The sequence below is a fragment of the Dactylosporangium sp. NBC_01737 genome, from assembly GCF_035963215.1.
GTDB lineage: Bacteria > Actinomycetota > Actinomycetes > Mycobacteriales > Micromonosporaceae > Dactylosporangium.
Map to the genome: position 1 here is coordinate 12,696,514 of NZ_CP109153.1, position 56,180 is coordinate 12,752,693.

The window sequence follows — 56,180 nt, forward strand, 5'->3', positions numbered from 1 at the left end:
GGCGGACCGGCGCCCGTGTCGTCGCGGACATGCTCGACGGCTACGGCGTCACCCACGTCTTCCTGGTCCCGGCGATCCTGCGCCGTACCCTCGCCGAACTGGAGCTGCACCACCCGCACATCGAGCGGGTCGTCACCCACGGCGAGAAGGCGGCCGCCTACATGGCCGACGGCTACGCCCGCGTCTCGGGCCGCCCCGGCATCGCGGCGGCGCAGGTGGTCGGCGCCCTGAACCTCGCCGCCGGCCTGCGGGAGCCGTTCCTCGCGGGCTCCCCCGTGATCGCCCTGACCGGCGGCCGGTCGCCCGCGACCAAGTTCCGGCAGGTCTACCAGGAGATCGACGACCTGCCGGCGTTCGAGCCGGTGACCAAGTTCAACGCGACCGTCGATGACGCCGGCCGCTTCCCCGACATGCTGCGTCACGCCTTCCGGGTCGCCACCACGGGTTCCCCCGGGCCGGTCCACCTGCAGATCCAGGGCAACGAGGGCCAGCTGGACACCGACGAGACCGACGCGGAGCCGCTCGTGGAGCCGGCGTTCGCGACCGTGCCGCCGGTGCGCCCGGCGCCGGACGACCAGAGCGTGACGGCGGTGCTGCAACTCCTGGCGGCCTCGGCGCAGCCGGTGATCGTGGCCGGCGGTGGGGTGCGATGGTCGGGAGCGGGCGCCGAGCTCGTGGCGCTGGCCGAGGCGTTGCAGATCCCGGTGGCGACCTCGGCGAACGGCAAGGACACCTTCCCGGGTACGCATCCGCTGTCGCTCGGCGTGGTCGGGACGTACTCGCGGGAGTGCGCGAACCATGCGGTCGCCCGCGCCGATCTGGTCTGCTTCATCGGCACGCAGACCGGCAGCATGACCACGCACTTCTGGGCCGTGCCGCCGGAGGGGACCCCTGCGGTCCAGATCGACATCGAGCCGTCGCACCTCGGGCGCAACTATCCGTTGCGGGCCTCCGTCGCCGCCGACGCCCGCGCGGCGCTGGCCCGGATGCTGACACTGGCGGCGCGCGAGCCGCAGCCGGGTCGGTCCGCCTGGCTGGCCGAGGTCGAGCGGGTGCGGGCCGACTGGCGGTCCCGCTATCGCGAGGTGCTGACCAGCGACGCGGTGCCGATCCGGCCGGAGCGGATAGCCGCCGAGCTCACCAGCGGCCTGCCCCGGGACGCCGTCCTGGTGGCCGACACCGGTCACGCGGGGATGTGGATGGCCCAGTTCCACGACGTCACCTCGCCGGATCAGGGCTATCTGCGCAGCGCCGGACATCTCGGGTGGGCGTTCTCGGCGGGTGTGGGCGCCAAGTGCGCGGCGCCCGACCGGCCGGTCGTGGTCTTCACCGGGGACGCCGGCCTCTATTACCACCTCGGGGAGATCGAGACCGCCGTGCGCCGGAGGGTCAACCTGATCACCGTCGTGAACAACAACCACGGCGGCAACCAGAGCAAGCGCGGCTTCGACCGGGCGTACGACGGGCGGCCCACCGAGCAGTCCCGGGAGCTGTGGACGTACGAGGAGGTGGACTTCGCCCGGATCGCCGCGGAGATGGGCGCGCTGGGCCTGCGGGTGGACAAGCCGGGCGAGCTGGCGCCGGCGCTCGATCGTGCGCTGTCGGCCGGCCGCCCGGTCGTCATCGACGTGCACACCGACATCGGTGTGGTCGCCCCGCCGCCGGTCAGCTTCTAAGGCCACAGAGGCTAGGGCCGTAGCGGGCCGGCGCCGTAGAGGGCTTCGTCGTGCGCGGCGAAGTCCCACGCGCCGGCGCCGCCGGACGGCCGGACGGTGCTGACGATACTCGCGCCGCCGTCCACCGAGACGACCTCGCCGGTCATGTAGGCGGCGTCGTCGCTGAGGAGGAAGGCGACCACCCCGGCGACGTCGTCGCCCGTGCCGGCCCGGCGCAGCGGCGTGCTGCTCGCCCGGCGGGACATGTCGTCCTTGCCGCCGGCCACGTCGGGCGTCGCGGCGAACAGGTCGGTGGGCACGATGCCCGGGGCGACCGCGTTCACCCGGATGCCCAGGGGGCCGCCGTACATCGCGGCGCCGTGCAGGATGCCGAGCACGGCGTGCTTGGAGGTCTGGTACGCCAGCAGGTCCGCGCTGCCGCGCAGGCTGCCGATCGAGCCGGTGATCACGATGTTCCCCGGGGTGCCCTGCACCGCGTACTGGCGGAAGGCGGCGCGGGCGCCGAGGAAGACGCCACGGACGTTCACGGCCATGACCTTGTCGAACTCCGCCACGGTGAGCTCGGGCAGCGTGGCGAACGATCCGGGGATGCCGGCGTTGAGGTGGTGCAGGTCGACGCGGCCGAAGCGCTCGACGGCCGCCCGCAGGTATCCGGCCACGCCGTCCTCCGTGGACACGTCGGCGCGGACCCAGAGGCTGTCGGTCGGCAGCGACTCCGCGACCTTGCGCAGGCGTTCCTCGTCGAGGTCGACGGCGACCACGTGCACACCCTCCTCGGCCAGGCGCCGGGCGGTGGCCGCGCCGATCCCGCCCGCGGCGCCGGTCACCACTGCGACCCTGCCTGTCAGTCCGCGCATCTGCGTACCTCCGAATCACCTGTTCACACTGGTCAGGATTGTAGGTCAGTCATACAATCTTGTCACCGCCACGATTTAACTTGGCAGTAGCAGACAGGAAATCTCTCCCGGACCTTGACATGCGGCGGGATGGATCACCTACATTCCTCTGTACCGGATACACGGACGGCCACCCCGCAATGCGGGACAACGCCGGAACGCAAGGGGGGCATCATGACCAGCACCTCTCGGGGTCCGCGCGCCGCGGCCGACGGGCTGGAGATCGCCAGCGGCGACCTCCAGGTGGTGTCGCGGGTGGTGCAGCTCCTGCGGCTGCTCGCGGCAAACGACACTATCGACCTGGTGTCGGCCGCCGAGGAGCTGGGCGTCGGCAAGTCCACCGCCCACCGCTACCTGGCGTCGATGGAGAACCACGGTCTCCTGCAGCGCCGCGACCGCAATCAGTACGAGTTCGGCGTCCTGCTCGCCGAGCTGGGCACGATGGCGCTGTCCCGGCTCGGTGTCCTCGATCTCGCCGGCCCGGTGATGAACGACATCAGCATGCGCGTCCGGCTCACGATCGTGCTCAGCGTGTGGAACGGCACCAGCCCCGTGGTGGCCCAGGTGCGCGAGGACAGCAGCCGCACGGCGCACGTCTCGATAGCCGTCGGCAGCCACCTCGGGCCGGACGCGGCACAGACGATGGCCTTCTGGGCCTTCCGCGACGAGTCCTACTACCGGTTCCGCGACGGCGCGCCGCCCGTCAACGCGACCGAGGCGGAGCTCGCGGAGGTCCGCCGCACCGGGATCGCGTTCCGCAAGAGCCCCGAGAACGGCATCAGCGCCGTGGCGACGGTGATCCGCGACCCGTCCGGCCAGGTCGTGGCCACGCTGGCCGCCGTCGACATCGCCCAGTTCGTACCAGACGGCACCGACACCGAGGTGGCACGTGCCCTCCTGTCGGGCGCCGAGACGATCAGCCGGCGCATGGTCAGCCCGCTCGACACCGCAACGGACTGACAGCGCCCGGGCCCAGGCCCGGACGGTTCACCGGACGGATTGCCGTCCCCCGATTCACCGTGCGCGAGAACGGGTGAAGAGCCCGATCGAGAAAAGGCGATACATATGAAGACGTACCGATTTCTCACGACGATAGCGGTAGGCGCCCTCATGCTCTCGGGCTGCGGCGTCGGCGGTGACTCCGGCAGCGCAGGCTCCGACGAGAAGGCGCTGACCTGGGCCAGCACCGGCGGGCAGTTCCAGGAGGACGAGAAAACCGCGCTCCAGGTGCCGTTCACCACCAAGACCGGGACGAAGTTCACCAACATCAGCCCGGCGGAGCAGGCCCAGGTGCGGACCATGGTGGCGTCCGGCAAGACCATCTGGGACCTGGCGAACATGAGCTGGATCTACGCCGGCGCCTACTGCGGCGAGCTGTTCGAGAAGCTGGACAACCCCGCACTGGACCGCAGCAAGTTCCCGAAGGGCACGACCGGCGACTGCTTCGTGCCGACCTACCGCTACGCCAACATCTTCAGCTACAACGCCGACATGTTCCCGGGCGAGAAGCCCACGAAGATCAACGACTTCTTCGACGTCAAGCGCTTCCCGGGCAAGCGGATCGTCTACGACTACCCGAAGGCCGGCCTGTTCGAGGCCGCACTGGTCGCCGATGGGGTGCCGCCGGAGCAGGTCTACCCGATCGACCTCGACCGGGCCTTCAAGAAGATCGACACGATCAAGGACTCGCTGGTCTTCGCGCCCAGCTACGGCGCGATCCAGCAGGCGATGGTCGACAAGCAGGCCAGCATGGTGCTCACCGTGACGGCCCGCACGATCGTCTCGGCGCAGAGCGGCGCGAACCTGGTGCCGGTCTGGGACTTCAACACCACCGACATCGGCGCCCTGGTCATCCCGAAGGGCGCACCGCACAAGGCACTCGCCCAGGAGATGCTCGTGTTCGTCACCGAGCCCGCGCAGTCCATCGCGTACGCCAAGCTGACCGGCACCGCCCCCGCCCGGCCCGACGTCGACCTCAACTCGGTCGGCTACACCGACGGGCAGAAGAAGTTCAACGCCTTCCTGCCAGACCGCGGCCGCACGCTCGAGCAGGACAAGCAGTGGTGGATCGACAACACCGACGCCCTGGTCAAGCGCTGGACCGCCTGGAAGGTCAGCTGATCATGGCTGTCTCCACCGCCACCCCGGAGGCGCCCGCGACCGGGCGCCCCGGGCCGGCGCGGGCGGGCCGGGTCCGCCCGCGCGGCTGGCTCCTGCTCGCCCCAGCCCTGATCGCCCTGGCACTGCTGTTCGTCCTGCCGCTGGCGACCCTGGTGGTGGACAGCTTCACCGAGCCGGAGACCGGGCTGGGTAACTACGCCTCGCTGTTCACCGACGGCTACACGATCCGGGTGCTCGGCCGGACACTGCTCATCGCGCTGGTCGTGTCGGTGATCGGGCTGCTGCTGGCGTACCCGTACGCATACGCGATGACCCTGGTCGGCCCGACCATGCGCGGCGTGCTGATCACCGTCGTGCTCGTGCCCTTCTGGACGAGCATGCTGGCCCGCAACTTCGCGTGGCTGGTGCTCCTGCAGGACGGCGGCGTGGTGCAGGACATCCTGCGGCCGTTCGGGTTCGGCGAGGTACGCCTGCTGGGCACCTCACTGGCCGTCGGCATCTCGATGACCCAGGTGCTGCTGCCCTTCCTGGTGCTGCCGTTGTACAGCGCCATGTCGCAGATCGACGGCAGCCTGGTCGCCGCCGGGCAGAGCCTCGGCGCCCCCCGGGCACGGGCCTTCCGCCGCATCTATCTCCCGCTGTCCACCCCGGGCATCGTCGCCGGCATGTCGCTGGTCTTCGTGCTGTCGCTGGGCTTCTACGTCACGCCGGCCCTGCTCGGCTCGAACCGCAACGCGATGATCGCCCAGGTCATCAACGTGCGCGCCAAGGAACTGCTCGACTTCGGCGGTGCCGGCGCGATGGGCATGCTCCTGCTCGTCGTCACCCTGGTCGTGCTCGGCCTGAGCCGCCGCCTGGCGGGGCAGACCGTGGCGGTGACCGCGGCCGGCGGCCAGCCGACGCGCGCCGCCTCCACCTCGGACCGGGCGGCTCCCGTCCGCCCGTGGCTGAGGATCCACACCACGGTCGTGGCGATCATCCTGGTCGCGCCGACACTGGTGGTCATCCCGATGAGCTTCTCGTCGGCCAAGACGTTCCGGTTCCCGCCCGACGGCTGGTCGCTGCGCTGGTACGAGAACCTGTTCACCTCACCGGAGTGGACCGCCGCGATCCTCAACACGCTGCAGGTCGGCGCGTACACCGCGGTGATCGCGACCGTGCTCGGCACGATGGCCGCGTTCGGCCTGGCCCGCCTGCGCCCGCGATGGCGTGGCACGGTCAACGGTTTCCTGCTGTCACCGATGATCGTCCCGCACATCCTCGTGGCGCTGGTGGTCTTCTCCGCGTTCCTGCGTCTCAGCCTGAACGGGACCCTGATCGGCATCATCCTGGCCCACACCGCCATGGCGCTGCCGTTCGTGGTGATCGCGGTGACGGCCCGGTTGCAGGGCATGGACAGCCGGCTGCCCGGCGTCGCGGCGAGCCTCGGCGCCGGCCCGGTCTCGACGTTCCGGCGGGTGACCCTTCCGCTGGTCCTGCCCGGCGTCCTCTCCGGCGCCGTCCTGGCGTTCGTGACCTCCCTCGACGAGGTCGTCATCGCCCTGTTCCTGCAGGCGCCCGGGGCCGTGACGCTGCCGGTCCAGATGTTCAACAGCGTCACCATTCAGATCGATCCGACGATCTCCGCCGCGTCGAGCCTGATGGTCGTGCTGGTCAGTGTTCCCATCCTGCTCGCCCAGATCGTCGGCGTGCGACGCGGAAAGAGAGGCACCCGATGAGTAGCCCGACGGCGCCCACGATCGGCGCCCGCGGCGCCCGGGTCCACCTGGTCGAGCTCTGCAAGCGGTACGGCACCGCCGAGCCGCCCGCCGTCGACCACGTGGATCTCGACATCCGGCCGGGCGAGTTCCTCACCCTGCTCGGACCGAGCGGCTCGGGAAAGACGACCACGCTCAACATGATCGTCGGCTTCACCGAGCCGACGTCCGGACGGATCGAGCTCAACGGCAAGGACATCAGCCGTACGCCGGCGCACAAGCGCAACTTCGGCATGGTGTTCCAGAACTACGCGCTCTTCCCCCACCTCACCGTGGCCCAGAACGTGGCGTTCCCGCTGCGCGAGCGCAAGGTGCCGGCCGCCGAGACGGCCAAGCTGGTCGGCGAGGCGCTGGACCTGGTCGACCTGGGCGGCATGGGCGGGCGGCGCCCGCACGAGCTCTCCGGCGGTCAGCAGCAGCGCGTCGCGCTGGCCCGCGCGGTGGTCTTCTCCCCCAGCGTGCTGCTGCTCGACGAGCCGCTGAGCGCGCTGGACCGCAAGCTGCGCCAGTCGTTGCAGCGCGAGATCAAGCGCCTGCACCAGGAACTGGGCCTGACCTTCGTCTTCGTCACGCACGACCAGGACGAGGCGATGACGCTGTCGGACCGCATCGCCATCTTCGACCACGGCAGGATCGTCGCCGTCGGCACCCCGGTCGACCTGTACCACCGGCCCACGACCCGGTTCGTGGCCCGGTTCCTGGGCGAGTCCAACGTCTTCGGCGGCCGGTACCGCTCGGCGGACGTCTACGAGTGGCACGACCGCAAGTGGACGGTCGGTGAGCCGGGCGACGACAGCGAGCAGCAGTGGCTGATCGTGCGGCCGGAGCGCATGCGGATCGCCCCCGACGAGGAGTCGGTGCCGGCCGGGAGCAACGTCGCCCCGGCCACGGTCACCGACATCTCCTTCTACGGCACGTACTACCGCATCGAGCTGGCCTTCGGCGACGACTCCGTCGGCAGCGCGGTGCTGCCTGTCGGCGCGCCGGTAGCGGTCGGCCCGGGTGCCCGGGTCATCGCCCACTGGCGGCCCGAAGACCAAGTCCTGGTGTCCGAGTGACGGTGAGGAAACAGATCATGATGACAGTCGACTACGCGTTCGACCCCGATGCCGACGAGGACCGCAAGGTGCCCGACGAGCAGGCCGACAGCCTCCTGGTCGGCGCGGTGGACCTGCACCAGCACCCGGGCCCGAGCCCGTTCCCGCGCCGGATGAGCATCCTCGACGCGGCACGCGACGCGTCGAACGCGGGATTCCGGGCGATCGTGGCGAAGTCCCACCACCACAGCATGGTCACCGACATCCTGGCGCTGCGTTCGGCGGGGCTGGCCGAACTGCCGACGCAGGTACACGGCGGGGTCGCGCTCAACCGGACGGTGGGTGGCCTGAACCCGTACGCGGTGGAGCTCGCGCTTCGCATGGGCGGGCGCATGGTGTGGTTCCCGACGCTCTCCTCCGCCGCCCACGTCAAGCACCACGAACACCACGACACCGGCTTCCCGACGTCCGAGGTGGAACTGAGGCCCAACGAGATCATCTCGATCCTCGACGACCGGGGCGGCGTGCTCCCCGAGGTCCGCGACATCCTGTCGGTGATCGCCGCTGAGGACGCCGTGCTGACCTGCGGCCACCTGGGGGTCGAGGAGTCCCAGGCGCTGATCGACGCCGCGCTCGAGGCCGGCATCGGCCGCATCGTGGTCAACCACCCCATCTTCGTCGTCGGTGCCTCGGTCGAGCAGGCGGTGGCGTGGGCGCGGCAGGGCGTCACCATCGAGCACTGCATCGTCATGTACTTCGGCCACGAGCACCGCCGGCGCGACCTGGACGAGCTGCTGACCTTCATCAAGGAGGTCGGCGTCGAGCGGACCATCCTGTCGTCGGACTCGGGCCAGAAGAACAACCCGCTGCCGGTGACGCTGTTCCGCCGGGCCGCCCGCGGGCTGCTCGACGCCGGCATCGCCGAGGACGACATCAGGCGGCTGGTGGGGACGAACGCCGGGCAGCTGCTCCTGTCATGACGGTCGCGCCCGGCTCGGACCAGTACCAGGTGACCATCGTCAAGTACGGGACCCGGCAGACCGTACGCAGTGACGTCTACCTCAACTACCACCTCTATGGCGAGCCGGACGGCCCGATCGGGATGGACTACTTCTTCTGGGTCGTCCGCAACGCGCACCGCACGATCGTCGTGGACACCGGGTTCTCGGCCACCGGCGGCGCCAACCGCAAGCGCACCACGCTGATCGAGCCGGCGGCCGCGTTCGACGCCCTCGGGGTCGACCGGGCCGCCGGGCCGCCGGTGGTGGTCACCCACGCGCACTACGACCACATCGGCAACCTCGACCTGTTCCCCGGGTCGGCGCTGATCGTCGCCGCCGCGGAGTACGACTTCTGGACCGGGCCGTACGCGACCCGGACGCTGGTGCACCACTCCGTCGAGGACGAGGAGATCGACCACCTCCGGCAGGCCGCACGGGACGACCGGCTGCGGACCTTCGACGACGAGGTCTCACCGGCCCCTGGCGTACGCGTGATCCGGGTCGGCGGGCACACCCCGGGACAGAGCGTCGTCCTCGTGAACACCAGCGAGGGCGCCGTCCTGCTCGCCTCGGACTCGGTGCACTACTACGAGGAGTACGAGCGGAACATGCCGTTCACGCAGGTCGCCAACCTCATCGACATGTATGCGGGCTTCGACCGCATCCGCGCCATGCGGGCCGACCACCTCGTCGCCGGCCATGACCCCGACACGCTCGGCCGGTTCACCCCCTGTGATCTCGCGGGCATCACAGGTCTCGCAGCCACCATCGGAGAGGAGCCCTGATGAGGATCGGTTTTGCCGGCCTCGGCAACATGGGCGGCCGCATGTGCGCCTGTGTCGTGCGCGCCGGCCACGACGTGCTCGGTTACGACCTCCGCAAGGAGAACGTCACCACGGCCGGTGCCAAGCCGGCGGCGTCGGTCGGCGAGGTGACCGACGGCTCCGACATCCTGCTGCTGTCGCTGCCCGACAGCCACGTCGTCGAGGCGGTGGTGCTCGGCGACGACGGCGTCCTCGCCCACGCCCGTCCCGGCCTGATCGTGGTCGACCTGTCGACCGCTGCACCCGACTCGACCACCCGGCTGCACGGGATGCTCGCCGAACGCGGCACGGCATACCTCGACGCCGGCATCTCCGGCGGCGCCGCCGCGGCCGACAAGGGCGCGCTCACCCTGATGGTGGGCGGCGAGGCGGACGTGCTCGACCGTGCCCGCCCGGTGCTGGACCTGTTCGCCGCCAACATCTTCCACTGTGGACCGAGCGGGGCCGGCCACACCGTCAAGCTGCTGAACAACTTCCTCAACGCGATCGCGCTCTCGGCCACCGCCGAGGTGATGGTCGCCGCGAAGAAGGCGGACCTCGACCTCGAAACCGTCCTCGCCGTGCTCAACGCCGGCTCCGGCGTCAACTTCGCCACCCGGAACCGCTTCCCCAGCATCATTCACGGTGACTACCTCAAGGGCGGGCTCACCAACACGCTGATGCTCAAGGACGTGAACCTGTACGTCGAACTGGTCGCCCGGCTGGGGGTGGCAAGCCCCAACTCGGCCGGCCCGCTGGCCAGCTTCGGCCTGGCCCGCGCCCTCGGTTACGCCGACCAGATCAGCAACACCGTCGTCGACGCCCTCGGGGACCTGTCGGGCGGCGTACGCCTGCACACGAAGGAGGACCCCGCCGCATGAACATCGTCCACGGCCACGCCGAGCACGGCCCGTCCGAGCACCGCGCGACGGTCACCGGCCAGGCCTGGTTCGAATCGGTGCTGCCCGCGACCGACGGCACCACGATCGCCACGGTGACCTTCGCGCCGGGCGCGCGCACGTACTGGCACAGCCATGAGCACGGCCAGATCCTCCAGGTGGTCTCCGGACGAGGGCTGGTCTGCTCCGAGGGCGGCCGGCCTGAGGTGATCCAGGCCGGGGACAGCATCTGGGTGCCGCCCGGCGAGCGGCATTGGCACGGGGCGGCCCACGACGCATTGATGACCCACACCGCGATTTCGCTCGGCACCACCTTGTGGGCCGAGGAGGTCACATCGGCCGACTACCCGGCGCCGGTGCCCGAATGATCGGCTTTCTGGGTCTCGGCAACATGGGCGGTCCGATGTCGGCCCTGCTGGTCCGCGCCGGCTACCGCGTCCAGGGTTACGACCCGGCCGCACCGGCCCGGCAGGCGCTCGCCGAGGCGGGCGGCATCGCAGCCGACGACCTGGCCGGCGCCGTCCGCGGCGCCACGGTCGTCGTGCTGATGCTGCCGAACTCCGACATCGTCGAGAGCACCGTCCGCGACGAGCTGTTCAAGGTGGAGCGTGGCGCGACCGTCATCGACATGGGCTCGTCGGAACCGACGCGCACACGGGCCCTGGCCGCCGAGCTGGCGGACCGAGGCATCACGCTCCTCGACGCTCCCGTCTCCGGCGGGGTCGCCCGTGCCCGCACCGGGAAGCTGACCATCATGACCGGCGGCGAACCCGCCGATCTCGAGCGCGTGGAACCGATCCTCGCCTGCCTCGGCACGACCACACGGGCCGGCGGAGTCGGCAGCGGCCACGCCGTCAAGGCGCTCAACAACCTGCTCTCCGCGACCCACCTGCTGGTCACCTCCGAGGCGATCCTGGCCGGCGAGCGGTTCGGCCTGGACCCCGAGACCATGCTGTCCATCTTCAACAGTTCCAGCGGCCGCAGCGGCTCGACCGAGAACAAGTGGCCCAACTTCGTCCTCCCCGGCACGTACGACTCGGGCTTCGGCCTGCGCCTGATGCTCAAGGACATGCGCATCGCCACCGGCCTGGCCGACCAGGTGGGCGCCCCCGACCCGCTGGGCCACGCGGCGGTGGAGCTGTGGGCGCGAGCCGCCGAGGCGCTCGAGCCGTCCGCCGATCACACCGAAATCGTCGACTGGCTGCGAAGGACCGATCGCTGATGACGCTCACCGCCCGGCAGCAGGAGATCAAGGACGAGTTCATCCGCGTGCGGGGAACCTGGAGCGACACCTGGGAGGGAGTGCTCCGGCTGGACCCCGAGTTCCTGAAGGCGTACCTCGGCTTCTCCGCCGTCCCGTGGCGCAACGGCGTGCTGGAGCCGAAGGTCAAGGAGTTCATCTACATCGCGATCGACGCGAACGCCACCCACATGTACCTGCCGGGCGTACGCCAGCACATCAGGGCCGCCCTGGCGCTGGGTGCCACCCCGCAGGAGATCATGGAGGTGTTGGAACTGTCGGCGACACTGGGCATCCACGCGATGAACATCGGCGTGCCGGTCCTCGTCGAAGTGCTGCAGGAGAAGGGCCTGCGCACCGGCCCGGCGCCGCTCACCGAGGAGCAGGAGCGGCTCAAGGCCGACTTCACCAAGACCCGCGGCTACTGGCATGCCTTCTGGGACGAGATGCTCGAACTGGACCCGGCGATGTTCGCCGCCTACACCGAGTTCTCCTCGGTGCCGTGGCGCACCGGGGTGCTGGAGCCGAAGGTCAAGGAGTTCGTCTACATCGCCTTCGACACCGCGGCCACCCACCTGTACGTCAAGGGCCTCAAACTGCACATCGAGAACGCCATCGGCTACGGCGCCACCGCCCGCGAGATCCTGGAGGTCATGGAGATCGCGTCGGTGCTGGGCATCCACGGCGTGACCGCGGCGGCGCCGATCCTCCTGGAGGAGATGGAAGCTCACCGCGCCACGTAACCACCGTCCACGCTCAGAATCGTGCCGGTGATGCCGGCCGACTCCGGCGAGGCCAGAAACACGATCGCGCGGGCCACCTCATCGGGCGTCGACAAGCGCCCGATGGGGTGGTTGCCCAGGGTGACGGCCAGGCTGGCCGCCGGATCCGGATCGGCGCTCCTGGCCTCATCCATGAACCCGGTGTCGACGGCCCCCGGCGCGACGGCGTTGACCCGCACTCCGCGGGCCGCCCATTCGACAGCAAGCTGCCGGGTCAACTGCACGATCGCGCCCTTGGTCATCGCGTAGACGACCTGGTTGGGCACACCGATCAGCCCGGAAATCGACGCCGTGTTGACGATGCAGCCGCGGCTCTGCGCCAGATGCGGCAGGGCGGCCCGCGCAAATCGAAACACCGGCCGCACATTCGTGGCGAACAACGCGTCGAAGTCGTCATCGCTCGTCTCGAGAATGGGCCGCCGCAGGAACCGCGCCGCATTGTTGACAAGCAGATCAAGCCGCCCGAACTCGACCGTCGCCCGCTCGATCACCGCGCCCGGCGTCGCGTCCGCCGCGACGTCCGCGGCCATCGGCACCACCCAGCCGTCCTCCGCCAGGTCGGCCACCGCGGGCGAGACGTCAACCGCCACCACCCGATAGCCCGCACCCCGCAACCGAACCACGACATCCCGCCCGATCCCCCGCGCGGCCCCAGTGACTACAGCGCTCAGCTCCATACGTCGCCTTCCCTGCCTCGTGTGCCTCAATCAGATCGTACGACGATCATACATTTTCAGGACGCGCGGAGAAGACGTTGGACGCTGCCGCGTTGCGGGACCGGCGGACAGGCCAGCCCGGAGCGGTGGCGCTCCAAGACGTCGCGTGACCTGCGCAGATGCGGCAGCGCACACCCCGGCACAACGGGTTTGGCGCGGTATGACCGTGGTAGTTGAATCAGGCGCCGTCCCGAGACCGTGGAGGTGGAACATGACTGTCGAGATGACCCGCCTGACGAACGAGTCGACGGAGTGCCGCGTCGCTCGCGAGGAGCTACGGCTGGCCGAGATCGACCTGATGCGCCAGCGCGAGCGGGTGGCCGAGTTACGCCGCAGGATGCCGCCGGGGACGGTGGTCGAGGACTATGTCTTCGATGAAGGCCCGGCCGATCTGGCGGCCGGGGATGAACCGGTCCGCCAGGTCAGGCTGAGCGAGCTGTTCAGCGGACCTGACCGATCCTTGATCGTGTACCACTTCATGTACGGCAAGGCCCAGCACTCGCCGTGCCCGATGTGCACGATGTGGATCGACGGGTTCAACGCCGTGGTCGACCATGTGGCCCAGAACGCCGACTTCGTCGTCGTGGCTGCGGCCGGCCTGCCGGCGTTGCGGTTCCACGCCCGCGCTCGCGGGTGGACCCGGCTACGGCTGCTCAGCGCGGGGACCGGCACGTTCAAGTACGACCTGGCCAGCGAGGACGAGGCGGGGGCACAGGACTCGACCATCTCGGTTTTCACCCGGGCCGCCGACGGAACGGTCAGGCATTTTTACACGAGCCATCCGTGGATGTCCGACGAAATACGTGAGCGCGGCGTCGACCTGTACAACCCGGTGTGGCACCTGCTCGACCTGACACCGGCGGGGCGGGGCGAGTGGTATCCGGAGCTGCACTACAAGCCCTGAGCCCCAGATCCTGGGTGTGGGCCCCGATGGGCACGTCAGGAATGACGCCGGCGACGTAGCGTTGCAGGCGAGAGGTCCACCGGCTCCCACTACGGCAACATCGGAGAGGAGTGGTGATGACGACGTTCGACAAGGCAAAGGCGTCCGCCAAGCGTGGCGTGGCGCGCGGCCGGGAGCGAATCGACTTCGTACGGGCCCAGCGGCGGCGTAACGAGCTGCTGCAGGAGCTCGGTGAGGCGTACTACGCCGAGTACTCCGGAACGGCAACGCATGAGGCCGTGGCCGGCAAGCTTGCCGCCCTGGACACCCAGGCGGAGGAGCTGCGCAAATTGTCGGGTCGACCGGGCCTGACCCGGCGGGCAAGGGACATCATGCACCCGGGCACCGAGTGCGTCGGCGAGAACGACAGCATCGAGACCGCCGCGCAGAAGATGCGCGACCTCGGTGTCGGTTCGCTGCCGATCTGCGGCACGGACGACCGGCTGCACGGCATCATCACCGACCGCGACATCGCCGTGAGGTGCATCGCGGAAGGCGACGACCCCCGCGAGGTGACGGCGCGTGATCTCGCCCAGGAGAGGTTGTTCTGGGTCGAAGCCACGGCCGACGTCAGCGAGGTGCTGCAGGTGATGGAGAGCCACCAGGTCAAGCGGTTGCCGGTGATCGAGAACCGCCGCCTGGTCGGCATCATCAGCGAGTCGGATCTGGCCCGCAACCTCGACGATCACCGGCTCGCCGAGTTCGTCGAGCGGGTCTACTCGACGTCGTAACCGCAGAGGAACCCATTCGCGGCCGGGCCACGCCGTGGCTCGGCCACCACCCTCCGGGCCATGAGGCCGCGGAGCAGTGCCGAAGCCCTGACATCGCTACTCTGCGTAAACCTGCTCCGCGTTAAACTCGGAATCGTGATCGTGGACCTGTCGCACGAGATCGCCGCCGGACTCCTCACCCGCGCGCTCGAGATCGAGTCGCTGGGCCTGCTCGGCAATACCGGCACCTACCTCGACGCGCCGTACCACTACCACGCCGACCGGGCCGACCTCGCACAGCTGCCACTCGAACGGCTGGTCAACGTATCGATCACGACCGTACGCGCCTTCGGCCGGACCTCAGTGACCGCAGCCGACCTCGGCAACCCCGACCTGCTGTGGGGACGCGCTGTCCTGGTGCACACCGGCTGGGCCCATCACTGGGCCACATCCCGCTACCTCGACCTGGACTGCCCGCACCTGGCCGCTGACGCCGTCGACAAGCTCGTTGACGCCAACGCCGCGCTCGTCGGCATCGACTCGCTCAACATCGACGACCCGACCGACCCGAGACAACCCGCCCATCAGCGGCTGCTCGGCGCCGACATCCCGATCATCGAGCACCTGACCAACCTCGAGTCAGTACCCGACACCGGGGCCCGCCTGACCGCCCTCCCAGCGCCGGCACGCGCGATGGCGTCGTTCCCCGTGCGCGCCGTTGCGGTCTACAACGGTTAGGTTGCGGGGTTTCCATCCGGGCGGAGCGAGGCGCTCCAAGACGCAGCGACGCAGCGACACGCACCACGCACGCCGCGCTATAGTCGCTGTTGGGACCCCGACGCGCACGGATGGTGGCGACTTGCCATGGGTCCATTGCTCATAACACTGCTGCTCCTGGCGATAGCCGGATATGTGGCCAGTGCCCGGATCGTCCGGCAGTTCGAGCGTGGTCTGATCTTCCGGCTCGGCCGTCTGCGGGACGAGACGCGTGGGCCGGGTCTGACCCTGATCGTGCCGCTGATGGACCGGCTGCAGAAGGTCAACCTGCAGATCGTCACCCTGCCGGTGCCGGCACAGGATGGCATCACCCGCGACAACGTGACCGTCAAGGTGGACGCGGTGGTGTATTTCCGTGTCATCGACCCGGTCCGCGCCGTCGTCAACGTGCAGGACTACATGTTCGCGGTCCTCCAGGTGGCACAGACGTCCCTGCGTTCGATCATCGGCAAGAGCGACCTCGACGAGCTGTTGACCAATCGCGAGCGGCTCAACCAGGGTCTGGAGGTCATGATCGACAGCCCGGCGATCGATTGGGGCGTCCACATCGACCGGGTGGAGGTCAAGGACGTGTCGCTGCCGGAATCGATGAAACGCTCGATGTCCCGGCAGGCCGAGGCGGAGCGTGAGCGGCGCGCCCGGATCATCACCGCTGACGGTGAGCTGCAGGCGTCGCACAAGCTCGCTGACGCCGCGGCCACGATGGCGCGGACACCGACCGCGCTGCAACTGCGGCTGCTGGAGACGGTGGTCGAGGTGGCGGCCGAGAAGAACTCGACGCTGGTCCTGCCGTTCCCGGTCGAACTGCTGCGCTTTCTGGACAAGCCGGAGTCGGCGCAGGCCCGGGCATTGGAGACGGAGCACGCCTCCGAGCTGTCCGGGTCCACGCCGCGCGCCGCCCTGCGCGGCCGCGAACACGGGCAACCCGAGTTTCGGCGCCGCACACGGCGCAAGGACGTAGCGCGGTCAGGGACGTAGCCCGGCGACGCAGAGCGGTAGGGACGGTTCGACCGGATGCGACTGCGTGCCTCCCCGCCGGCTGCTCCGTGGCGGCGACACTCACGCCGGAGGTGGCGGCCCTTCCGGCGGTGTCTGCCGCGACGGCAGTTCCGCCTGGATGCGGCGCCAGTGGTAGAAGTACACGGGACCGGCGATCAGCAGCAGCGCGCCGGAGCTGATCACGCCGAGCACGGACTGACGCTGCTGCGAGTCCCGCGCCGCCCGGTCGAGGCGCTCCTGCTCCTCGGGACCGAAGCTCGGGTCTTTCACGGGCGCCGGGATGTAGTACCCAGGGTCGGGATAGAAGAGTTCGACCGCGCTGCGGACGAGGTTCACCGCGGCGAAGATCGAGATCACCAACGTGATCAGGCAGACCAGATACAGGTAAAGGTTGCGCAGGCTGAAGCGCTCCTGAATCGCCACGACGGCCTCTTCTCCACGGGTGGCCCGGGTCACCGCATTCCTGCGGTCGTCGTCCCGCTCATGCGGCCGGCGGGACACTACCCGTTCGCGGCCCGGCCAAGCCCCTGTCGCGGCTGTGATCGATCCGGAGCGCCCCATCGGCTCAGGTCCGCGCGAGCGCCGGGCTGGCAGGTATTACACACCGCGGGCAGCCCGCCGCAGCGTCAGGACGGCAGCGGGAGCCAGGCGAGGACGTCGCGGATCTTGTCGTCCCAGTGGGTCCATTCGTGGGTGCCGGCGCTGAACCGGGACGTCAGCGGGATGCCTCGTTGCGCGCAGGCGTCGCGGAAGCGGACGTTGCCGTCGTACAGGGCGTCCTCGGTGCCGCACCACTGGAACAACGGCGGCGGGTCGGCGACCTTGTCCAGCAGCGCCAGCAGGTCGTTGTCGCTGCCGTCGAACGGGGTGTCGCCGAAGACGCGCCGCCACATGAGCGGGTCGACCTCGGACACCATGGTGCGCATCCGGTCGCCGAGGTCCAGGACACCGGAGAGGCTGGCCGCCGCGCCGAAGCGCTCGGGGTGGCGCAGGGCGAGCTTGAACGCGCCGTAGCCGCCCATCGACAGGCCCGCCACGTACGTCTCCTCCGGGCGGGACGACAGGCGGAAGAAGCTGCGCGCGATCGCCGGCAGCTCGTCGGCCACGAACGTCCAGTACGGGCGGCCCCACGCCTCGTCGGTGTAGAAGCTGCGCTGCACCTGCGGCATGACCACGGCGATGCCCAGCTCCGCGACGTACCGCTCGATCGACGTGTGCCGGGTCCAGATGGTGTCGTCGTCGCTGAGGCCGTGCAGCAGGTACAGCGTGGGCACGTCACCGTCGCGGCCGCTGCCGGACACGCCGATCTGCGCGGTGGTGCGCTGGGGCAGCACGACGGTCATCGACGTACTGAAGCCGAGGACATCGGAGAAGAAATCGCAGCGCATCAGAGCCATACCCCACCCTAAGGTGGGTGAGTGGAACGCCGTGCCGACGCCGCCCTCGCCGCGTTGTCGGTGGCCACGTTCACGTTCGTCACCGTCGAGGTGATGCCGATCGGGTTGCTGACCCTGATCGCCGACGACCTGCAGCGCAGCCGCGCCGAGGTGGGGTTGCTGCTCACGGGGTATGCGGCGGTCGTGGTGCTGCTGTCGGTGCCGATGGCGGCGCTGACCCGCAGGATGCCGCGGCGGCTGCTGCTCGGCACGACCCTGGGGGTCTCCGCGGCGGCGACCGCGGTCTCGGCCGTGGCGAGCACCTACGAGATGCTGCTCGGGGCGCGGCTCGTCGTCGCGCTGACCCAGGCACTGTTCTGGTCGATCGTCGGGTCGACCGCGACCGCGATGTTCCACCCGTCGCAGCGCGGGCGCACGGTGGCCCGCATGTCGATCGGGGCGTCGCTCGCCCCGGTGCTCGGCGTGCCGCTCGGCACATGGCTGGGGCAGCAGCTGGGGTGGCGGGCCGCGTTCGGGGTGATGGCCGTGATCGGCGCCGCGACGTGCGTGGCGGTCGTGGCGCTGCTGCCCGACGCGCTGCCGTCGGGTGCCGCCTCTGCCAGGGCCGCCACGCCGGACCGGCGGCGGTATCTGCTGCTCCTGCTGGTCACGACGCTGGTCGTGGCGGGGGCGATGACCGCACAGACCTACGTGACGCCGTTCCTGCTGGACGTGACGCACTTCGCCGCGGCGTCGCTCGGGCCGCTGCTGCTGGTCTCCGGTGCCGGCGGGGTCGTCGGTACGCTCGTCGTCGGCCGGTTCCTGGACCGGCACCCGTGGCCCGCGCTCGCGGTGCCGGTGGCGCTGCTGTGTGCCGCGGCCGTCGTGCAGTACGCGGGCGGCACCGTGCCGGCCCTGGTCATCGTGGCCCTGGCCGCGACCGGCGCGGCGTATGCGGCGTTCGCGGCCGCGGTGCAGAACCGGGTCCTGCAGGTCGCGCCGGGCAGCACCGACATGGCGTCGGCGGGCAGCAGCTCCTCGTTCAACATCGGCATCTCGGGCGGCTCGTTCGTCGGCGGGCTGATCATCGAGGACGTCAGCGTGCGCGCGGTCGCGCTCGCCGCCGCGCTGCTCATCGCCGCGGCCCTCGCGGCGCTGCTGCTCGACCCGCTGCTGTCGGCGGGGGACACCCCGGCCGGGGCGGCGCCGACGCACGAACCGCTCAAGGCCACCGCATGTCCGGAAAAGTCCGGTAATCCGAACGTGTGACCGCTGTCGGATCTCCTACATTCTGATTTGTATCAACCCGAAAACAGCGATAACGCGTCTCAGCTGAACCGCTTCCACCTGCCGAAATGCTGGCACGGAAATACACCTGTACCAATTCGGAATCGGCCGGAAGTGTACTCCGCGCAATAGGCGGCCTCGCCTACGATCGGGCTGGTTCAGGCAGTTTTCCAGGGGATCAGCGTGAGGGGGCAGGCAAGTGGCGGACGAGCAGGCCGCGACCGTCCGCACCACGCCCGCCGAGAAACGAGCGTTGGCGCGGCGCCTCCGCGACGCAGACACCCACCGTGCCTACGCGGCCTGCAACACCCTCACCGGCCCCCTCACCACCCCTGCCGGCCCCCACTTGCCGGTCGTGTACAGAAGCACGGCCGGGCCGGCGCAGCGGTTCATGCTCAGCGTCCTGATCTCGCTGAATTTTCTTACCGCGATCGTCTTCATCGGCTGGCTCGCCCTGCCACGGCACATCCCCGGCGCGATGTCCGGCGCCGACGCCACCGACTGGCACGTGATCGTCGCCCGGGTCGCGTTCTGCTTCGTGATCCTCGTCGAGCTGGTGCGGTTGCTGCAGAACCTCGCCGTGTGGGTGTTCGCGTGGAAGGCCGCCGACCCGGTGCCGATGGTGCCGGAGCCGGGGCTGCGCATCGCGATGCTCACCACGATCGTGCCGGCGAAGGAGCCGATCGACGTGGTCGAGCGGTCGCTGAAGGCGATGCAGAAGGTCCGCTACCCGGGCCACGTCGACATCTGGATCCTCGACGAGGGCAACGACCCGCGGGTGAAGGCGATGGCCAAGAAGCTCGGCGTGAAGCACTTCAGCCGCCGCGGCAGGCCGGAGTTCAACCAGCCCGACGGCCCGTTCCGTACCAAGACGAAGGCCGGCAACCACAACGCGTGGCGCTTCACCCACGAGCACGTCTACGACGTGGTGGCGCAGATGGACCCCGACCACGTCCCGCTGCCGAGCTTCCTGGAGCGCACCGTCGGCTACTTCCGCGACCCCGACGTCGCGTTCGTCGTCGCCCCGCAGGTGTACGGCAACATGTACGGCGGCTGGGTCGTGCACGGCGCGTCGGTGCAGCAGTACCTGTTCAGCGGGCTGATCGAGCGCGGCGGCAACGGCCTGGGCGCGCCGCTGCTCATCGGCACCAACCACCTCTACCGGCCCCTGGCGTGGGCGCTGATCGACGGGTACCAGGACAGCATCATCGAGGACCACCTCACCTCGATGGTCGTGATGGGCTCGAACAACCCGCTCACCGACCGGCGCTGGAAGGGCGTCTACACCCCCGACGTGATCGCCGTCGGGGAGGGCCCGACGACCTGGACGGACTACTTCAACCAGCAGAAACGCTGGGCCTACGGGGTGTGGGAGATCCTGCTGCGCCGCAGCCGCCAGCACCTGCGCAAGCTCAGCGCCGCGCAGCGGCTCTGCTACGGCCTGGTCCAGTCCTACTACCCGAGCGTCGCGCTGTCCGCGGTGTCCGGGACCCTCGCCACCGCCACGTACCTGGGCTTCGGCATCGGCGCGATGCGGGTCGAGTGGCAGCTGTGGCTGATCCTGTGGTCGGCGAGCATGGGCAGCTGGGCGCTGCTGTGGCTGTGGCTGCGCCGGTTCAACCTCGCGGAGCACGAGCGTCGCGAGCTCGGCGTGCACGGCATGCTGCTGGCCTTGTTCGCGGTCCCGGTGTACGTCGTTGCCGGGGTCGCCGCCCTGCTGCGCCGCCCCCTCGCGTACGCGGTGACCGCGAAGGGCCGCCTCGCCAGCGCCGACGGCCCGCGCTCGTTCCGGCTGCATGCCGCGTGGGCGGGGGTGTCCGCGGCGCTGCTCGGGGTCAGCGTGTGGCTCGGTCACCACTCCGACGCGCTGCGGTTCTGGTCGGCGCTGAGCATCGTCGCCGGGATCTCACCGCCGCTCATCGCCTGGATCACGTGGCTGCGCAACCGGCGGATCACCGTGCAGGAGGCCGACCTGACCCAGCAGACCGGCCCACTCGTGATGACCGTGCGCGGCAAGGCCGCCGTGGTCCGCGAGTCGATCACCACCACGTCGACGATCCGGCTGTCGGACCTGCCGCACGTGCCCGGACTCGACCTCATCGTCCCTGGCGGCCGGCCCGCGCCCGTGGTTGAGAAGGAGCCGGTGTGATCACGCTGCCCCGGCTCATGCTCGCCGCGCTGCTGCTCGTCGGCGGCTACACGTTCGTGGTCGCGCCGCGGGTGGCCGCCGAGACCGGCCCCGCGGTGCGCTGGGAGACCAAGCGGGTCGAGCCGCGCCCCACGTTCACGCCCGGCCCTTCCCCGTCGCGCCAGGTGACGTTCCCGCCGGCGGGCAAGGCGTTCTTCGGCGTGTTCACCTCGCGCGGCCCGGCCGACCTGACCGAGTACGACGGGTTCGCCGCCGCCGCCGGCAAACAGCCGCAGGTGATGATGTTCGCGCAGGGCTGGGCGGTGGCCAAGACGTTCGACCGGCAACCGTTCGACCGCATCACGAACCGGGGCATGCTGCCGATGCTCGCCTGGGAGCCGTGGAACTTCCGGTCCGAGTCCAAGCAGGACCGGCAGCGCGGCGAGCAGCCCGACTACAAGCTGTCGAAGATCACCGGCGGGGCCTACGACCCGTACGTGAAGGCGTGGGCCGAGGGGATCAAGAACCTCGGCTACCCCGTCGCGATCCGCTTCGCGCACGAGATGAACGGCTACTGGTATCCGTGGTGCGAGTCGGCCAACGGCAACCGCAAGGGCGACTACGTCGCGGCGTGGCGGCACGTGCACGACCTGTTCCGCGACGCCGGCGCCCGCAACGTCATCTGGGTGTGGAGCCCCAACGTCGCCTACGACGGCTCGCCCCCGCTGCAGCAGCTGTACCCCGGCGACGCCTACGTCGACTGGGTCGGCCTGTCCGGCTACTACGGCACCGGCGGCCTCGAGGCGTATCAGACCTTCGACCAGATCTACCGCAAGACCCTCACCGAGGTCAGGAACATCAGCAAACGGCCCGTCGTCGTCACCGAGGTCGCCGCCACCGACGCCGCCGGCCGCAAGGCCGAGTGGATCACCGACCTGCTCAAGACCCTGCCGAAGCACCCGGAGATCATCGGGTTCCTCTGGTACGAGTCGGTCAAGGAGACCGACTGGCGCATCGCGGCGACCCCCGCGGCGTCGAAGGCGTTCGCCGCCGGCATCGCCCAGCCGTACTTCACCGCCACCTACTCGCCCGACATGGTGCCCCGCACCGCGGCAAGGAGCACACCATGACCGGTCAGCGAAGCGGCTCGGACCGGTCATCATGTGGCAGCGTTGCGTCAGGCCGACGCCGGAGCGAAGCGGAGGTGGCGGCATGACCGGTCAGCGAAGCGGCTCGGACCGGTCATCATATGGCAGCGTTGCGTCAGACCGACGCCGGAGCGAAGCGGAGGTGGCGGCATGACCGGTCAGCGAAGCGGCTCGGACCGGTCATCATGTGGCAGCGTTGCGTCAGGCCGACGCCGGAGCGAAGCGGAGGTGGCGGCATGACCGGTTACGTCGTCGGCATCGACCTGGGCACCTCCAACACCGTCGCGGTGATCCGCTCCCCCGACGGGCGGCGCCGCCCTGTGCTGTTCGACGGCGCGCCGCTCATGCCGTCCGCGGTGTTCCTGCAGGACAACGGCCAGCTCGCGGTCGGTCGTGACGCACAGCGCCTCGCCCAGCTCGACCCGGCCCGCTACGAGCCGAACCCGAAGCGCCGCATCGACGAGACCACGGTCCTGCTCGGCAACACCGAGGTCCCGACCCGGGAGATGCTCGCCTCCGTGCTGCGGGCCGTGGCCGTCGGGGTCGCGGAGGTCGCCCGTACCCCACCGCCGGTCGTGCTCACGTATCCGGCGTCGTGGGCGCACACCCGCCGCTCCCTGCTGCAGGAGGCGGCGGCCGCGGCGGGCTGGCGGCAGGTGAGCCTGGTGCCCGAGCCGGTCGCCGCCGCCCGCTACTTCATCAGCGCCCTCAACCACCCGCTGCCCCGCGGCGCGGCCATGGTCGTCTACGACTTCGGCGGCGGCACCATCGACATCGCCGTGGTCCGCCACGACGAGGCCGGCTTCACCGTCATCGGCGCCGGGGGTCTCGAGGACGTCGGCGGCCTCGACATCGACGCGACCCTCGTCGAACACGTCGGAAGCCTCCTGCGCCGCACCGACCCTGCCGTCTGGCAACGCCTGCAGCACCCCGTCACGTCGCAGGACCGCCGCGACCGGCGGCTGTTCTGGGAGGACGTCCGCGGCGCCAAGGAAATGCTGTCACGCACCGCCACCGCGCCGATCTCCGTGCCCGGCGTCGAGTCGGCGCTGCACCTCACCCGCGACGAGCTGGAAGCGCTGGTCGAGCCGATGCTGCGCCAGACGATCGCGGAGACCGCCCGGGTCGTGGCGAGCTGCAAGCTGGCGCCGAACCAGCTCACCGGGATCATGCTCGTCGGCGGGTCGTCACGGGTGCCGCTGGTCGCCCGCATGCTGCACCGCTCGCTCGGCATCGTGCCGACCGTCCTGGAGCAGCCGGAGCTGCCGGTCGCCGAGGGCGCCGTCGTCCACCCCGCGGAGCTCGCCGGGGCACCCGCCACCGGCACGGCGTCCGTCGGCGGCCCGCCGCGGCAGAACGTGTACCAGACCCAGGGCTACCCGGCGCAGCAGGTCACGGGGCACAGCGGCGTCGTCTACGGCACGCAGGCCTCCGCCGCGGTGCCGGTCTCCCCCGTCTCGCCCGTGTCCCCCGCCGACGCACCGGTGTCGGCGGTGCCCGTCTCCGGGATCCCGGTGTCCGCCGCGCCCGTCTCGGGTTCCCCGGTGTCCGCTGTACCGGTGTCCGGTGGGCCGGTCTCCGCACCGCCCGTGCCCGTGCCCGGTGCCCCGGCGCCGCCGCCGGGGAAGCGGCGCCGCCTTGCGCTCATTGCGGCGGCCGTCGTGGTGCTGCTGCTCGTCGCCGGGGGTGCCGCATGGTGGCTCACCAGGCCGGACCTGCTCGGCTCCTGGGAGACCCTGCCGCAGGTGCCGACCAAGCGCGGAGACACCCCCGTCGACATCGAGGGCGCCGGCGCGGCGTTCCTCAACGACAAGCTGTACATCATCGGCGGCTACACGGCCGACAACCCGCGCGAGCAGCTGAACACGGTGTGGGTCTTCGACACCAGGTCCGGCAAGTGGGAACCGGGGCCGCCGCTGCAGTCCGCGACGACCCAGATGGCGGTGGTGGTCACCCCGGAAAAGGAGCTGTACATCCTCGGCGGCTACACCAAGAGCGGCGCCACCGCGAACACCTACCGGCTCGACGGCGACACCTGGAGGGAGATGACCGAGCTGCCCGAGCCGCGTCTGGCCGGCGCCGCGGTCTGGGACGGGACCACGATCATCTTCGCCGGTGGTGTCGGCGCGGACGGCGACGCGAAGGACACCATCTGGAAGCACGAGGCCGACGGAGAGTCCTGGACCGTCGCCGGCAGGCTGCAGCACCCCCGCACGAAACTGACGGCGGGCACCGACGGCGCCGGCACCGCCTGGTTCATCGGCGGCAGCGACGACAGCCAGACGTACGCCGACATCGACGTGCTCATCAAGCAGACGGTCACGCCGAGCACGATGCGGCTGCCCGAGGCCCGCGAGGGCGCCTCCGCCGTCGTCCTGGAGGGCTTCGGCCTGTGCGTCCTCGGCGGCGCCAACGGCGAGAAGTACTTCCAGTGGTGGTGCGCGACGAGCGGCGTCGCCGATCGGCTGCCGAAGCTCGCCGTCCCTCGCGCCGGGATGGCCGTCACCACCACCGGCAGCACCGTGTACGCCGTCGGCGGCTACAACACCGCGAAGAATTCCAAGGGCAGCCGCGACGCGGAACGCTTCACCGCCACGGAGTCCTGAGCGCTACCGCAGGTTCAGCCCGCCGTCGAGGAGGATCACCTCGCCGGTCAGGTAGGCGTTGCCGATCACGGCGGCGATGAGGTCGGCGACGTCGGACGGCTGGGCCGGGCGGCGCATGGGACTGGCCGTGTTCCACAGCGCGTGCGCGTCGGCCCAGTCCTTGGTCAGCGGCGTGTCGACCAGTCCCGGTGCGACGGCGTTGACCCGCACGTCCGGGCCGAGGGCCGCGGCCAGGAGCTTCGTGACGTGGTTCAACGCGGCCTTGCTGGCGGCGTACGCGACCGAGCTGCCCTTCGGGCGAACACCGGCGTGGCTGGTGACGTTCACGACGCAACCCTGCGACTCCCGCAGCGCCGGCAGCGCCGCCGTGCACAGCAGCCACGGCGCGATCAGGTTGACGTCCAGCAGCCGCCGCCAGTCCGCGGCCGTCAGCGCCTCCAGGTCCGCGTGCGGCACGGGCCAGCTGATCCCGGCGTTGTTCACCAGCACGTCGAGCCGCCCGTGCTCGGCCAGCACCCGCGGCACCAGTCCGGTCGCGGCCTCGTCGTCGGCCAGGTCGGCCTGCAGGTAGGTCCCGCCGAGCTCGGCCGCCAGCGCGGTCCCGGCCTCCCGGCTCGACCGGGAGTGGACCACCACGGTCATCCCATCGGCCGCCAGCCGCCGCGCCGTCGCCGCCCCGATCCCCGACGCCGACCCGGTCACCAACGCCACCTTCCGCATCGCGCCAGCCTAAGGCGTGCCGGCCCCTTCGACGGGTGCTTCGGCGGGTGCCAGGATGTCCGGATGTCTGTGCTGACCGACTACTTCGCCGCCGCGTCCGACGAGGTGGCGGCGACCGCCGCCGACGCCGACGCCGGACAGCCGCGGCTGCTCGATCTCACGCCGGAGGACGTGGCGGCCGGCAAGGCGCTGTACCGGACGTCACCCGACGAGGCGGCGCGCCCCCGGGTGCAGGTGACGCAGTCCGGAACGCTGGTCGTGCAGAGCCGGAGGATCGACCCGGCCATTGCTCTGGTCGGGCTGGAGAGGATCCTCACCGACCGGGCGTACGCCGAGGTCCGCACCGACCCCCGGCAGTCCGCACTGATCGGACCGGCCCGGGAGGAGGAGATCGACGGCGACGTGGTGCTGTCGGTCACGGACACGCTGCGCGACGCCCTGGCGTCGCTGGAGACGGCGGCGCTGCCCGAGGTGGCGCGGCAATGGGCGAAGGCGGAGTTCGACGCCGCCGCGGCGGACAGTCTGGCGGCGTTCCTCGTCGCCCTGACAGACCTGGCGCGGCGGGCCGTCAGCGCCGGCAACCGGCTCTACTGCCATGTGACCTTCTGAGCGTTCCTGCACGCGGCCTAGCATGGTCTCGATGACCACTTCCGGAACGCGACCCGACGCCGTCCCAACCGATCGAGCCCGGGTCGAGGAGGCCCTGCGACTGCTCTCCGGCACGCCGGCCGGACTCGGCGTCGCCGTCAAGAGACTCAGCCGCGGCAGTGGCGTCTACGCCTGGTGGGCCGCTCCGTCGGTCTTCCCCGATCTCCCCGGGCCGCCGAACGGCAGCGACCCGTCGCTGCGGCTGCTGTACCTCGGACGGGCGACCAGCCTGCGGGGCCGGATTCTGCGCAATCACCTGCGGCGTTCGGGCAGCTCGACGCTGCGCCGCACCCTGGCCGGCCTCCTGGTGTCCGAGAGCTACCGGACGACCTGGACCGATCGCGTCGTCCTGGTCGCCGAGGACGAGACACGGCTGACCGCGTGGATGCACGCACACCTGCGCCTCACCTGGGCGGAGGACAAGGAGCCGGCAACCATCGAGGCCGAACTCGTCCAGCGGCTGCACCCACCGCTCAACGTGCACGGCGTCGATCCCGAGCACCTCCAGGCGGCCGTGGTCGCCGCCAAGCACTCGTACAACACCAGCAGCCACCCGCCCGAGCCCGCGCAGACGCCGTAACCGCCTGCTCGGCCACACCGAGGGCCGGCACCCTCGAACGGCTGCTGGGCGGAGATCGTGCGGACGCGAACCGATTCAGGCATGCAGTGCAGCGTGCCTCGTCTTTGCGGATCCGCGACGCGTACGACCGCGACAGCGGCGGGTTCTGAGCCTACGATGCGTGCCGTGGCGCACGTGCTGGTGGTCGACGACGACCCGCCCCTCGCGGACTCGCTGCGCCGTGCCCTCGTCTACGGCGGCCACCGGGTCACCGTCGCGGCCACCGGGCCGGCGGCGCTCGACGCGGTCGCCGCGGAGCGGCCCGACGTGGTGGTGCTCGACCGGATGCTGCCCGGCCTCGACGGGGTCGGGGTGTGCCGGCGGCTGCGGGCGACCGACCGGGACCTGCCGGTGCTCATGCTCACCGCCCGCGACGCCACCGCCGACCGCGTGGAGGGTCTGGACGCCGGCGCCGACGACTACCTCGTCAAACCGTTCGAGTACGACGAGCTGCTCGCCCGGGTGCGGGCGCTGCTGCGGCGGGCCCGGCCGGAGCGCCTGCAGTTCCAGGACGTGTGGCTGGACCCGGCCGCGCACGAGTGCCGCCGCGGCGAGGCCGTCCTCGACCTGACGGCGCTGGAGTTCCGGCTCCTGGAGCACTTCCTCGCCCACCCGCGGCAGGTGCTGAGCCGGGCGCGGCTCCTCGAGGCGGTGTGGGGCATCGACTTCGCCACCGGCAGCAACGTCGTGGACGTCTACGTCGGGTACCTGCGGGCGAAGCTCGGAGAGCCGCGCCTGCTGCACACGATCCGCGGTGTCGGCTACGTCCTGCGGGCACAGACAACGGCGGAGGCGGGCGGCTGATGTCGATCCGGCTGCGGATCACCCTGTTCGGGCTCGGCGTCGCCGGCGCCGTTCTCGGGCTGTTCTGCGCCGCGGTGTACCTGCTGCTCGCCGCCGGTGCGGCCGCAGGGCAGGACACCGCGCTCGCCGCCCGCGCCGACGCGGTCGCGCGGTCGATGACCGGGCCGCCACCCGCCGCGCAGGGCCCGGCACCGGCGGCCGTCGACGTGCGCACCAGCGCCGACATCTTCGTCATGGTCATGGACCCGCAGGGCCGGACGCTGTTCAGCACCGGCACCCTGGACGGCGGCCTCCCGTCGGTACCGGCGGCGACGCTCCGACTGAGACAGTCCACTGTGGACATCGGGGTGCCGGTGCGGGTCGCGGTGCGCGAGATCCCCGGCGGGCGCGTCGTGGCGGCGCAGACCACCCGGAAGGTCACCGACGACCGGCGTGGCCTGTTCGTGCTCGTGTGCGTCTACGCCGTCCTCGCGCTCGCCGCGGCCGCCGGGGCGACGTGGCTCGTCACCGGCAGGGCGCTGCGGCCGCTGCGGCAGCTGACCGGGCACGTGGAGCAGATCGGGCGGGAGCAGGACTTCTCCCGGCGGCTGCCGCCGGTGCCGGTCCGCGACGACGTGGGCCGGCTCACCGCCGCGTTCAACACGATGATGGAGCGGCTGCAGGGCAGCTACGCCGCGCAGCGGCGGTTCGTCGCCGACGCGTCGCACGAGCTGCGCACGCCGCTCACCACGATCCGCAACAACGCCGGGTTCCTGCAACGGCATCCGGGCGCGGCACCCGAGGACGTGGCCGCGGCGGTGCGCGACATCGCCGGGGAGAGCGCCCGTATGAGCCGTCTCGTCGAGCACCTGCTGACCCTCGCCCGGTCCGACGCGTCGGGGCTCGACCTCGCCCCGGTCGACCTGGGGTCCCTCGTCGCCGACGTGTGCCGGCAGGCGGAGGCGCAGCACCCGGACCGGCGGTTCCACCGCGCGATCACGCCGGCGCCGCCGGTGCACGGCTCCCTCGACGCGCTCACCCAGCTGGTGTGGATCCTGCTCGACAACGCGGTGAAGTACTCCGCGGCCGGCGGCAACGTGTGGGTCACCGTCACCCAGCGCGGCGACCGGGCGCAGCTCAACGTCACCGACGACGGCACCGGCATCCCGCCCGGCGCCGAGCGGCAGATCTTCGAACGGTTCCGCCGCGGCGACGAGGCCCGCACCGGCCCAGGCGCCGGACTCGGCCTGGCCATCGCACTGTCCATCGTGGACGCGCACGGCGGCACGATCGTCGCGGCGAACAACGCCACCGGCGGCGCGTCATTCGTCGCCGACCTGCCGCTCTCATCGTCTTCTTAACCTCGGCTCATCGCCGGCTCATCGTCGGGGGTGATGCTGCACGGTATGGCCGTGCTGCGGGGACTGCTCGTGCTGCAGGGTGCGTTCGGGCTCACCAGCACCCTCGGCGTGCTCACGCTGATGGGGTTCAACCCTGTGTACGCGGTCGCGCCGGTCGCGCACGCCGCGCTGCTCATGACCCTCGGCGCGCTGCTGGAGCGCCGGCGCTGGGCCCTGGTCACGACGATCGTCGCCGAGGTCCTCGCGGTCGCCGGCTGGCAGCTGCAGCTGGCGCTCGGCCTGCTGCCGCAGCTGGACTTCACCGTCAACCTCACCGGCCTGCTCACCACCCTCGCGCTGCCGGTGACGGTGCTGGTGCTGTGCGCCCGGCGGGTGACCGCCCGTGCGTGACTTCTGGCTCGGCGTCGCCCCCGAACACCGCGTCGGCCTGCTGTGCCTCATGGCATCGCCGCTGCTGCTCGTGCAGCTGCGCCGGTGGCGGGCCGCGGCGTTCGAGGAGCGGTGGTGCTCGGGTCTGCTCGGCACCCTCGCGATCGTCCACCTGGGACTCCCGCTGTGGTTCGGCTCGGTGCTGTCGGCCGGCCTGTTCGGGTGGCTGGCCGTGCGGTGCCTCACCGGCCGGTCATGGCGGGTCCAGACAGGGTTCCTGGTGACCGCACAGCTGCTGCTGTTCGTCGCCGCGTCCGGTGTACAGGCGGCGACCCCCGATCAGGTCGGCCTGACGGTGGCGGTGCTGGAGCTGGCGCTGCTGTCCATCTCCTGCCGGCGGGCTCTGGCGCGGGTGGGCACCGTCGCGCTGGTGTTCGTGTTCGGCACCGCGATGTGGGTGGTGTCCATCGCCGGGCACGACCATGACGGCGTCGACCGCATCCAGGCCGGCACGGTGCAGCGCCCGGCAGGCCCGCCGCCGACCGCCGTGGAGCGGGCCGCGGCCCGGGACCTCGCCGCGCAGGTCCGCGCGTCCACCGCCCGGTACGCGTCCCTGGCCGTGGCGGAGGCCGACGGCTACCACGCCACCGGCCCCCGGACCGGGACGCAGGTCCACTTCGAGCACAAGGGTCACCAGAACGACGGCCGGGTCCTGGACCCCGCGGCGCCGGAGCAGCTGGTGTACGCGGTCCGCGACGACCGGGCGCGCCTGCTCGGCGTGGTGTTCCAGGTGCCGGTCGCCGGCGCGGCCGGCCCGGCGATCGGCGGCGCCGACACCCGGTGGCACGCCCACGACGTGTGCGTGAGCCTGCTGCCGCCCGGGTTCGGCGTGGTGTCGCCGTTCGGGTCGTGCCCGGGGCTCGCATTCGCCACGACGATGCCGGAGATGATCCACGTGTGGGTGGTGGACCCGCCCGGCGGGCCCTACGCCGAGCACCTCGACGACGCCTGGGTCAACGCCTTGCCCTGATACTACGAATCCGTATAATCCTAAACCGTGATACTTGAGCTGCAGCGTGCCACGCACGCCACCCTGCAGGTCCTGTCGGCGCGCCTGGTCGACCTGGACCTGACCCCGTCGGAGCTCAACGCCCTCGGCAACCTCGCCGACGGCACCGGCCGCACCGTCTCCGAGCTCGGCGCCGCCGTCGGCAGCCGCCCCACCACCCTCACCGGCGTGCTCGACCGCCTGGAGCGGCGCGGCCTCATCACCCGCGGCACCCGCCCCGGCGACCGCCGCGCCGTGCTCATCACCCTCACCGACGACGGCGCCGCCACCGCGGCCGTCATCACCCGCGCCATCGCCGACCTCGAGGCGGAGACCCTCGCGGGGCTGCCCGCCGCCGCCGTCGAGGGCGCCCTGGCCGTCCTGCGGGCTCTGACGCGATGAGCGCCGCGTTCGACACGCTGTTCGCCGAGGTCGTCGGCGACACCGGCCGGTTCGGGCACCGCGAGCACGTGCACGTCACCTGGCTGGCGGTGCGCCGCTTCGGCACCGCCGAGGCCGTCGAGGTGATCAGCGACGGGATCCGGCGCACCGCCAGGTATGCCGGTGCGCCGCAGAAGTACCACGCCACGATCAGCCGCGCCTGGGTCGAGCTGGTCGCCTGCCACTCGGGCACGGGCGAGGAGGACTTCGACGCCTTCCTCGCCCGGTATCCGGACCTGCTCGACAGGCGACTGCTGGCCCGCTTCTACCGCAGCACCACCCTCGCCTCAGTGGCCGCCAGAAGCGGCTGGGTCGAGCCGGACCTGCACCCGATCCCCGTCTGACGGTGCGGCCCCGCTCTGGCGCCGCACGAACAGCATCACCAGCACCCCCGCCGCCAGGGCGAGGGCCCCCGCGACGAGCAGCGTCTGGTCCAGGGCGTCGGCGACGCCCACACGCGGGTCGCGGTGCGCGGCCAGGCGGTGGCTGAACACGGCCCCGAACACGGCCACCCCGAGGGCGAAGCCGAGCTGCCGGAACGTGTTCACCGCGCCGCTGGCCATGCCGCTGCGCTCCGGCGGTGCCGCCGCCAGAGCCGCCGAGGCGAGCACCGGCAGCACCATCGCGACGCCGACACCCGCCACGATCAGGCCCGGGATCAGCGCCGTCGCCGGGCTCGTCGCGGTCAGCCGCGCCTGCAGCAGGTCCCCGGCGCCGACGAGCAGCAGCCCCACCCCGATCGTCCACCGCGGCGCGACCCGCTGCAGGAGCCGGCCGCCGAACGCGGCGACGACGAACGCCGCGACGCTCATCGGCAGCGCGCCGAGCAGCCCGGCGTCGACCGGGCCCTTGCCGAGGAACTGCTGCAGCCAGACGGTGACGAACGGCAGGTACGCGAACGCCGCCGCCTGCGCGAGCACCGCCGCGACCATCAGGGTGCTGAACGACGCGCTCCGGAACAGCCGCAGGTCCAGCATCGGGTGGTCGGTGGACCGTTCCACGAGCACGAACACGACGAGGGCGGCCGCGGAGACGCCGAACGCGGTCAGGGTCGACGCGGCGGTCCAGCCGGCCTCGCCGCCGCGGATCAGGGCGTACGTGACCGCGGCCGCGCCGAGCGTGAACGCGACGGTGCCCGGCAGGTCGAAGCGCGCGTCGGTGCGCCCCTTCGACTCGGTGACGCCGCGGACCGTGAACCACAGCGCGAGAAGGCTGACCGGGAGGTTGACCAGGAAGATCCAGCGCCAGCCGAGATGCTCGGTGAGCAGCCCGCCGACGATCGGCCCGGCCGCCGCGGCGGCGCCGTTGACGGCACCCCAGACGCCGAAGGCGATGCCGCGGTCCTTCCCGCTGTACGTGACGCTGAGCAGCGCCACGGTGGTGGCGAACATCGCGGCGCCGCCGATGCCCTGCAGGAACCTGGCCGCGACCAGGACACCGGCACTGTCCGCGACGGCGCACAGCAGCGACGCGGCGGCGAACACCACCGTCCCTGCCAGGTACATCCGGCGCCGGCCGTGCCGGTCGGCCAGGGCGCCGGCGCCGAGCAGCAGCGCCGCGAGGGCCAGGGCGTACCCGTCGAGGACCCACTGCAGCCCGTCGAGGGACGCGTGCAGGTCGCCGGCGATGGCCGGCAGCGCCACCGTCACGATGGTGACGTCGACGAGCAGCATGAACGTGCCGATGGACACGGCGATCAGAGGGGACCATTTCCGCATGCCGACGACTGTCCGGCAACCCTGACCTCTACGCGAAGCCGGCAGACCGGATCCGGCGGATTCCGACATGAGCTACGGTTCGGTGGTGGAAATCGACACGCTGGACCGGCAGATCGTGGACGCGTTGCGGGTCGACGGGCGGGCCGGCTTCAGCCGCATCGCCGAGGTCCTCGGCGTCTCCGACCAGACGGTCGCCCGGCGGTTCCGCCGCCTGCGCGCCGAGGCCGGCGTCCGCGTCGTCGGCCTGCCCAACGGGATCCGGCTCGGCTACGACAAGTGGATGATCCGGGTGCAGAGCACCCCCGGCGGGGCGTCGGCGATCGGCGAGGCACTGGCCCGCCGCCCCGACACCACGTGGGTGACCATCGCCTCCGGCGGCACCGAGGTGACCTGCATCGTGCAGAATCCCGGCACCGCCGACCGCGACGCCCTGCTGCTGCAGAAGCTGCCGCACACCCCGCGGATCGTGTCCGTGCGCGCGCACTGCCTCATCCACTACTTCGCCGGCGGCGCGGTCGACCCCTCGGGCCCGACCGCCCTCACCCCGGAGCAGGCCGCGGCGGTCCTTCCACCGGCCGGCGACGACCCGGCCGTGCTGCTGGACTCCGACCAGCCCCTCGTCGCCGCCCTCGCCCATGACGGCCGCACCGGCCTGCCCGAGCTCGCGACCGCCACCGGCTGGTCGGAGTCCACCGTCCGGCGCCGCCTCGAGCACCTGCTGCGCACCGGCGCGCTGTTCTTCGACGTGGAGGTCAACCCGGTCCTGTTCGGCTACAACGCCCGCGTCCTGCTGTGGATGTCCGTCGCCCCCGCACACCTGGAGACCGTCGGCCAGGCCCTGGCCGGCCACCGCGAGGTCGTGTTCGCCGCCGCGACGACCGGCACGACCAACCTCGTCGCCACCGTCATCTGCCCCGACATGGCCGGCCTGTACGAGTACCTCACCCACCGCATCGGCCCCCTGCCCGGCGTGGAGCGCGTCGAGACCGCCCCGGCCCTGCGCCACGTGAAGCAGGTCGGCGCCGTCCCGGCAATCACCAGACCCTGAACGCCACTTCTTGTGTCGCTCACGGCGCCCTGAGAGGGTGAACCGGCACCTTGACGGTCGGAGAACGGCGCCGGTTGGAGAACGATGCAGGACGTCGACAGCGTTGCAATGACCATCGCCTCGAACGAATACCAGCGCAGGATTCAGCAGGCCCAGGCGGCAGCCGGGCGGGTCGATCAGACACCGGTCATCCTCGGCACTGGATTGACACTGATGCTGACTGCCGCTGCCGCCGCGCTGGCAGTGCTCTGGCCCACCAGGACCTCGGTGTTCTGGGTGTTCGCGGCAATCTTGAGCCTCAGCGCCGGGCTGTTCACCGTGCTGGTGTTGTACCGGGACTTTGTGGCACGAGTGACATTGACCGATGCCGAGAAGGCTCAGACCAGACTTCGAAACTATTTCGTCAGTCGAGCGCCCGAGGTCGAGCCGTACCTGTCGGACACCATCTACGACGACTGGCCGACGCCGTTCAACAACCCGTGGCGTAGCAAGACGTTTGCCGCCTGGCTGGTGCTCGCCGCGGCCGCCTCGATCTTTCTCGGCGGCGCGGTCACATTCGCCGCCGAGAGCGCGGCACCGCGCAGCGATGCCGGCGTCTTCGCGGCTGGATTCGCCGTCGCCGGGCTCTCCATGTGGCTGCTGACCATGGGATTGGTTCGCATGGCCCGCCGTCGAGCCAGACTCGACCGACCACTGTTCCCCCGGCCGGACCCGCCATCACCTCCGACCTGACCGCCCGGCGGGACGGACCTTAGGCTGGCCTGATGCGGAAGGTGGCGTCGGTGACCGGGTCGGCGTCGGGGATCGGGGCGGCCACCGCTCGGCGGCTGGCGGCCGACGGGATGACCGTGGTGGTCCACTCCCGGTCGAGCCGGGAGGCCACGAAGCTGTACCTCAGGGCCGCCGAACACGGCCACGACAAGGCGTTGTACGACCTCGGACTGCTGCTGGACCAGCCGGCGAGCACGCCCGGCCCTCGCCGTCTGGCAGCAGGGCAACGACGACGGCTCAGGCGGCGGCCACGCCGGCCCCGGCGGGCAGCGCCACGGGTGGCCCGGGCACGCCGGACGGCGGCACGGGCACCGGGACGCCCGGCTGTCCCGTGACCGCGGCGGGCCTGCTGGCCGCGCTCAAGGCCGCCGGGGACGGCGCCTACCGGCGGTATGGCTCGCCGGCGACCCTCGACCGGGTCGCCTGCTACCAGGGGTATGCCACCGGCTGGACGCCCCCGGGCGAAGGGCCAGGCGGCGGGATCCTGTTCCACTACGAGACCGCGACGGGCACGTGGCGTCCGCCGAACGTCGGCAGCGGCGGCTTCTGCGAGGGCTACGCCGCCCGCGAGATCGCCGACCACCTGCCCGGCTGCTCCTGGTAGCGGCGCGGGAGACGGGATGGACCTGACCTCTGACCCGGCCCCGCTGCTGCGGCAGCGGTGGCCGCGGTTCGCGACCGAGCTCGACGCGGCCCTCGGCGCCGCCGGCGAGCAGCGGCTGCGGAGGAAGGCCGGCCTCCTGCGGGTCGTGGCGATGTGCTCGTGCAAGGACGACTTCTGCCAGAGCTTCCACACCGTGCCGCCGACCGGCAAGCCGTACGGGCCGGGACACCGCAACATGTGCCTCGACCCGCCTTGGCCCGGCTACCTCATCCTCGACGTGGTCGGTGCCGCGATCGTCCACGTCGAGGTGCTCTACCGGCCGCCGCTGTCGTGAAGGTCAGGCCTTGCGCAGCCAGAAGGTGAGGCCGAGGGACTCGTCGGTGAACGCGGTGGCGTCCGGCCACGCCGGTTCGCCCGTGGCGTAGCCGGTGGCGAGGACGTCGTCGGTGACCAGGTCGCGGTGCTCCGTCAGGGCGAGGGCCGTGTCGTCGCGGGTGGTGGTGTAGCGCAGCTCGATCCGGTCGACGACGTCGAGGCCGCTGGACTTGCGGGCCTCCTGGATCTGCCGGACGGCGTCGCGGGCGAGGCCGGCGCGCTCCAGCTCCGGGGTGAGCCGCAGGTCCAGGGCGAGGGTGGCGCCGGAGTCCGCGGCGACCGTCCAGCCCTCCCGTGGGGTCTCGGTGATGAAGACCTCGTCCGGGGTCAGGTCGACCGGCTCACCGCCGACGACGACCGTCGCCGTGCCGGTGTCGCGCAGCGCGTCGCGCAGCACCAGCGCGTCGGCGGCGGCGATGACCTTGGCGACGTCCTGGACGCCCTTGCCGAACCGCTTGCCCAGGGCCCGGAAGTTGGCCTTGGCGGTCGCGTCGACCAGCGACGAACCGGCGGCGTCGACGGGGACGACGGCGGCGACGTTGAGCTCCGAGGCGATCTCTGCGAGGAGGTCCGCGGGGAGCTTGTCGAAGCCGCTCGCGGAGGCGAGGGCCCGTGACAGCGGCTGGCGGACGCGGATGCCGGAGTCGGCGCGGGCGGCGCGGCCCAGCTCGACCAGCCGCCGGGCGAGGGTCATCTGCGCCGACAGCGCAGGGTCGACCAGGGTGGCGTCGACCGCCGGGTACGCGGCGAGGTGCACCGACGGCGGCGAGCCGGGCACCGCGGCGACGACGATGTCCTGCCAGACCTGTTCGGTGATGAACGGGACGATCGGGGCGAGCAGCAGCGTCACCGTCGACACGACCTCGTGCAGGGTCGCCAGGGCCGCGGGGTCGCCGCGCCAGAAGCGGCGGCGGCTGCGTCGCACGTACCAGTTGGACAGGTCGTCGACGAACGCGGCGAGGAGCTTGCCGGTCTCGTGGGTGTCGAACGCGTCCATGGCGGCGTCGACGCGACCGACCAGGGTGTGCAGCTCCGAGAGCACCCAGCGGTCCATGACGGGCCGGTCGGCGACGGCGGGGTCCGAGGGCGACGGTGTCCAGCCGGCGGTGCGGCCGTACAGGGCCTGGAACGCGACCGTGTTCCAGTAGGTCAGCAGGGTCTTGCGGACCACCTCCTGCAGGGTGGTCGGCCCGACCCGGCGCGCGGACCAGGGTGAGCCGACGGCGGCCATGAACCAGCGGACCGCGTCGGCGCCGTGCTGGTCCATCAGCGGGATCGGCTGGAGGATGTTGCCGAGGTGCTTGGACATCTTGCGGCCGTCCTCGGCGAGGATGTGGCCGAGGCAGACCACGTTCTCGTAGGAGGAGCGGCCGAAGACGAGGGTGCTGACGGCCATCAGCGTGTAGAACCAGCCGCGGGTCTGGTCGATCGCCTCGGAGATGAACTGTGCCGGGAAGCGCTTCTCGAACAGCTCCGCGTTGCGGTACGGGTAGCCGAACTGCGCGAACGGCATCGCGCCCGAGTCGTACCAGGCGTCGATGACGTCCGGGACGCGGGTCGCGGTCGCGCCGCAGTGGCAGGCGAAGGTGATCTCGTCGATGAACGGGCGGTGCGGGTCCAGGTCCGCCAGGTCCCTGTCCGCGCGCTCCCCCAGCTCGGCCAGGGAGCCGATGCAGGTCAGGTGCTCCTCCGGGCAGCGCCAGATGGGCAGCGGCGTGCCCCAGTAGCGTTGCCGGGACAGCGCCCAGTCGACGTTGTTGACCAGCCAGTCGCCGTAGCGGCCGTGCTTGACGCTCTCCGGCTGCCAGTTGGTGCGCTCGTTCTCCCGCAGCAGGTCGTCGCGGACGGCGGTGGTCCGCACGTACCAGGACGGCTGCGCGTAGTAGATCAGTGCGGTGTGGCAGCGCCAGCAGTGCGGGTAGCTGTGCTCGTAGGGCACGTGCCGGAACAGCAGCCCCTTCGCGGCGAGGTCGTCGACCAGGGGCGTGTTCGCGTCGCGGAAGAACAGCCCGCCGACGAGCGCGAGCCCGGCCTCGAACGTGCCGTCGCGGCGCACCGGGTTGATCATCGGCAGGCCGTACGCGCGGCAGCTGGCGAGGTCGTCGGCGCCGAACGCCGGCGACTGGTGGACCAGGCCGGTGCCGCTGTCGGTGGTGACGTAGGACGCGAGGATCACGATGTGCGCGTCGGGCACGTCGACGAGGTCGAACGGCGGCCGGTACGTCCAGCGCTCCAGCTCCTTGCCGGTGAAGCGCTCACCGGTCAGCGTCCACCCCTCGCCGAGCACCGGCGCCACGAGCGGCTCGGCGAGCAGCAGCTGCTCGGTGCCGTCGGTCGCGACCACGTACGTGACGTCGGGGTTGACGGCGACGGCGGTGTTGGACACCAGCGTCCACGGCGTCGTCGTCCACACCAGCATCGCGACCCGGCCGGCGAGGGGGCCGGAGGTGAGCGGGAACCGGACGAACACCGACGGGTCGACGTCGGTCTCGTAACCCTGCGCCAGCTCATGGTCGGACAGCGCGGTCTGGTCCCGCGGGCACCACGGCGCGACCCGGAAGTCCTCGACGAGCAGGCCCTTGTCGAAGATCTGCTTGAGCGACCACCACACGGACTCGATGTAGGGCGGGTCCATGGTGCGGTACGCGTCGTCCATGTCGACCCAGTAGCCCATGCGGTGGGTGAGCTCGGCGAACGCGTCGGTGTGCCGGGTCACCGACTCGCGGCACTTCGCGTTGAACGCGGCGATGCCGTAGTCCTCGATGTCCTGCTTGCCGGTGAACCCGAGCTCCTTCTCCACGGCCAGCTCGACCGGCAGGCCGTGGCAGTCCCAGCCGGCCTTGCGCTCGACGTGGAAACCCTTCATCGTCCGGTACCGCGGGAAGACGTCCTTGAACACCCGCGCCTCGATGTGGTGGGCGCCGGGCATCCCGTTGGCGGTCGGCGGGCCCTCGTAGAACACCCATTCGGGCCGGCCGCGGGACTGCTCGAGGCTGCGGGCGAAGACGTCGTCACGCTGCCAGAAGCGCAGGACGTCGTGGTCCAGAGCGGGCAGGTCGACCTGGGCGGGCACGGCACGGTACATGTCAGGGCATGCTACCCGCCGCGCCGGCCGGGGTCCGCTCACCTCCGGGCGGGCGCTGCCGATGGCTACCGGAAGGCCACGAAAGGGAGGTCACGGGTGCCGGCTGCGTGGGGCCTGCCGTCGTCGCGGCGGCTCGTCGGTGCGGTCGCCGGGTGCCTGCTCGCCGGGGCCAGCTGGACGGCGCTGCCCGCACCGGCACTCGCGGCCCGCCGTCAGGGGGCATAAACCGAACCGTTCGTCGATACGATCACCGTCGATTACCGTGCAACGATCCAAGCCTGCGTTCTCCCGCGGTCTTCCGCTGTGCCTGGAGGTTTGTCAATGGTGGATCGGATCGTCGTGACCTTCGAGGGTGACGGGGCCGGCGTCGGCGGCCTGACCTGGGGGCAGCAGCAGGTGTGGCGGGCGATGGTCGAGGTCGACTCCTCGATGAGCATGGGCGGGGTCGTGCCGATCACCGACGGCCGTACCCTGCCGGACTTCGTCGAGGAGCTGCGGTTCCTGATGAGCCGCTACGCGGCGCTGCGCTCCCGCCTGGTCTTCGACGAGCCGTGGCACGCCACGTCGGTCGACGCGTGCCACCTGGTGCGGCAGGAGATCGCCGCCCGCGGCGAGGCGTACCTGGAGGTCCACGACGCCGGCCCCGGCGAGGACCCGGCCGCCGTCGCCGCCGCCGTGTTCACCGCCTGGAAGGCCCGCAACTTCGACTACGCCGCCGAGTGGCCGATCCGCGAGGCCGTCGTCCGGCAGGACGACACGATCACCCACGTCATAGTGCTCGTCTGCCACATCGCCGCCGACGGCAGCGGCCTCGGCACGATGATCCGCGAGATGGGCGAACGGGACCCCGTGACCCGGCAACCGCGCCGGCCGTACACCGCGATGCAGCCCCTCGCACTCGTCGCCGCGCAGCGCGGCGCGCAGAAGCAGACCGACACCGCGCTGCGCTACTGGGAGACGCAGCTGCGCTCGATCCGGCCGCGCCGCTTCCCCGTCACCGTCGACCGGGGCGAGCCGCGGTGGCGCCGGGTGGTGTGGCGTTCCACGGCGCTCATGCTGGCGTCGGAGCGGGTCGCCGCCGAGCTGGGCATCGACACCGCGCCGGTGCTCCTCGCCGCGTACGGCGCGGCGTTCAACACCGTGACCGGGCAGACGGCGCCGTTCGCCACGCAGGTCATCGTCAGCAACCGCTTCCGGCCCGGCCTCGCGGACGTCGTCACTCCCCTGGCCCAGAACGGCCTCGTCGTCGTCGACGTCAGCGGGGTCACCGCGCGGGACGTCATCGGCAGGGCCCGCCGGGCGTCGATGAACGCCTCGAAGCACGCCTACTACGAGCCGGCCGCCCGGCTCGCCCTCATCGACAGGATCGGCCTGCTCCACGGCGAGCCGGTCGACCTCGCCGTGTTCTACAACGACCGGCGGGTCGGCGTGCTCCAGGCCCCCGACCCGCTGGACACCGTGCCGAGCGACGCCGACATCCGCTCGGCGCTACCGCTGACCGAGCTGGTGTCGGAGACGCCGATGGTCTACTTCAACGAGAAGCTGATGGTGAACGTCGACGACGTCGTCGGCACGATCCAGATCACCGTCGAGGTCGACACGCACCACCTCGCGATCGAGGACCTGTACCGGCTGCTCGCGGAGATGGAGTCCTTCACCGTCTCCGCGGCCACGTCCGTGGATCAGGCGGTCGCCTCGATGTAGATGCTCTCGTCGTTGCGCAGGACCTGGTCGAGGTCGGCCACGTCCTGCCGCGCGCCCTCCCGGTACGCGCGCACCGCGATCCCCTCGGGGTCGAACCCGGCCGCGGTCAGCACGTGCCGCAGCTCCTCGAGGTCGTAGATCCAGCGGTGCCCGTACACGTAGAAGAGCTGGTTGAACATGAACGCGCCCCGCGGCGGCATCTTCGGCGCAACACCCGTCAGCGCCCGGTCGACCCGGCGGCGGTGCTTGCCGAAGAAACCGTCGCCGTTGACGTAGCTCTGCGCGTAGATCTTCAGGTCGGGCGTGGTGATCCGGACGAACCCGCCCGGCTTCAGCACCCGCTTGACCTCCTTGAGCCACGCGATACCGATCTTCATCGACACGTGCTCGATGAGGTGCTCCGCGTAGACCCAGTCGACGGCGTCGTCGACGACCGGCAGCGTCTGCGAGATGTCCATCTCGGCGAAGAACGCCGACCCGTCGACCCGGTAGATGTGACCCCGCTCCGACGTGAGCTCCGGGCTGCTGACCGACACCAGGTCGGTGCCGAGCGCCTGCGGATGGTCGGTCTTGAACGCGGCGAACTCGATGCCGGTGATGCCCAGCTGCTCGAGGTGCTCACGGGTGATGAGCTCGGTGCTCAGCAGCAGCTCAAGCTTCTCGCACTTGCCGAGATCTGCGGTGAACGAATCGACCACCGCCTCGATCCCCTGCGGGTCTTCCCAGTCCCAGGCTAAGGCCGGCGTATCGGTCGACATCGTTGGGGATTCCTTCCATGCAAAAGTTGATTGATCTAAACATGTCGTGCAGTGGCCCACAAGCAGCGGAGCGTGACAGCCCGTCGGGCACTATTAGGCCCATGAACATCACCTGGTGGGGCCACGCCACGGTGGCCGTGGCCGACCGCGGCACCACGATCCTGACGGATCCGGTGCTGCGCAACCGGCTCGCCCACCTGCACCGCCGCCGCGGCCCCCGCCCCGTCCTGGACACCGCCCCGGACGCCGTGGTCATCTCCCACCTGCACGGCGACCACTGCGACCTGCCGTCCCTGCGGACCCTGCCACCCTCGACCCTGCTGCTGGTCCCCCGCGGCGGCGGTGCCTTCCTGCGCTCCCGCCTCGGCGCCGGCCGTCACATCGTCGAGATCGCCGCCGGCGAGTCCGTCGACGTCGGCGAGCTGCACGTGCGCGCGGTGCCCGCCAACCACGACGGCCGCCGCGCCCCGAAGTCCCGCATCCAGGCCTCCGCCCTCGGCTACGTGATCGAAGGCACCCGCTCGGCGTGGTTCGGCGGCGACACCGGGCTGTTCGACGAGATGCAGTCCCTCGGTCCGCTGGATCTGGCGCTGGTACCGGTGTGGGGCTGGGGCTGGACGCTCGGCGCGGGGCACCTCGACCCGGCCGGCGCGGCGGAGGCGATGCGCATCATCAACCCCGCGCAGGCGGTCCCCATCCACTGGGGCACCCTGTGGCCCGTCGGCTGCAAGCGGGTCCGCCCCGACCGCTTCCACCGCCCCGGCGACGAGTTCGCCTCGCTCACGGCGGCCGCCGCGCCGAAGACCGACGTGCGGGTCCTGGCCCCCGGCGACTCGTTCACGGTCGCTGCGTGACCACCTTCGCAGGCCTGCTCGCGGCCCTGGCCGGACTGTTCGCGGTCGTCGCCGTCGGCTCGACGGTGCCGATCCTGCCCACCGGCGCCGCGGTCAGCGCCACCGCGGTCGTGGCCGCGCACCGCAGCCCGTTCGCGCTCCTGGCCGTCGTGGCGGTCGGCGCGCTCGGGGCGTACTGCGGCGACGCGGCCACCTACGCCATCTGCCGCGCCGGCGGCGAGGCGCTCACCCGCCGGCTGCGAATCCTGCGCCAGCCGGTGCAACTCGCCGAAACGGTGAAGCGCCGCCTGACGGCCCGCCCGGTGAGCGCGCTGCTCGTGTCACGCCTGGTGCCCGGCGGTCGCATCCCCGTCCTGCTCACCGCCGCGATCGTCGGCCTGTCCTGGCGCCGGTTCGCGGCCGCGAACGTGGCGGCGTGCGCCTTGTGGTCCACGACGTACGCGGCGATCGGCCTGCTCGGCCGCAGCGTCTTCCCGCAGCCGTGGCAGGGCGTGGTGGCGGCCCTGGTCATCGCGCTCGGCGCCACCCAGCTGGCCGGCTGGCTCCGCCACCGCCGCGAACGCCGCTCCGCCGACCAGCCTCCACCGGAGACCGCCTGACCCTCCGCACGGCCCGGTGAGCTCGGGCTCAGTGCGGGCTGTCGGCCGGTTGCAGTGGGCGGTCCGGCTCCCGGGGTTCGGGCAGCGCCTTCGGGGCGTCCTGAGGGCCGCTGGGGGCGCTGCGCAGGCCAAGGTCGTCGAGCCACTGGACCAGCTGCCGGTGCACCGCCGCCGGGCCGACCGGGGCGCGGTCCAGGCATGACCAGGCGGCCGGGTAGACCAGGACCGCCTCGGTCTGCCAGCCGCCGATGCCGCCGTGCGAGCCGACCAGCTCCTCGAACGCGGCGACCTCGTCGGTGCCATGGTCGACGCGGCTGACGAGGACGAGGTCGCCGACGTTGGCCATGGCCTGGTGGGCGAGCAGGTCACGGGCGGCGCGCGGGCCGTACGGCAGCAGCGGGTCGACGCCGTCGACGTGGCCGTCGCGGAGGCGGTGCCGGCCGCCCGGGCCGAAGGCTACAGGGCCGTCGACGCCGGACAGGCCGACGACGAGGCCGATCCCGGGGTGTTCGGAGAGGCCCTGCACGAGCGCGGGCCGGGCGGCGCCGATCTCCTCGACGGTGGCACGGCCGGGGTGTTCGGTGAGGTAGAGCATCGCGAGGTTGCCGGAGGCCACGGTGACGACAGGGGCGGGCGGGGCCGGCGGCGTCGAGCGGTCGGGGCGGCCCGCGACGGCCAGCAGCAGGTTGTGTGCCCGTGCGCGTTCGTCGTCGTTCGGGTCAGGGACCGAGCAGACGACATGGCCCGCGATGGAGGCGACGACCTCCTCGAGGGTCTGGCCGTAGCGCTGCTTGAACGTCGCGCCCTGGCTCTGGCCGTGGTCGGAGAGCACCACGATCTCGTACCGGCGGCCGGCCACCTGCGCCAGGCGGTGCAGCGCGCCGAGGACGCGGTCGAGGCCCTCCAGGGTCTGCAGCGCCTCGGGGCGCAGCGGGCCGGCGTGGTGGGCGACCTCGTCGTAGTCGACGAAGTCGCAGAAGATCGCCGGGGCGCCGCGGGTCATCTGCTCCGCGATGAGCGACACGTTGAGGTCGCGCAGCAGGACGTTGGTGACGGCCCTCAGCGCCACGTACGCGCCGGTGCGCGGCACTCGCGGGTACACGTTGCGGAACCGCTGCCGGCGGGCCTGCTGGATCTCCTTGAGCATCTCGCCGACCGACAGGACGATCGCCCGGGCGAAGCCGTACGGGCTGGCGACGAACGCCAGGTAGCCACGGGCGGTGCGGCCCGGCAGGCCGGCGTTGCTGAAGGTGAGCAGGCTGGTCGGCGCGTCGCCGGAGAAGACGTTGCTGATGCTGGCGCCGCCGTCGGCGAGCAGCCCCCGGCCCGTGGAGATGCGGGCCTCGACCTCGGCGGCGTCCCTGGGGCGGTTGGTGACGACCAGTCGGCCGGTCGACTTCTCGTACCAGCGAAACGCCGGCACCTCCGACTCGCTGCCGTGCAGGATGCCGGCCTGGCTCGCCGGGGTCGTCGCGGGCATCCCGGTGTGCCAGGGCACCAGCGCGTGGGTGCCGGTGCGCAGCCACTTGCCGAGGTTGGGCAGGTTGCCGGCCTTCACCGCCCACGACAGCAGCGGCGCGGACAGCCCGTCGAGCTGGACGAAGAGCACGCCCGGCTCGGTGGCGGGACGGTCGTGGTTGCGGCGCACCATCTGCCGCAGTGTCTGGCCGAGGAACACGTCGTCGCTGCCGGCGTCGGCGAGCCAGTTGACCAGGGCGGTGAGGACGGCCGCGGTCCAGCTGGCCACCCACGCGTCCAGCACGCTGCCGACGGAGATGCCCTCGGCGACCCGCAGCGCGGTGAACATCACCCCGGTCTGCAGCAGCACCCCGACGAGCAGCACACCGAGACCGCCGACGACGACGGCGACGCCGAACAGCACCAGGCGCATCAGGGTGCCGATGAGGGCGAGCAGCACGGCGAGCTCCACCAGTGCGGCCGGCCCGCCGGTCGCGGTGACGCCCGGCAGCAGCCAGAAGGTCGCCGCGAGGACCACGACGGAGGTGACGCCGCTGCGCAGCAGCGACTTGCCCCAGGTGACGGTGAGCCGCCAGTCCCGCAGCATGCGCGCGGCGAAGCGGACCCGCTGCCCGATCACGGACGACGTCACGGCACGCATCAGCCAGCTCACCTGACCAAGGTTACGTCCCACCGATCACGCGCAATTCCGAACGAAACACCTTGGAAACAGTAAGCTCGTTCCAGAGGGTGACGCCGGGTGCGTCCCGCGATGCGTCCTGGCCCCGAACGCACTGTCGCCCCCGCACCGATGACGGAGCGGGGGCGACACAGAGCGGGCGGAGCTACTTCTTCTTGCCCTTCTTGCCCTTCTTGTCCTTCTTCGACTTCTTCGCCATGGTGCACTCCTCTCCCCGGGAACGGTGCGGCGTCCAGACCTTCAACGAGCCTGAATCGGTGCGCTGCCAACACCGTAGCCGCATACAGCCGTCAGCGACAGAGAAAGAGGCCACCTTTTCTTGGCCTGCTGTTTACCTTTTCGCGACGACACGTTCGCTCGGTAGGGTGTCAACATGGCCGAAAAGCTTGAGGTGGAACGGAAGTACGAGCTGCCCGACGACTTCGCGATGCCCTCGATGATCGGAATCGCTGATGTGGCCAGGGTTACAGCCCCCGATGACCAACATCTGGACGCAACCTACTACGACACCGCCGGACTGCACCTCACCTCCGGAAGGGTGACCTTGCGCCGGCGCAGCGGCGGCAACGACGCCGGCTGGCACCTCAAACGGCCGTCGGGCGGTGAGCGCAGCGAGCTCCAGCTGCCCGCGAAGCCGAAGCAGCGCACGCCGCCGCCGGAGATCGCCACGCAGATCCGCGCCCTCACCCGCGGCGAGCCGCTCCGCCCCGTCGCACGCATCCGCACCCATCGCGTCGAGCAGGGCCTGCAGAACGCCGCCGGCACCACGATCGCCCTCGTCGCCGACGACACCGTCGACACCGAGTCGCTGATCGGTGCCGGGGTCACGCAACGCTGGCGGGAGCTGGAGGTCGAGCTGGTCGACGGCTCCCCCGCCGATCTTGCCCGCATCGACGAGGCGCTGCGCGCCGCCGGCGCCCGCCCGTCGGCGTCGCCGTCGAAGCTGTCCCGCGCCCTGGGCCCCGACCACCCGAAGCCGCCGGCCGCCGCCGCGAAACTCGGAGCGGCACGGCACGCCGTCGTGGACTACGTGACCGCCCAGCGCGACGCGGTCGTCGGCCACGACCCCGAGGTCCGTCTCGGTGACGCCGAGGCCGTGCACAAGATGCGGGTCGCGACCCGCCGCCTGCGCTCGACGCTGCGCACGTTCGCGCCGCTGCTGGACGCCTCCGAGGGCGACCTGGACCGTCTGCACGACGAGGTCAAGTGGCTCACCGGCCTGCTCGGTGAGGTCCGCGACGGCGACGTCATGGCCGAGCGCCTCGCGGACCTGCTCGCCGCGGAGCCGCCGGAGCTGGTCCTCGGACCGGTCGCGGCGCGGATCGCCCAGCTGCTCGCCGCCCGCACCGAGGGCGCCCGCCGGCGGCTGATCGCGGGTCTGGACAGCCAGCGGTACGTCACCCTGCTCAACGATCTCGACGCGCTCGTCGTGGCGGTCGGCGAGGGCCGGGTCGCGAAGCGGGAGCTGCGCCGCCTCGCCCGCCGGGCGGTCCGCCGCGCCGATCGCCGCCTCGCGTCCGCGGACGCCGGCCCGGCCGGGACGACACGGGACGAGCGCCTGCATGAGGCGAGGAAGGCCTACAAGCGCGCACGGTACGCCGCTGAGCTCGCCACGCCCGTCGCCGGGCCGGCCGCGGCGGCGCTCGCGGACCGGATCACCGACCTCCAGGACGTGCTCGGCGCGCACCAGGACGCGATCGTCACGGCCGAGCTGCTGCGGGACTACGGGGTGCGGGCGTTCGGGGGCGGGGAGAACGCGTTCACGTATGGATTGCTGCACGCCCGGCAGGCCGAGCACGGGCGGCTGGCGCTGGCGTCGCTGGCGCGGGTGCGGCGGCGGGCCTCCCGGCCCAAGGTTCGCCGCTGGATGGCCTGATCCGTTCGCCGACGCCCGGTCGCCTTCCGCTGATCTTCGCGTGCGGTGCCCGGCATGCCCGTCATGGAAGGGCCGGCACGGCCGCGGCGGCGCGAACGGGTAACCCGGTCACCGCCGGGCCGATGCGCCGGACGACGGCCATGGTCGTCCGGTTGCGCCGGCGGCCGCGGGGAATGAGTGAAGGCATGCGGTTGCGGCGCAGCGAACCAGGCAAGGGCGGCTACCGGCGCACAGGGCGCGGGCGGGGCTTCAGCTACCACCGCGAGGACGGCGCGGCCGTCACCGACGCCGGTGAGCTGGAGCGGATCAAGGCGCTCGTCATCCCGCCCGCCTGGCGTGACGTCTGGATCAGCGACGACCCCCGCGGTCACATCCAGGCGGTCGGCACCGACGCGGCGGGACGGCGCCAGTACCGCTACCACGACGTGTGGCGGGTCAAGCGCGACGCCGCCAAGTTCGACCACGTCCTGGAGGTCGGGGCGCGGCTGCCCGCGATCCGCAAGCAGGTCGACACCCACCTGCACACGCGGGGGCTCGGCCGGCACCGGGTGCTCGCCACGGCCGTGCGGTTGCTCGACGTCGGCTGTTTCCGCATCGGCGGGGAGGCGTACGCGGCCGGGGAGGCCGGCACGTTCGGCCTGGCCACGCTGCTGCGCGAGCACGTCGCCCTGCCGCGGGGCACGGTGCGGTTCTGCTACCCGGCCAAGGGCGGCATCGAGCGGTCCGTGGACGTGGCCGATCCCGACGTCCGGGTCGTCATCCGCAATCTGCTGCAGCACGACACCGGGCAGGACGAGCTGCTGGTGTTCCGCGACGGGCGGCGCTGGGTCGACGTGCGCAGCGGCGACATCAACGACTACCTGCGTGACGTCGGCGGCATCGAGGTCTCGGCGAAGGACTTCCGCACCTGGCACGGCACGGTCCTGGCGGCGCGGCTGCTGGCGCAGGAGAAGAAGGTCACGAAGCGCGCCGTCCCGCGGGTGATGCGGGAGGTCGCGCGGTTTCTGGGCAACACGCCCGCGGTGGCGCGGGCGTCCTATGTGGACCCGCGGGTCGTGGACCTGTACTCCGACGGCGTGACGATCCCGAGGCCGGCCGCGGCTACCGGGCGGCGGGGCGAGGCGGCCGTGCTGGACCTGCTTGCCGACGCTGAGGGTCGATGACAGTATCTGCGGGTGCGGCTCGATCTTGCAGGACTTCGTGACACGTTCCACGGCACGCTGGTGACCCCTTACGACCCGGGGTACGAGGCGGCGCGGGTGCTGTTCAACACCCGGGTGCGGACCCGGCCGGCGCTGATCGCGCAGTGCGCGGACGCCGGCGACGTGGCCGCCGCCATCGCCTTCGCCAGGGAGACGGGGCTGCCCCTCGCCGTGCGCGGTGGCGGACATCACGCGGCGGGGCTGTCGCTGGTCGAGGGCGGCGTCGTCATCGACGTCGGTGGCCTGCGGTCGATCAGCCTGGACGCGGCGGCGCGCACCGTGACGGTCGGGCCGGGCGTCGGGTGGCGCGACATCGACAAGATCACCTACGTCGAGCACTCGTTCACCGGCGGCGACGGCCTGGAGTACGGCCTCGCGGGACCCGGCGGGGAGTGCCCGACGGTGAGCAACGCCGGCTACAGCCTCGGCGGCGGCTACGGCCCGCTCGGGCGCACCTACGGGCTGGGCTGCGACCACATCGTCGCCGCGGAGGTCGTCGACGCCGCCGGGACGCTGCTGCGGGTGTCCGCCGAGGAGCACCCGGAGCTGTTCTGGGCGCTGCGGGGGGCAGGCGGCGCCGGGTTCGGGGTGGTGACGTCGCTGACGTACCGGCTGAACCCGCTGCCGAAGACCGTGGTCGGCGGGGTCGTGGCGTGGCCGCTGTCGAAGGCCGGGGAGGTCTTCCGCGCCTACCGCGACCTGTATGAGGGGCGCACCGATGAGCGGCTCGCGTTCTGCCTGCTGCTGACGACGGAGCCGTACCCGGACGGGGAGCCGGTCGTCGTCATGTACGGCCTGTACGTCGGGCCGCCCGCGGAGGCGGCCGAGGCGCTCAAGCCGATCGAGGCGCTCGGGGAGCCGCTGTTCAGCTCGATCGGGGAGACGTCGTACTTCGACCTCATGCAGGGCATGGGCGAGGAGATCGTCTACGGGCTGCAGTCGAAGTGGCTCGGCGGCTACTTCACCCCGGCGGGCTTCGACGAGCCGGCGTTCGCCACGATCCTGGACAACTTCCGGCGGATGCCGTCGGGCTACTCCATGGTCCGCTTCGACCTGCTCGGCGGGGGCGCGATCGGCCGGGTGGCCCCGGACGCGACCGCGTTCGTGCACCGGGCGCCGCTGCACTATATCTCCGTCATCGCGCAGTGGCAGGGCGACGAGGAGACCGACGCCAACGTGGCCTGGGTCGACGACTTCGTCGAGCAGCTCGCGCCGCACCTGACCGGCGAGGTGTACCAGAACTACGCCAGCCGCGACCTGACCGACTGGGCGAGCGCCTACTACGGCGCGAACCACCCCCGTCTGCAGCAGGTGAAGCTGCGCTACGACCCGGAGGACGTGTTCTGCACCCCGCAGTCGATCCGGCTGCCGTAGCGGGCGGCGAGCGACGCGGCGGTCGCGGCCACCCGGGCGCGCAGCTCCGGCGGGGCCAGGACCTCCAGGTCGGCGCCGAACCGCAGCAGTTCGCTGTGCGTGTGCGTGAGCGACTCGATCGGCCAGGCGACCTCCACCCAGCCGTCGGCGCCGGGCGGCCCGGCGGTCGCGAGCACCGCCCGCGCGACGGCCGGCGGGCACAGGTCCGGGAGGCGCCGCATGCCCTCGCCGGACAGCCGGACCGTGGCCGTGCCGGTGTGCCGCCGGTCGGCGAAGTCGTCGAGGTACCGGCGCCAGTGGGCGGCGAGGTCGAAGCCGTCCGGGCGGTCGAACCGCTCCCCGGTCGTGACGGCGCTGAGCAGGTTCGCGACCTTGTAGGTGCGCACCTGGCCGTCGGTGCGGGCCACGACGTACCACCGGCCGCCCTTGAGCACCAGGCCGAACGGGTCCAGGGTGCGGGTCACCTCCTGGGGTTCCTTCCAGCGGCGGTACACCACCCGCAGCCGGTGCTGCCGCCACACGGCGTCGGCGACGGGGACGAGCAGCGGCTGGTCGTGCTGCTCGGCATACCAGTTGGGCAGGTCGATGTGCAGTCGGCCCTGGACGTGGTCGGCGCGGGCCCGCAGGTCGTCGCTGAGGGCGGCCCGCAGTTTCGTCGCCGCGCCGGCGGCGGCCGCGCCGAGGCCCAGGTCCGCGGCGGCCGCCGGGAGCATGCTCAGCGTCAGGGCCGCGGCCTCGTCGCCGGTGAGGCCGGTGAGCTGGGTGCGGTAGCCCGGCAGGAGCCGGTAGCCGCCGTCGTGGCCGGGTTCGCCGTGCAGCGGCACACCTGCGCCGTGCAGGGCCTCGATGTCGCGGTAGACGGTGCGGACCGACACCTCCAGCTCGGCGGCGAGCGCCTCGGCGGTCATCCGGCCGCGCGCCTGCAGCAGCAGGATCACGGAGACGAGTCGGCCGGCGCGCACGCCGCCATTTTCCACTGACAGAGGATGTCAGGGAACCCCGGGTAGCGTCCGTGCCATGAACAACTTCGACTTCATCGTCGGCACCTGGACCTCGACCCAACGCCGGCTGCGCAAGGTCCTCGCGGGCAGCGACGACTGGTACGAGTTCCCCGCCACCTCCCGCGCCTGGAACGTGATGGGCGGAGCCGGCAACGTCGACGAGATCGACTTCCCGACGCAGGGCTTCAGCGGCGTGACGCTGCGCCTGTACGACCCGGGGACGCAGCTGTGGTCGCTGTACTGGGCAAGCAGCCGCACCGGGCTGACGCTGCCCCCGATGGTCGGCCGGTTCGGCGAGGACGGGCGGGGCGTGTTCAGCGGCGACGACGTGTACGACGGCGTGCCGATCGCCTGCAACTACATCTGGTCGCGGATCACCCCGGAGTCGGCCCGGTGGGAGCAGGAGTTCTCCGCCGACGGCGGGCAGACCTGGGAGACGAACTGGGTCATGGACTTCACCCGGGCCTGACGGCGGGATCGAGCGCATGATCGGGCGCGAGGTTGAGGGCGGCCTCGACGGCGGCGGACTCGATGCCGCGGGCGCACGCCTCGACCTGCGCCGGTGACAGGCGGTGCGTGTCGGCCCAGATCGCCAGGCCGACCGCATCGTCGACGGCGTCGACCTGCAGGTAGAAGGTGCCGTCGTAGGTCGGCAGGGTCCGGTCCCAGCGCAGTGTGGTGCGCGGCAGCGCGGCGCGGACCTGCCCGGCGGTGGGCGGCACCTCGGGCAGCGCCGCCGCCGGGCCGCGCCGGTCGTTGACGAAGCACGAGATGTCGATCGGCTCGCCGCGGTCGGCGGCGAGGCGCTCCAGCATCGCCCGGTGGTCGGCGGGGTCGAAGTAGCCGTGCAGGTAGGCGCTCGTCGCGGCCCGCCAGACCCGCCTGGCGACGGTGTCGAGATCGCCGTCGACGTCGATGACGCAGATGCCGGGCTGGGTCAGGTGGCAGACCGCGTCGGCGAACCCGGGGCGGAACCGGTTGCTCACCAGGACCTGCGCGACGCTCGGCGCCCGGCCGGTGACCCGGGCCAGGGCGACACCGTAGGCGGCGAGCAGCACGTGGCCGGTCTCCACGCCGGTCCGCGCGGCGACGACCTGCAGGGCCAGGTGCAGCGCCGGCGAGTGGCAGACCAGCTCCCAGAAGCGGGGCGTGCGCGGGTCGTCGGACGTGCCGAACCTGACCGCCGGCAGGTCCCGCAGCGCCGCCTCCCAGTGCCGCAGCGACTTCGCGCTGTGCCGGCGTTCGGCGGGCAGTGCCTGGCGGTGCGCGAGTTCGAGGGCGCGCACGCCGCCGGCGGGTGCGGCGGCGTCCAGGTGCGGCAGGTCCCGCACGAGGGCCTCGATGCCGAAGCCGTCGACGGCGAGGTGGGAGTACTGCACGACGAGGTGGCTGGGCACGTCGTCGACGGTCACCACGCCCCACCGCACCGGGAACTCGGTCTCCAGGTCGAACGGGGTGAACTCGTAGTGGCTGCGCAGCGCCTCCGCGGCCGCCTCGGCACCGTCCGATGTGGACACGACGACGTCGAGGCCGACGACGCCCGACGCGGCGACGATCTGCCGCGGCGGGTCCTCGGCGAGGCTCAGGCGGGTGCGCAGCGCCTGGTGCCGGCTCACCAGCCGGCCGAGCGTGGCGGCGAGCTCCGCGACGGTCGCGTCCGCGCCGAGTGCGACGGTGCCACCGATGTTCAAGGTCCGGCCGGTGCGCCGCATCGTCTGCCAGATCTCCCGCTGCCCCCAGGTCAGCGGGCCGGCGCCGGTGCCGTCACCACGGAACGGCACGGCGAGGCAGGACGTGGCAACGTGCATCGGCTACTCCAAGAGCGCGGCGGCGACCACCAGTTCCTCGATCCCCCGCAGAATCGCCACCAGATCGTCCGGCGCCACCCGCTGCGTGTCAACGCGCAGGGTGATGTCGACGGTGTCCGGCACCGCATTGATGAGGAAGAACACCGTGGCGTAAGGATCGTCGGAGTTCGTGCCCCACCGCAGCCGGCTTTTCGGCAGCGCATCGTTGATGTCTTTCGCGCTCGCCTGCGGCAGCACCTCCGCCGTCGCCATGGTCCGGCGCCGGTCGTTGAAGTAGGACTGCAGGTCAAGGGTGGCGCCGCGCTCCTCGCCGACCCGGTCGATCATGTCCCACAGGTCGCGGGGGTCGTAGTAGGCGTGCAGGCCGGCGGTCAGCTGCGTCTTCCAGACGCGGGCGACGACCTCGTCGAAACTTACATCCGCGGTGTCCACGACGCACAGGGCGCTCTGCGCCAGACCGGCGACGGACTCCTTGAAGCCGGGCCGGAAGCGGTTGCTCACCAGCATCCGCACCACGGTCGTGGGGTCGCCGGAGATCCGCGCCAGCATGAGCACGTACGCGGCGAGCAGGATCGTGCTGCTGTGCGCCTTGGTCCGCTCGGCGATCCGGCCGAGCGCGAGGTACGCGGCGGGCGACTCGTAGCTCGCCTCCCAGTACCGCGGCGACGGCGGGTCCGGCACCGGCGGGAAGCGCTCCGCCGCGATCTCGCGCAGCTGCTTCTCCCAGTGCCGCAGCGACGCGTTGTGCTGCCGCCGCCCCGCACCACCGCGCTGCCGGCGGGCCAGGTCGGCGGGCTGGACGCCGGCGACCGGGGCGAGATGCTCGCCGGTGGCCCGGTCCAGGTTGGCCATGTCGGCGATGAGCGCCTCGATGCCGTAGGCGTCGATCGCCATGTGGGAGTAGAGCACCAGGAACCACGCGGGGGTCCCGTCCCGGCACACGACCGCGGCGCGCACCGGCCAGTCCTCGGCGTTGTCGAACGGCGCGTCCTGGTAGGCGACCTCGAGGGCCGCGGCGACCTCGGCCGGATCCTCTGCGCCCGCCTCGACGACCTCGATGAGGACCTCACCGGAGTCCGACAGCACCTGCCGGGGCAGGCCGTCCTCGCCGAGCCGGTAGCGGGTCCGCAGCGACTGGTGCCGGCCGATGAGGAACGCGAGCTCCATGACGATCTGCTCGATCGTCTGCCCGTCGAGCAACGGCATCGTGCCGCCTGCCCAGTCGACGCGGCCACCGCCGAGCTCCATGGATCTCCAGGCGGCCCATTGGCCCCAGGTCAATTCCTCGACACCGGATCCTTCGCCCTGGAAGCGGACCGGGATGCGCTGCGCCGTTGCAGTCTCCGCCATGACCTCTCGCCTCGTGATCGTCGGTGTACGCGAACGCCGAAGGGACTGTGTGGCGGCCGGTTGACATCGCCTGCGCCGTGCCGTCCGGCCGCCACGACAGGTTTAGAGCCGGGCGTTGCGGAGCTGAGCGTTGTTGCCCCGGAGCTGAGCGTTGCTACCACGCAGTTGAGCAGCCTTCATTTCGCACCTCCCTTGCCTGGTCACTGGAAAGTGCTCGAAAGGGACCATCGCGCGTTGTCCGGTTCCTGACCTGTTCGGACCCGGACGATCGCGCGGGCCCACCCTGCAAGCACTGCGTCGAAGCCTATCGGCTGTCTTCTACCTGACGAAAGGGGAGAATATTGATCTCATCCAATCAATGCCTGAAGGTCCGAATTTTAACGATCGTTATGTCCGATTTCCGTGGAAGCGCCTGGGAAATGCGGAACGCATTGAAAACTTCCTAAGTCTTTGGGTGCGCGGTTGACACGATCCACACACGGGGTGATGCTTCTGGCGGTCATAGACTTCGGTCGTTCAAAATGACCGCAGGGGCTTCTGCAGATTCGTCGTGAACTCGACGGATGGGGTGTGCCCTGCCATTCCATATCGCACTGTGATGTGCCAAACGATATGAGGAGGTGAAACTCATGCGCGTTGTCTCCAGCCGGGTCGTGTCCAGCCGCGTTGTCTCCAGCCGGGTCGTGTCGGGCGGCTGATTCCAGCCCCCGCATTCCGCAGACGCACCACCGAGTAGACGCACCACCGAGTGAGCAGGAGCCCGTGCCGGCACGGGCGGGACGGCACCCGACGGGCATGGGTGTCACCCGCATTCCGGCGCGGGCTCCCCTCGCACCGAGCCACCGAACCGCCGCAGCACCGCACCACCACTGCCACGGGGGCACCGAAGGATCACCACATCGAACACCCCCTGGAGGCGCACCTTGTCCGGCGACGAGACGTATCCGGCCACCGTCGGACAGCTGTCCGTCTGGCGCGACATCGAGAGGTTCCCGCCCGACCGGCTGTGGGAGGCCAATCTCTCCTTCGTCTGGGACCTGCCGGACGGCGACTGGAGCGAGGAACAGGTCTGGTCCGCGCTCGGCGCCGTCGCCATGCGGCACGCCTCGATGCGCACCACGTACGTCATCGACGACGAGGGCTTCCCCCGCCAGCGGATCGCCGCGGACACCGCCGAGGAGGTCCTCGCGCAGGTCCGGCAGGGCACCGCGGACGTGGCCGACCGCGAGACCAAGGACGCCGAGGAGATCCGCCGCGGCATCGACGCGCTCAGCGAGCTGCCCTGGCGGGCGTGGATCCTGCTGGACGCGGGCGCCCCCCGGCAGGTGCTGGTCGTGGTCAACCACATGGCCGCCGACGGGGTCGCCTCGGTCGTGCTCCGCGAGGACTTCGAGGCCATCCTCGGCGGCACCGACCTGCCGGCCGCGCCGGGACCCCTCGAGCTCGCGCTCAACCAGCAGGGCGAGGGCAGCAGCCGGCTGCGCAACGCCGAACGGTACTGGCGGCGCACCCTCGGCGCGGCGCCCCGCCGCCACGAACCCGAGGACGTCAACACCCTCGGCGCCGTGCTGCAGACCGGCATCCCGATGCCGCTGGCCCACGAGGCGATGGGCAAGTATGACGTCACCCTCGCCAGCCTGCTGCTGGCCGCCTACTACCGCGGCATCCAGGCGGCCACCGGCGAGCGTGAGGTGCTGCTGTTCCCGATGTCGGCCAACCGGTTCGACGAGCAGCACGCCCGCGTCGTGACCAGCCTCAACCAGTGGGCGCCGCTGCTGCTGGACCTGGAGCCCGACGAGCCGTTCGAGGCGATCCTGCCGAAGGTGCACTGGAAGGCGTTCAACGCGCTGAAGAACGGCGTGTGCTCCCCCGACGCGATCTGGCAGATCCGCGACGAGCACACCCGCCTCGACCCGCCCGTCGACCGGGGCTTCTACTACAACCCGATGCTCGCGCCGCCCGGCTTCCCGTCCGAGGACCGCCTCGACGCGCCGAAGATCGAGTGGTTCGAGCACGGCCGCACCACCGGACCCGGCTTCTACCTGATCGTGCGCGGCCTGACCTCGCTCAACCTGATGTTCCGGGTCAACCGGGGCGGCATCGACCGCGAGGCGCTGACCACCGTCATGACCACGATGCAGGCGTGCCTGGCCGAGACCCTCGGCGGGCAGCGGTTCTGAGGCGCGCACGAGGGCGCGACCCCGGCGGGTCGCGCCCCCTCGCACGTACTGGTGGCGGTCAGTCGCGCAGCGAACGCCCGGTCTTGGTGAGGAAGACGTCGTCGAGGGTCGGGCGGTGCAGCCCGATCGTCTCCAGCTTGATCCCGGCGCCGTCGAGGGTCCGCATGATCTGCGGGATCGCGGAGTCGCCGGCGTCGACGTTGAGCCGCACCTCGTTGTCCTCGCGGACCTCGACGCCGTTGGCGAAGGGCTCCTTGCCCAGCACCTCACCGGCGCGCTCGGCCTCGTCGGCGACGACGACGGTGACCACGTCGCCGGAGATCTCGCGCTTGAGGTCCGACGGGGTGCCCTCGGCGACGATCTCGCCGTGGTCGATGATCGCGAGCCGGTCGCAGAGGGCGTCGGCCTCGTCGAGGTAGTGCGTGGTGATGAAGACCGTCATGCCCTCGGCGCGCAGCCGGCGGATCTCGTCCCACATGTGCGCCCGGCTCTGCGGGTCCAGGCCCGAGGTCGGCTCGTCCAGGAACAGCACCTGCGGCTGGTGGATGACGCCCATCGCGATGTCGACGCGGCGGCGCTGACCACCGGAGTAGGTCTTGCATTTGCGGTCGGCGTACTCGGTGAGGTCGAACGCCGCCAGTGCCGCCTCGGCGCGCTTCTCCGCCTCTGCCTTGCTGATGCCGTACATGCGCGCCTGCAGCACGATCTCCTCGCGGCCTGTCACGTCGTCGGTGGTGCCGCCGCCCTGCGCCACGAAGCCGATGACGCGCCGCACCGCCTCTGGCTCGGTGCGCAGGTTCGCCCCGGCGATCGTCGCCTCGCCG

55 protein-coding genes (2 of these 55 only partly in view) are annotated in these 56,180 nt (G+C 71.5%); 41 read left to right on the forward strand and 14 right to left on the reverse strand.

The features are described from left to right. Positions 1 to 1,676: the 3' portion of a thiamine pyrophosphate-binding protein gene (locus tag OHA72_RS58540; RefSeq protein ID WP_327004745.1), read on the forward strand. The gene continues 7 nt to the left of window position 1, outside the view; only the last 1,676 of its 1,683 coding nucleotides appear in the window; its start codon lies off the left edge, out of view; it ends in the stop codon at positions 1,674 to 1,676. 11 nt (positions 1,677 to 1,687) lie between these two features. Here the strand turns inward: OHA72_RS58540 and OHA72_RS58545 are convergent, their stop codons facing one another. After that, positions 1,688 to 2,533, reverse strand: coding sequence for an SDR family NAD(P)-dependent oxidoreductase (locus OHA72_RS58545; protein WP_327004746.1), 846 nt, complete (start codon positions 2,531 to 2,533; stop codon positions 1,688 to 1,690). 213 nt (positions 2,534 to 2,746) lie between these two features. Between OHA72_RS58545 and OHA72_RS58550 the strand changes: the two genes are divergently transcribed. From OHA72_RS58550 to OHA72_RS58595, 10 genes are all read left to right on the forward strand, one after another. Further along, a complete protein-coding gene (locus OHA72_RS58550; protein WP_327004747.1) occupies positions 2,747 to 3,532 on the forward strand; it encodes an IclR family transcriptional regulator in 786 nt (261 codons plus the stop codon). Between the two features lie 150 nt (positions 3,533 to 3,682). Beyond that, positions 3,683 to 4,693 (forward strand): extracellular solute-binding protein, encoded by a 1,011-nt coding sequence (locus tag OHA72_RS58555; RefSeq protein ID WP_327004748.1) that lies wholly within the window; start codon positions 3,683 to 3,685, stop codon positions 4,691 to 4,693. 2 nt (positions 4,694 to 4,695) lie between these two features. Continuing rightward, the gene (locus OHA72_RS58560) at positions 4,696 to 6,411 is read left to right on the forward strand and encodes an ABC transporter permease subunit (RefSeq protein ID WP_327004749.1); all 1,716 of its coding nucleotides are present in this window, start codon (positions 4,696 to 4,698) and stop codon (positions 6,409 to 6,411) included. Then, the gene (locus OHA72_RS58565; protein ID WP_327004750.1) at positions 6,408 to 7,508 is read left to right on the forward strand and encodes an ABC transporter ATP-binding protein; all 1,101 of its coding nucleotides are present in this window, start codon (positions 6,408 to 6,410) and stop codon (positions 7,506 to 7,508) included. The genes OHA72_RS58560 and OHA72_RS58565 overlap by 4 nt, the downstream gene beginning before the upstream one ends. Before the next feature lie 17 nt (positions 7,509 to 7,525). Next, a complete protein-coding gene (locus OHA72_RS58570; RefSeq protein ID WP_327004751.1) occupies positions 7,526 to 8,467 on the forward strand; it encodes a DUF6282 family protein in 942 nt (313 codons plus the stop codon). Then, positions 8,464 to 9,273, forward strand: a complete 810-nt coding sequence (locus OHA72_RS58575; RefSeq protein WP_327004752.1) for an N-acyl homoserine lactonase family protein — start codon at positions 8,464 to 8,466, stop codon at positions 9,271 to 9,273. Before OHA72_RS58570 ends, OHA72_RS58575 begins: the two co-directional genes overlap by 4 nt. Continuing rightward, positions 9,273 to 10,172 (forward strand): NAD(P)-dependent oxidoreductase, encoded by a 900-nt coding sequence (locus OHA72_RS58580; protein ID WP_327004753.1) that lies wholly within the window; start codon positions 9,273 to 9,275, stop codon positions 10,170 to 10,172. Before OHA72_RS58575 ends, OHA72_RS58580 begins: the two co-directional genes overlap by 1 nt. After that, entirely contained in the window at positions 10,169 to 10,558 is a 390-nt protein-coding gene (locus tag OHA72_RS58585) for a cupin domain-containing protein (RefSeq protein ID WP_327004754.1), read from the forward strand. The genes OHA72_RS58580 and OHA72_RS58585 overlap by 4 nt, the downstream gene beginning before the upstream one ends. Beyond that, entirely contained in the window at positions 10,555 to 11,412 is an 858-nt protein-coding gene (locus OHA72_RS58590; RefSeq protein ID WP_327004755.1) for an NAD(P)-dependent oxidoreductase, read from the forward strand. Before OHA72_RS58585 ends, OHA72_RS58590 begins: the two co-directional genes overlap by 4 nt. Beyond that, positions 11,412 to 12,173, forward strand: a complete 762-nt coding sequence (locus tag OHA72_RS58595; RefSeq protein WP_327004756.1) for a carboxymuconolactone decarboxylase family protein — start codon at positions 11,412 to 11,414, stop codon at positions 12,171 to 12,173. The genes OHA72_RS58590 and OHA72_RS58595 overlap by 1 nt, the downstream gene beginning before the upstream one ends. Here the strand turns inward: OHA72_RS58595 and OHA72_RS58600 are convergent. Further along, positions 12,158 to 12,889 carry an SDR family NAD(P)-dependent oxidoreductase gene (locus tag OHA72_RS58600; RefSeq protein ID WP_327004757.1) on the reverse strand — a complete coding sequence of 244 codons (732 nt, stop codon included), beginning with the start codon at positions 12,887 to 12,889 and terminating at the stop codon, positions 12,158 to 12,160. The two genes, OHA72_RS58595 and OHA72_RS58600, sit on opposite strands and share 16 nt — an antisense overlap. Before the next feature lie 250 nt (positions 12,890 to 13,139). On the opposite strand from OHA72_RS58600, the gene OHA72_RS58605 reads away from it, so the two are divergent. The 4 genes from OHA72_RS58605 to OHA72_RS58620 all read left to right on the forward strand — a co-directional run bounded on the left by OHA72_RS58605 (position 13,140) and on the right by OHA72_RS58620 (position 16,336). After that, entirely contained in the window at positions 13,140 to 13,832 is a 693-nt protein-coding gene (locus OHA72_RS58605; RefSeq protein ID WP_327004758.1) for a DUF899 family protein, read from the forward strand. Positions 13,833 to 13,948: 116 nt separating this feature from the next. Beyond that, positions 13,949 to 14,602, forward strand: coding sequence for a CBS domain-containing protein (locus OHA72_RS58610; protein WP_327004759.1), 654 nt, complete (start codon positions 13,949 to 13,951; stop codon positions 14,600 to 14,602). A 135-nt stretch (positions 14,603 to 14,737) separates the two neighbouring features. Beyond that, positions 14,738 to 15,319 carry a cyclase family protein gene (locus OHA72_RS58615; RefSeq protein ID WP_327004760.1) on the forward strand — a complete coding sequence of 194 codons (582 nt, stop codon included), beginning with the start codon at positions 14,738 to 14,740 and terminating at the stop codon, positions 15,317 to 15,319. A 126-nt stretch (positions 15,320 to 15,445) separates the two neighbouring features. Continuing rightward, positions 15,446 to 16,336, forward strand: coding sequence for a slipin family protein (locus OHA72_RS58620; RefSeq protein ID WP_327004761.1), 891 nt, complete (start codon positions 15,446 to 15,448; stop codon positions 16,334 to 16,336). An 81-nt stretch (positions 16,337 to 16,417) separates the two neighbouring features. On the opposite strand, the gene OHA72_RS58625 is transcribed toward OHA72_RS58620, so the two are convergent. Both OHA72_RS58625 and OHA72_RS58630 read right to left on the reverse strand, forming a co-directional pair. Continuing rightward, positions 16,418 to 16,813 (reverse strand): hypothetical protein, encoded by a 396-nt coding sequence (locus OHA72_RS58625; protein ID WP_327004762.1) that lies wholly within the window; start codon positions 16,811 to 16,813, stop codon positions 16,418 to 16,420. Between the two features lie 170 nt (positions 16,814 to 16,983). Further along, positions 16,984 to 17,754, reverse strand: coding sequence for an alpha/beta hydrolase (locus tag OHA72_RS58630; protein ID WP_327004763.1), 771 nt, complete (start codon positions 17,752 to 17,754; stop codon positions 16,984 to 16,986). Between the two features lie 21 nt (positions 17,755 to 17,775). Here OHA72_RS58630 and OHA72_RS58635 point away from each other — a divergent pair, with 21 nt between their 5' ends. From OHA72_RS58635 to OHA72_RS58650, 4 genes are all read left to right on the forward strand, one after another. Continuing rightward, positions 17,776 to 19,002 carry an MFS transporter gene (locus tag OHA72_RS58635; protein WP_327004764.1) on the forward strand — a complete coding sequence of 409 codons (1,227 nt, stop codon included), beginning with the start codon at positions 17,776 to 17,778 and terminating at the stop codon, positions 19,000 to 19,002. Positions 19,003 to 19,219: 217 nt separating this feature from the next. Beyond that, positions 19,220 to 21,169: a glycosyltransferase family 2 protein gene (locus OHA72_RS58640; protein ID WP_327004765.1), complete on the forward strand. Its 1,950-nt coding sequence runs from the start codon at positions 19,220 to 19,222 to the stop codon at positions 21,167 to 21,169. Then, positions 21,166 to 22,278, forward strand: coding sequence for a glycoside hydrolase family 26 protein (locus OHA72_RS58645; RefSeq protein ID WP_327004766.1), 1,113 nt, complete (start codon positions 21,166 to 21,168; stop codon positions 22,276 to 22,278). Before OHA72_RS58640 ends, OHA72_RS58645 begins: the two co-directional genes overlap by 4 nt. Positions 22,279 to 22,532: 254 nt before the next feature. Further along, positions 22,533 to 24,902 carry an Hsp70 family protein gene (locus OHA72_RS58650; RefSeq protein WP_327004767.1) on the forward strand — a complete coding sequence of 790 codons (2,370 nt, stop codon included), beginning with the start codon at positions 22,533 to 22,535 and terminating at the stop codon, positions 24,900 to 24,902. 3 nt (positions 24,903 to 24,905) lie between these two features. Here OHA72_RS58650 and OHA72_RS58655 read toward each other — a convergent pair whose 3' ends face one another. After that, complete coding sequence (locus OHA72_RS58655; protein WP_327004768.1) at positions 24,906 to 25,622, reverse strand: SDR family NAD(P)-dependent oxidoreductase; 717 nt, start codon at positions 25,620 to 25,622, stop codon at positions 24,906 to 24,908. Between the two features lie 63 nt (positions 25,623 to 25,685). Here OHA72_RS58655 and OHA72_RS58660 point away from each other — a divergent pair, with 63 nt between their 5' ends. From OHA72_RS58660 to OHA72_RS58695, 8 genes are all read left to right on the forward strand, one after another. Further along, on the forward strand, positions 25,686 to 26,231 hold the full coding sequence (locus tag OHA72_RS58660) for a hypothetical protein (RefSeq protein WP_327004769.1): 546 nt from the start codon (positions 25,686 to 25,688) through the stop codon (positions 26,229 to 26,231). Positions 26,232 to 26,262: 31 nt separating this feature from the next. Beyond that, positions 26,263 to 26,850 carry a GIY-YIG nuclease family protein gene (locus tag OHA72_RS58665; protein ID WP_327004770.1) on the forward strand — a complete coding sequence of 196 codons (588 nt, stop codon included), beginning with the start codon at positions 26,263 to 26,265 and terminating at the stop codon, positions 26,848 to 26,850. A 165-nt stretch (positions 26,851 to 27,015) separates the two neighbouring features. Beyond that, positions 27,016 to 27,693: a response regulator transcription factor gene (locus OHA72_RS58670; protein WP_327004771.1), complete on the forward strand. Its 678-nt coding sequence runs from the start codon at positions 27,016 to 27,018 to the stop codon at positions 27,691 to 27,693. After that, on the forward strand, positions 27,693 to 29,033 hold the full coding sequence (locus OHA72_RS58675) for a sensor histidine kinase (protein ID WP_327004772.1): 1,341 nt from the start codon (positions 27,693 to 27,695) through the stop codon (positions 29,031 to 29,033). The genes OHA72_RS58670 and OHA72_RS58675 overlap by 1 nt, the downstream gene beginning before the upstream one ends. Before the next feature lie 33 nt (positions 29,034 to 29,066). Further along, positions 29,067 to 29,423 carry a hypothetical protein gene (locus tag OHA72_RS58680; RefSeq protein ID WP_327004773.1) on the forward strand — a complete coding sequence of 119 codons (357 nt, stop codon included), beginning with the start codon at positions 29,067 to 29,069 and terminating at the stop codon, positions 29,421 to 29,423. Continuing rightward, complete coding sequence (locus tag OHA72_RS58685; protein ID WP_327004774.1) at positions 29,416 to 30,432, forward strand: hypothetical protein; 1,017 nt, start codon at positions 29,416 to 29,418, stop codon at positions 30,430 to 30,432. Before OHA72_RS58680 ends, OHA72_RS58685 begins: the two co-directional genes overlap by 8 nt. 27 nt (positions 30,433 to 30,459) lie before the next feature. After that, a complete protein-coding gene (locus OHA72_RS58690; RefSeq protein ID WP_327004775.1) occupies positions 30,460 to 30,852 on the forward strand; it encodes a MarR family winged helix-turn-helix transcriptional regulator in 393 nt (130 codons plus the stop codon). Continuing rightward, positions 30,849 to 31,235: a hypothetical protein gene (locus tag OHA72_RS58695; protein WP_327004776.1), complete on the forward strand. Its 387-nt coding sequence runs from the start codon at positions 30,849 to 30,851 to the stop codon at positions 31,233 to 31,235. Before OHA72_RS58690 ends, OHA72_RS58695 begins: the two co-directional genes overlap by 4 nt. On the opposite strand, the gene OHA72_RS58700 is transcribed toward OHA72_RS58695, so the two are convergent. Continuing rightward, positions 31,179 to 32,609 carry an MFS transporter gene (locus tag OHA72_RS58700; RefSeq protein ID WP_327004777.1) on the reverse strand — a complete coding sequence of 477 codons (1,431 nt, stop codon included), beginning with the start codon at positions 32,607 to 32,609 and terminating at the stop codon, positions 31,179 to 31,181. The genes OHA72_RS58695 and OHA72_RS58700 overlap by 57 nt on opposite strands. 85 nt (positions 32,610 to 32,694) lie before the next feature. Here OHA72_RS58700 and OHA72_RS58705 point away from each other — a divergent pair, with 85 nt between their 5' ends. Further along, positions 32,695 to 33,657 carry an Lrp/AsnC family transcriptional regulator gene (locus OHA72_RS58705; RefSeq protein ID WP_327004778.1) on the forward strand — a complete coding sequence of 321 codons (963 nt, stop codon included), beginning with the start codon at positions 32,695 to 32,697 and terminating at the stop codon, positions 33,655 to 33,657. A gap of 84 nt (positions 33,658 to 33,741) precedes the next feature. Continuing rightward, a complete protein-coding gene (locus OHA72_RS58710; protein WP_327004779.1) occupies positions 33,742 to 34,389 on the forward strand; it encodes a hypothetical protein in 648 nt (215 codons plus the stop codon). Positions 34,390 to 34,408: 19 nt separating this feature from the next. On the opposite strand, the gene OHA72_RS58715 is transcribed toward OHA72_RS58710, so the two are convergent. After that, positions 34,409 to 34,540, reverse strand: coding sequence for a hypothetical protein (locus OHA72_RS58715; RefSeq protein ID WP_327011983.1), 132 nt, complete (start codon positions 34,538 to 34,540; stop codon positions 34,409 to 34,411). Here OHA72_RS58715 and OHA72_RS58720 point away from each other — a divergent pair. The 3 genes from OHA72_RS58720 to OHA72_RS58730 are packed head-to-tail and all read left to right on the forward strand — an operon-like array spanning position 34,485 to position 35,366. After that, positions 34,485 to 34,763, forward strand: a complete 279-nt coding sequence (locus OHA72_RS58720; protein WP_327011877.1) for a hypothetical protein — start codon at positions 34,485 to 34,487, stop codon at positions 34,761 to 34,763. The two genes, OHA72_RS58715 and OHA72_RS58720, sit on opposite strands and share 56 nt — an antisense overlap. Further along, entirely contained in the window at positions 34,760 to 35,032 is a 273-nt protein-coding gene (locus OHA72_RS58725; protein ID WP_327004780.1) for a hypothetical protein, read from the forward strand. The genes OHA72_RS58720 and OHA72_RS58725 overlap by 4 nt, the downstream gene beginning before the upstream one ends. A 16-nt stretch (positions 35,033 to 35,048) precedes the next feature. Then, complete coding sequence (locus OHA72_RS58730) at positions 35,049 to 35,366, forward strand: hypothetical protein (RefSeq protein ID WP_327004781.1); 318 nt, start codon at positions 35,049 to 35,051, stop codon at positions 35,364 to 35,366. A gap of 3 nt (positions 35,367 to 35,369) precedes the next feature. Here OHA72_RS58730 and ileS read toward each other — a convergent pair whose 3' ends face one another. Continuing rightward, positions 35,370 to 38,492, reverse strand: a complete 3,123-nt coding sequence (gene ileS, locus OHA72_RS58735; protein ID WP_327004782.1) for an isoleucine--tRNA ligase — start codon at positions 38,490 to 38,492, stop codon at positions 35,370 to 35,372. A 96-nt stretch (positions 38,493 to 38,588) separates the two neighbouring features. Between ileS and OHA72_RS58740 the strand changes: the two genes are divergently transcribed. Both OHA72_RS58740 and OHA72_RS58745 read left to right on the forward strand, forming a co-directional pair. Next, positions 38,589 to 38,717, forward strand: a complete 129-nt coding sequence (locus tag OHA72_RS58740) for a hypothetical protein (protein ID WP_327004783.1) — start codon at positions 38,589 to 38,591, stop codon at positions 38,715 to 38,717. Between the two features lie 96 nt (positions 38,718 to 38,813). After that, positions 38,814 to 40,196 carry a condensation domain-containing protein gene (locus tag OHA72_RS58745; protein ID WP_327004784.1) on the forward strand — a complete coding sequence of 461 codons (1,383 nt, stop codon included), beginning with the start codon at positions 38,814 to 38,816 and terminating at the stop codon, positions 40,194 to 40,196. Here the strand turns inward: OHA72_RS58745 and OHA72_RS58750 are convergent. Beyond that, positions 40,175 to 40,954: a class I SAM-dependent methyltransferase gene (locus OHA72_RS58750; protein ID WP_327004785.1), complete on the reverse strand. Its 780-nt coding sequence runs from the start codon at positions 40,952 to 40,954 to the stop codon at positions 40,175 to 40,177. The two genes, OHA72_RS58745 and OHA72_RS58750, sit on opposite strands and share 22 nt — an antisense overlap. Before the next feature lie 101 nt (positions 40,955 to 41,055). Here OHA72_RS58750 and OHA72_RS58755 point away from each other — a divergent pair, with 101 nt between their 5' ends. Together OHA72_RS58755 and OHA72_RS58760 are read left to right on the forward strand one after the other, a co-directional pair. Further along, positions 41,056 to 41,808, forward strand: a complete 753-nt coding sequence (locus OHA72_RS58755; protein ID WP_327004786.1) for an MBL fold metallo-hydrolase — start codon at positions 41,056 to 41,058, stop codon at positions 41,806 to 41,808. Next, positions 41,805 to 42,407: a DedA family protein gene (locus OHA72_RS58760; RefSeq protein WP_327004787.1), complete on the forward strand. Its 603-nt coding sequence runs from the start codon at positions 41,805 to 41,807 to the stop codon at positions 42,405 to 42,407. Before OHA72_RS58755 ends, OHA72_RS58760 begins: the two co-directional genes overlap by 4 nt. Before the next feature lie 28 nt (positions 42,408 to 42,435). Here OHA72_RS58760 and OHA72_RS58765 read toward each other — a convergent pair whose 3' ends face one another. Beyond that, the gene (locus tag OHA72_RS58765; protein WP_327004788.1) at positions 42,436 to 44,538 is read right to left on the reverse strand and encodes an alkaline phosphatase family protein; all 2,103 of its coding nucleotides are present in this window, start codon (positions 44,536 to 44,538) and stop codon (positions 42,436 to 42,438) included. Positions 44,539 to 44,938: 400 nt separating this feature from the next. On the opposite strand from OHA72_RS58765, the gene OHA72_RS58770 reads away from it, so the two are divergent. The 3 genes from OHA72_RS58770 to OHA72_RS58780 all read left to right on the forward strand — a co-directional run bounded on the left by OHA72_RS58770 (position 44,939) and on the right by OHA72_RS58780 (position 49,017). Further along, a complete protein-coding gene (locus OHA72_RS58770) occupies positions 44,939 to 46,441 on the forward strand; it encodes a CYTH and CHAD domain-containing protein (RefSeq protein WP_327004789.1) in 1,503 nt (500 codons plus the stop codon). Between the two features lie 185 nt (positions 46,442 to 46,626). Further along, positions 46,627 to 47,604, forward strand: a complete 978-nt coding sequence (locus tag OHA72_RS58775) for a DNA topoisomerase IB (protein WP_327004790.1) — start codon at positions 46,627 to 46,629, stop codon at positions 47,602 to 47,604. A gap of 12 nt (positions 47,605 to 47,616) precedes the next feature. Next, positions 47,617 to 49,017: an FAD-binding oxidoreductase gene (locus OHA72_RS58780; RefSeq protein ID WP_327004791.1), complete on the forward strand. Its 1,401-nt coding sequence runs from the start codon at positions 47,617 to 47,619 to the stop codon at positions 49,015 to 49,017. Here OHA72_RS58780 and OHA72_RS58785 read toward each other — a convergent pair. After that, positions 48,966 to 49,979: a helix-turn-helix transcriptional regulator gene (locus OHA72_RS58785; protein WP_327004792.1), complete on the reverse strand. Its 1,014-nt coding sequence runs from the start codon at positions 49,977 to 49,979 to the stop codon at positions 48,966 to 48,968. The two genes, OHA72_RS58780 and OHA72_RS58785, sit on opposite strands and share 52 nt — an antisense overlap. A 55-nt stretch (positions 49,980 to 50,034) precedes the next feature. On the opposite strand from OHA72_RS58785, the gene OHA72_RS58790 reads away from it, so the two are divergent. Next, the gene (locus tag OHA72_RS58790) at positions 50,035 to 50,487 is read left to right on the forward strand and encodes a hypothetical protein (RefSeq protein ID WP_327004793.1); all 453 of its coding nucleotides are present in this window, start codon (positions 50,035 to 50,037) and stop codon (positions 50,485 to 50,487) included. Here the strand turns inward: OHA72_RS58790 and OHA72_RS58795 are convergent. Beyond that, entirely contained in the window at positions 50,474 to 51,826 is a 1,353-nt protein-coding gene (locus OHA72_RS58795; RefSeq protein WP_327004794.1) for a condensation domain-containing protein, read from the reverse strand. The two genes, OHA72_RS58790 and OHA72_RS58795, sit on opposite strands and share 14 nt — an antisense overlap. Before the next feature lie 3 nt (positions 51,827 to 51,829). Beyond that, the gene (locus tag OHA72_RS58800) at positions 51,830 to 53,176 is read right to left on the reverse strand and encodes a condensation domain-containing protein (protein ID WP_327004795.1); all 1,347 of its coding nucleotides are present in this window, start codon (positions 53,174 to 53,176) and stop codon (positions 51,830 to 51,832) included. Between the two features lie 923 nt (positions 53,177 to 54,099). On the opposite strand from OHA72_RS58800, the gene OHA72_RS58805 reads away from it, so the two are divergent. Further along, a complete protein-coding gene (locus OHA72_RS58805) occupies positions 54,100 to 55,356 on the forward strand; it encodes a condensation domain-containing protein (RefSeq protein ID WP_327004796.1) in 1,257 nt (418 codons plus the stop codon). A gap of 58 nt (positions 55,357 to 55,414) precedes the next feature. Here OHA72_RS58805 and OHA72_RS58810 read toward each other — a convergent pair whose 3' ends face one another. Further along, positions 55,415 to 56,180 carry the 3' portion of an ATP-binding cassette domain-containing protein gene (locus tag OHA72_RS58810; protein WP_327004797.1) on the reverse strand. 188 nt of this gene lie beyond the right edge of the window, so only the last 766 of its 954 coding nucleotides appear in the window; its start codon lies off the right edge, out of view — the gene reads right to left on this strand; its stop codon occupies positions 55,415 to 55,417.

Bases quoted from the DNA above. Each gene is read 5' to 3' on its own strand.
- OHA72_RS58755 (WP_327004786.1), top strand. From the start codon at position 41,056: ATGAACATCACCTGGTGGGGCCACGCCACGGTGGCCGTGGCCGACCGC.
- OHA72_RS58700 (WP_327004777.1), bottom strand. From the start codon at position 32,609: ATGCGGAAATGGTCCCCTCTGATCGCCGTGTCCATCGGCACGTTCATG.
- OHA72_RS58560 (WP_327004749.1), top strand. From the start codon at position 4,696: ATGGCTGTCTCCACCGCCACCCCGGAGGCGCCCGCGACCGGGCGCCCC.
- ileS (WP_327004782.1), bottom strand. From the start codon at position 38,492: ATGTACCGTGCCGTGCCCGCCCAGGTCGACCTGCCCGCTCTGGACCAC.
- OHA72_RS58555 (WP_327004748.1), top strand. From the start codon at position 3,683: ATGCTCTCGGGCTGCGGCGTCGGCGGTGACTCCGGCAGCGCAGGCTCC.
- OHA72_RS58565 (WP_327004750.1), top strand. From the start codon at position 6,408: ATGAGTAGCCCGACGGCGCCCACGATCGGCGCCCGCGGCGCCCGGGTC.
- OHA72_RS58745 (WP_327004784.1), top strand. From the start codon at position 38,814: ATGGTGGATCGGATCGTCGTGACCTTCGAGGGTGACGGGGCCGGCGTC.
- OHA72_RS58545 (WP_327004746.1), bottom strand. From the start codon at position 2,533: ATGCGCGGACTGACAGGCAGGGTCGCAGTGGTGACCGGCGCCGCGGGC.
- OHA72_RS58600 (WP_327004757.1), bottom strand. From the start codon at position 12,889: ATGGAGCTGAGCGCTGTAGTCACTGGGGCCGCGCGGGGGATCGGGCGG.
- OHA72_RS58595 (WP_327004756.1), top strand. From the start codon at position 11,412: ATGACGCTCACCGCCCGGCAGCAGGAGATCAAGGACGAGTTCATCCGC.
- OHA72_RS58790 (WP_327004793.1), top strand. From the start codon at position 50,035: ATGAACAACTTCGACTTCATCGTCGGCACCTGGACCTCGACCCAACGC.
- OHA72_RS58730 (WP_327004781.1), top strand. From the start codon at position 35,049: ATGGACCTGACCTCTGACCCGGCCCCGCTGCTGCGGCAGCGGTGGCCG.
- OHA72_RS58605 (WP_327004758.1), top strand. From the start codon at position 13,140: ATGACTGTCGAGATGACCCGCCTGACGAACGAGTCGACGGAGTGCCGC.
- OHA72_RS58550 (WP_327004747.1), top strand. From the start codon at position 2,747: ATGACCAGCACCTCTCGGGGTCCGCGCGCCGCGGCCGACGGGCTGGAG.
- OHA72_RS58695 (WP_327004776.1), top strand. From the start codon at position 30,849: ATGAGCGCCGCGTTCGACACGCTGTTCGCCGAGGTCGTCGGCGACACC.
- OHA72_RS58655 (WP_327004768.1), bottom strand. From the start codon at position 25,622: ATGCGGAAGGTGGCGTTGGTGACCGGGTCGGCGTCGGGGATCGGGGCG.
- OHA72_RS58585 (WP_327004754.1), top strand. From the start codon at position 10,169: ATGAACATCGTCCACGGCCACGCCGAGCACGGCCCGTCCGAGCACCGC.
- OHA72_RS58750 (WP_327004785.1), bottom strand. From the start codon at position 40,954: ATGTCGACCGATACGCCGGCCTTAGCCTGGGACTGGGAAGACCCGCAG.
- OHA72_RS58570 (WP_327004751.1), top strand. From the start codon at position 7,526: ATGATGACAGTCGACTACGCGTTCGACCCCGATGCCGACGAGGACCGC.
- OHA72_RS58675 (WP_327004772.1), top strand. From the start codon at position 27,693: ATGTCGATCCGGCTGCGGATCACCCTGTTCGGGCTCGGCGTCGCCGGC.
- OHA72_RS58665 (WP_327004770.1), top strand. From the start codon at position 26,263: ATGACCACTTCCGGAACGCGACCCGACGCCGTCCCAACCGATCGAGCC.
- OHA72_RS58770 (WP_327004789.1), top strand. From the start codon at position 44,939: ATGGCCGAAAAGCTTGAGGTGGAACGGAAGTACGAGCTGCCCGACGAC.
- OHA72_RS58620 (WP_327004761.1), top strand. From the start codon at position 15,446: ATGGGTCCATTGCTCATAACACTGCTGCTCCTGGCGATAGCCGGATAT.
- OHA72_RS58660 (WP_327004769.1), top strand. From the start codon at position 25,686: ATGTCTGTGCTGACCGACTACTTCGCCGCCGCGTCCGACGAGGTGGCG.
- OHA72_RS58710 (WP_327004779.1), top strand. From the start codon at position 33,742: ATGCAGGACGTCGACAGCGTTGCAATGACCATCGCCTCGAACGAATAC.
- OHA72_RS58610 (WP_327004759.1), top strand. From the start codon at position 13,949: ATGACGACGTTCGACAAGGCAAAGGCGTCCGCCAAGCGTGGCGTGGCG.
- OHA72_RS58775 (WP_327004790.1), top strand. From the start codon at position 46,627: ATGCGGTTGCGGCGCAGCGAACCAGGCAAGGGCGGCTACCGGCGCACA.
- OHA72_RS58795 (WP_327004794.1), bottom strand. From the start codon at position 51,826: ATGCACGTTGCCACGTCCTGCCTCGCCGTGCCGTTCCGTGGTGACGGC.
- OHA72_RS58800 (WP_327004795.1), bottom strand. From the start codon at position 53,176: ATGGCGGAGACTGCAACGGCGCAGCGCATCCCGGTCCGCTTCCAGGGC.
- OHA72_RS58590 (WP_327004755.1), top strand. From the start codon at position 10,555: ATGATCGGCTTTCTGGGTCTCGGCAACATGGGCGGTCCGATGTCGGCC.
- OHA72_RS58630 (WP_327004763.1), bottom strand. From the start codon at position 17,754: ATGGCTCTGATGCGCTGCGATTTCTTCTCCGATGTCCTCGGCTTCAGT.
- OHA72_RS58575 (WP_327004752.1), top strand. From the start codon at position 8,464: ATGACGGTCGCGCCCGGCTCGGACCAGTACCAGGTGACCATCGTCAAG.
- OHA72_RS58650 (WP_327004767.1), top strand. From the start codon at position 22,533: ATGACCGGTTACGTCGTCGGCATCGACCTGGGCACCTCCAACACCGTC.
- OHA72_RS58580 (WP_327004753.1), top strand. From the start codon at position 9,273: ATGAGGATCGGTTTTGCCGGCCTCGGCAACATGGGCGGCCGCATGTGC.
- OHA72_RS58680 (WP_327004773.1), top strand. From the start codon at position 29,067: ATGCTGCACGGTATGGCCGTGCTGCGGGGACTGCTCGTGCTGCAGGGT.